This is a genomic window from Cellulomonas sp. NEAU-ZC6, assembly GCF_056844425.1.
Window position 1 is genome coordinate 1,489,591 of record NZ_JBXFYH010000001.1, and the last position, 56,395, is coordinate 1,545,985.

Consider the following 56,395-nt stretch of genomic DNA (forward strand, 5'->3'; position numbering starts at 1 on the left):
GTCGACGGCGGGCCCGCGGCCGGCGCGCACCCCGCCCAGGTCGACCAGGTCGGCGCCGTCCTGCTCGGCCCGCGCCACCGCCGCGTCCGCCCCGGCGTCGTCGAACCGCGCCGCGGCGTAGAACGAGTCCGGGGTCCGGTTCACCACCGCCATGACCACGGGGTGCCCGGCGCCGAACCAGCGGTCGCGCAGCAGCAGCGGCGCGCCCGCCGCCGGCACGGGCGGTGCTACCGGGGCGGCCGGGGCGGGGTGGTCAGCGCCCACCCGCGACGTCCCCGGCCTCGTCCTCCACCTCGGCCTCCGCCCGCTCCTCCGCCTGCTCGGCGGCGGCGGCCGCGGCGCGCTCCGCGGCCCGGAGCTCCGCCCCGCGGTCCCGGACGATCCGGACCGCCTCGTCGGGGTCGTCCACCAGCTGCAGCAGCGCCAGGTCGGCCTCGCGGATCATGCCGCGCTCCAGCACCGGGCCGCGCAGCCAGTCGAGCATCCCCTGCCAGTAGTCCGAGCCGACCAGCACGATCGGGAACTCCGTGACCTTGTGCGTCTGCACCAGGGTGAGGGCCTCGAACAGCTCGTCGAACGTGCCGAACCCGCCGGGCAGCACGATGAAGCCCTCGGCGTACTTCACGAACATGGTCTTGCGGGCGAAGAAGTAGCGGAAGTTCACGCCGAGGTCGACCCACGGGTTCATGCCCTGCTCGAACGGCAGCTCGATGCCCAGCCCGACCGACAGGCCGCCCGCCTCGGACGCGCCCTTGTTGGCCGCGGACATGATGCCGGGGCCTCCGCCGGTGATGACGGCGTAGCCCGCCTCGGCGAGCCGGCGCCCGACGGTCACCCCCAGCGCGAAGTCCGGGTGCTCCGGGAGCGTGCGGGCCGAGCCGAACACGGACACCGCGGGACCGAGCTCGGCGAGCGCGCCGAAGCCCTCCACGAACTCGCTCTGGATCCGCATCACGCGCCACGGGTCGCCGTGCAGCCAGTCCGCGCCGTCGCCGCCGGACAGCAGCCGCTGGTCCGACGTGGTCGCGGGGATCTGCCCGCGTCGCAGCAGCACGGGCCCCTTGCGGTAACCGGATCCGGGTGCGGGCACGCCGTCGTCGCTCATGGGGCGACTCTACGGTCCGGCGCCGAGGGTGCGTGGTCCGTCCGGTGGTCCCGGGGGTGAACCCGCGGCGGCGGGTCGGTGACCCGTCAGGCGGTCAGCCAGGCGCGCAGCGCGTCGTGGCAGACCTGCAGCTGGGCGACCGGCAGGCGCTCGTCGTCCTTGTGCGCCAGCAGCGGGTCGCCGGGTCCGAAGTTCACCGCCGGGATGCCCAGGGCCGAGAACCGGGCGACGTCGGTCCAGCCGTACTTGGGCGCCGGGACCCCGCCGGTGACGCCGAGCACCGCGGCGGCGAACTCCGCCGCCGCCGGGTCGTCCAGCCCCGGTCGCGCGCCGGCCGCCGCGTCGGTGACCACGACGTCGAAGCCGCCCAGCACGTCCTGCACGTGCGCCGCGGCCTCCTCGACCGTGCGCGACGGGGCGAACCGGTAGTTCACCGTGACGACGCACCGGTCGGGCACCACGTTGGTCGCGACGCCGCCGCTGATCAGCACGGCGTTCAGCCCCTCGCGGTAGACCAGCCCGTCGACCTCGACGGACGCCGGCTCGTACGCCGCGAGCCGCGCCAGCACCGGGGCCGCGGCGTGGATCGCGTTCACGCCGGTCCAGGCCCGCGCCGAGTGCGCCGCCACGCCCGGCACCCGCACCTCGGCGCGCAGCGTGCCGTTGCAGCCGCCCTCCAGGCCCGCGTCGGTCGGCTCGCAGAGCACGGCGAAGTCGGCCGTCAGCCAGTCGGGGTGCTGCCGCGCGACCCGGCCCAGCCCGTTGAGCGCGGCGTCGACCTCCTCGTGGTCGTAGAACACCCAGGTGACGTCGCGCGTCGGCGCGGTGAGCGCGGCCGCGAGCGCCAGCTGCACCGCGACGCCGCCCTTCATGTCGACCGTGCCGCGGCCCCAGAGCACCGCGTCGTCCCCGGTGCCCTCCAGCCGCGTGGGCAGGTTGGGGGGGTCCACGGTGACCGGGACGGTGTCGATGTGCCCGGCGATGACGACCCGGGACGGCCGGCCGAGGTGCGTGCGGGCCACGACGGTGTCGCCGTCGCGCAGCACCTCCAGGTGCGCGTGCGCGCCCAGCGCCGCCTCGATCGCGTCCGCCAGGGCCCGCTCGTCGCCGCTCACGGAGGCGAGGTCGCAGAGCGCCGCGGTGAGCGTGGTGAGGTCGGCGGTCAGGTCCAGCGGGGTGGTCGTCGTCACGCCCGCGACCCTACAACCGGCCCGGCCGGCCGCCCGCGCCCCCTCTAGGCTGGTGGGCATGAGCGACCGCACCGCCTGGGCCTGGGGCCTGTCCACCGTCACGACGTCCGGCACGGTCCTGGACACCTGGTACCCCCGCCCCGCGCTGGGCGACGTCCCCGCGGGCGCCGAGTGCCCGGAGGAGCTCGCCGCCCTCGCGACGCAGGACGACGCCCGCGGCGTGCGCACCGAGACCGTGCTCACGGTCGTCGACCTGGACTCCGCGCCCGTCGACACCGCGGACGCGTACCTGCGCCTGCACCTGCTGTCGCACCGCCTGGCCGCCCCGAACACCATCGACCTGGACGGCGTCTTCGGGGTCCTGCCCAACGTCGTCTGGACCGACCACGGCCCGTGCGCGGTCGACGGCTTCGAGACCACCCGCGCCCGGCTGCGCGCCGCGTCCGGCCGCCCCGTCACGGTGTACGGCGTCGACAAGTTCCCGCGGATGGTCGACTACGTCCTGCCCGACGGCGTCCGGATCGCCGACGCCGACCGCGTCCGCCTCGGCGCGCACCTGGCCGCCGGCACCACCGTCATGCACGAGGGCTTCGTCAACTTCAACGCCGGCACGCTCGGCACGTCGATGGTCGAGGGCCGCATCTCGCAGGGCGTCGTGGTCGGCGAGGGCAGCGACATCGGCGGCGGCGCGTCCATCATGGGGACGCTGTCGGGCGGCGGCCGCGAGCGCGTCGCGATCGGCGAGCGGTCCCTGCTCGGCGCGAACGCCGGGCTCGGCGTCTCGCTGGGCGACGACTGCGTCGTGGAGGCCGGCCTCTACCTGACCGCCGGCACCAAGGTGGTCCTGGTCGGCCAGGCCGGCGACGACGGCGGTCCGCGCGTGGTCAAGGCCCGCGAGCTGTCCGGCGCCGACGGCATCCTGTTCCGCCGCAACTCCGTGACCGGTGGCGTCGAGGCCGTGGCGCGCACCGGCACCGGCATCACCCTGAACGCCGCCCTGCACGCGAACTGACGTCGTGGCCCACCGTCCGCCCCGCCGGAGCGCGGCCTCGCGCGTCGGCTGCGCGGCGCTGGCGGCGCTCGTGCTGCTGGGCGGCGCGGTGGGCGCGGTGGTGTGGTTCCTCGACGGCACCGGGCCGGCCGCGGCGTCGCGCCGGTGCACCGCTGCGGTGGACGGCACCGCGTGGGCGCTGTCCGCCGACCAGACCGACAACGCCGCGCTGATCGCCGTCACCGCGGCGCAGCGCGGGCTGCCGGCCCGGGCCGCGACGATCGGGCTGGCCACCGCGCTGCAGGAGTCGCGCCTGATCAACATCGACTACGGCGACCGGGACTCGATCGGGCTGTTCCAGCAGCGCCCCTCCCAGGGCTGGGGCACCGTCGAGCAGATCATGGACCCGGTGTACTCCACCGGGAAGTTCTACGACGGGCTCGTCCGGGTCCCCGGGTACACCGAGCTCCCCGTCACCGAGGCGGCGCAGGCCGTGCAGCGCTCGGGCTTCCCGGACGCCTACGCGCAGCACGAGACGCGGTCGCGGGCGTTCGCCTCGGCGCTGACCGGGTGGTCCCCCGCCACCCTGCACTGCGACCTGGACCCGGCAGCCGGCCCGGGCGACCCGGACGTCGTCGCCGCCCGGGTGCAGCGGGACTTCGCCGGCAGCGTGTCCACCGCCGTCGACGCGGCGGCGTCCGGGGGTGACGGCGGCGAGGGCACCGTGGTGCTGCTCGACCCGGCCGCGCTCACCGCGGCGACCGGCGGCGACGCCACCCGCTCGGGCTGGGCGGTGGCGCAGTGGGCCGTGGCCGTGGCCGAGGCGCTGGACGTGCAGGCCGTCGCGGTCGGGGACGCCGCGTGGGCGCGCGGCGGGACCGGCTGGACCACGGGGTCGCAGTCCCCGCTCCCCCCGGGCACGGTCGCCCTCACGCTCGCCCCCTGACGGCGCCCGCCCGGGTGACCCGGCCCCGCCGGGCCCGCCCGCCCGCCCGGCCACCGGCGCCGGGAGAGGACGTCCGCGCCGAGACAGGACCGCCGCACGCCCGACGTCGGCGCGGAGGACCTGTCTCGGCGAGCGGAGCCGGAGCGCAGGTCAGCGGTCGGTGACCGCCACGTAGTCGCGCTCCGGGGAGCCGGAGTACACCTGGCGCGGGCGGCCGATCTTGGTCTGCGGGTCGCGCATCATCTCGCGCCACTGCGCGATCCAGCCGGGCATCCGCCCCAGCGCGAACAGCGGCGTGAACATGCGCTCGTCGAAGCCCATGGCCTTGTAGATCAGGCCGGTGTAGAAGTCGACGTTCGGGTACAGCTTGCGGGAGATGAAGTAGTCGTCGGACAGCGCGATCTCCTCGAGGGTGCGCGCGATGTCCAGCAGCGCGTTGTTGCCGCCGAGCGCGGCCAGGACGGCGTCGGCGCTCTCCTTGACGATGGCGGCGCGCGGGTCGTAGTTCTTGTAGACCCGGTGGCCGAAGCCCATCAGCCGGACGCCCTGCTCCTTGTTCTTCACGCGGGTCATGAAGTCGGAGGCGTCGCCGCCGTTGGCCTGGATCTCGGCGAGCATCTTGAGCACGGCCTCGTTGGCGCCGCCGTGCAGCGGGCCGGAGAGCGCGTTGATGCCGGCCGCGACCGACGCGTAGAGGTTGGCGTGGCTGGAGCCGACGATCCGGACCGTCGAGGTCGAGCAGTTCTGCTCGTGGTCGGCGTGCAGGATCAGCAGCTTGTCGAGCGCCCGCACCACGGTGGGGTCGACGTCGTACTGCTGGTACGGAACCGCGAACGTCATCCGCAGGAAGTCCTCGATGTACCCGCGCGAGTAGTCCGGGTACAGCAGCGGCTCGCCGCGCGAGGTGCGGTGCAGGTAGGAGGTGATGGTGCGGGTCTTGGCCAGCAGCAGCACGGTCGCGAGCTCGACGGTCTCGGGGTCGAACGGGTCGAGCGACTCGGGGTAGAACGTCGCGAGCGCGTTGATCGCCGACGACATCACGGCCATCGGGTGCGCGCCCGAGGGGAAGGTGCCCATGAAGGTGCGGAAGTTCTCGTGCACGAAGGTGTGCCGGTTGATCCGCTCGACGAACGCGTCCAGCTGGTCCGCGGTCGGCAGCTCGCCGTTGACCAGCAGGTAGGCGACCTCGAGGAACGAGGACTTCTCGGCCAGCTGGTCGATCGAGTAGCCGCGGTAGCGCAGGATGCCCGCGTCGCCGTCGATGTAGGTGATCTGCGACTCGCAGGACGCGGTGTTCATGAACCCGGGGTCCACGGTGACCAGCCCGGTGTCGCGCAGCAGCGAGGAGACGACCACGCCGTCGTTGCCCTCGGTGGCGCGCACCACGGGGAGGTCGTGCGGGCTGCCGTTGACGACCAGCTGGACGGGCTCGGTGGCGACGTCGGACATGGCGCTCCTCCTCGGGCGGTGTGCGGGTGCGGACCTCGGTCCGGTCCGCGAGGTCGTGGGGCTGTGAGGCCCGCTGCGGTGCGGGCGCGCCACGGGGGTGGCGTCGGCCTGCCCTGACGCTACTTCCCGCGCAGGGGGTGGAGCATCCTCACGACGGCCCCTGCGCTGTGACTCGGGTCACAGGCGCCTCGGGACCAAGGTCTCTAGCGCTCCGAGAGCCGGTCGACCGCCGCAGCGATCCGCTCGTCCGTGGCGGTCAGGGCGACCCGGACGTGCCGCGGCGCGCCGTAGAACGACCCCGGGGCCACGAGGACGCCGCGGTCGGCCAGCCGGCCCACGGTGGCCCAGCAGTCGTCGTCGCCCTGCTCCGGGCGCGCCCACAGGTACAGCCCGGCCGCCGAGCGGTCGACGACGAGCCCCGCGGCCGCCAGCCCGTCCCGCAGGGCCGCGCGCCGCACCCGGTACCGCTCCCGCTGCTCCGCGACGTGCGCGTCGTCGCCGAGGGCCGCGGTCAGCGCGGCCTGGACGGGCGCCGGGACGATCATGCCCATGTGCTTCCGGGTGGCCAGCAGGTCCCCCACCAGCGCCGGGTCGCCCGCGGTGAACGCGGCGCGGTAGCCCGCGAGGTTCGACTGCTTGGACAGCGAGTACACCGCGAGCAGACCGGTGACGTCGCCGCCGGTGACCCGCGGGTCCAGCACGCTCGGCACGCCGTCCGTCGCCCACGGCTCGTCCCAGGCCAGCTCGGCGTAGCACTCGTCGGACGCGACCACCACGGGCCGGCCGGAGCGCGCGGCCGCGGCGCGGGCGGCCTCGACCACCGCGCGCAGCTCGGCGACGCCCAGGACGCGGCCGTCGGGGTTGCCCGGCGAGTTCAGCCAGACCAGCCGCACGCGGTCGCCGTCCGCGCCGGTCAGCAGCGCGACGGGGTCGTCGGTCGCCACCGGCTCCGCCCCGGCGAGCCGGGCGCCGACGTCGTAGGTCGGGTACGCCGCGGCGGGGTGCGCGACGACGTCGCCGGCCCCCAGGCCGAGCAGCGCGGGCAGCAGCGCCACGAGCTCCTTCGAGCCCACCGTCGGCAGCACGCCCGCCGGGTCGAGCCCGGGCACGCCGCGGCGCCGGGCGAACCACGCGACCACGGCCTCGCGCAGCGCGGGCGTCCCCCACGTCAGCGGGTACCCCGGCGCGTCCGCGGCGGCGGCCAGCGCGCGGCGGACCAGCTCCGGCGTCGGGTCGACCGGGGTGCCGACCGACAGGTCGACGATGCCGCCGGGGTGCGCCCGGGCCCGGTCGCCGTACGGGGTGAGCGTGTCCCAGGGGAAGTCCGGCAGCGCGCCGGTCAGCAGACCCACGCGTCAGTCGCCGTGCACCTGGAGCGGGAGCGTCGCGATGATCGGGTGGTCCTTCGGGATCTCGCCCATCTTGGCGGCGCCGCCCGGCGAGCCGAGGTCGTCGAAGAACTCGACGTTCGCCTTGTAGTACTCGCTCCACTGCTCGGGGACGTCGTCCTCGTAGTAGATCGCCTCGACCGGGCACACCGGCTCGCAGGCGCCGCAGTCCACGCACTCGTCGGGGTGGATGTACAGCGAGCGCTTGCCCTCGTAGATGCAGTCGACCGGGCACTCCTCGATGCACGCCTTGTCCTTGACGTCCACGCAGGGCTGGGCGATCACATAGGTCACGGTGCGTCCTCCACGCGCCCCGGCCTCGGCGGTCGGGCGCGGTCCGGGTTCGTTCGGGCTGCCGGGACCTAGTATCGCTCACCTGCGCTCCGACGGCGCAGTGCAGAGACGGAGCAGAGTGTGACCTTCCCCGCCGGACCGGCCGGAGCCGCCCCCGACCCGCACGCGTCGTGGCGCACCTGGACGGTCGGCCGGCGCGTCGTCGTCCGGCGGCGGCTCCCCGCGGGCGAGCCGCAGCCCTACACCGACGTGCTGGGCGACCTGGTCGCCGTCGACGACGCCGGCGTCACCGTGCGGACGCGCCGCTCCGGGGACGTGCGGGTGCCCGCGGACGAGATCGCCCTGGGCAAGCTGGTCCCGCCCGCGCCGGAGCGCCGCCCGCGCCGCTGAGCCGCACGACCGCGACGGGTCCCGAGCCCGGTCAGCCCGCGGGCGGCGCCGCGGCCGGGTCGGGTCCGCAGACCACGCGGTTCTGCGGGCGGTAGGTCCAGGACGACGGCTCGGTGGCGACGACCTCGCCGTTGAGCTTGATCGTCCGCGTGACGGTGATCCGGAAACCGGGGTTGCCGGCCGACTGCGGCGAGCAGGTCGCGGTCTGCGAGTACACGGTGGTCGGCTGCACGACGTTGGTCTTGGGACCGGACTCGGAGATGACCTCCCAGTACGGGGTGCTCCAGATCCGCACCCACGTCTTGCCGTCGCCCACCCACGCCTGCACCAGCGCGCCGTACGGCGTGTTGTTCTTCCACCGCATGTCGAGCGTGCCGGTGAACAGCGTCGCCTCGCGGCCCGCGGGGTACCGGCTGAACCACTCGGAGTGCGGCTTGTGCTCGACGTCCTCCATGCCGGCCTCGTACGCGGCGTTGTACGTCGTGGTGGACAGCTGGGACAGCCCGCCGCCCCACGCGTCGGTGTGCTCGCCGTTGACGATGGCGCCGGCCTGGGTGAAGCCGTGCGCCGCGTCGATGGGACCGAGCGCCTCGGTCAGGCTGAACGTCTCGTCGGGGCGCACCAGCGTGCCGTTGATCGCGTTGGCCCCCGCCGTGATGTTCTGCGTGCGCCGCTGCTCGCTGGTCAGCGGGGTGGAGAACTCGGCGACGACCTGCGTGACGCCCAGCGCCTCGAGCGCCGCGGTGGTCTGCGCGGGGTCGGACTCGACCAGCTCCACCGGGGCGACGCGCTCGTCCTCCTGCGTCGCGGCGGAGACGGCGGCGGCGAGCGTCGCCGGGTCCAGCGTGGTGCCGGGCGTCCCCGGGACGATCACCGGCGCGTCGTTCTGGAACTCGAAGCGCGCGTCGGAGGACACGGTGAGCAGGTTCGTCGAGCGGGCGACGACCTGCTCCACGAGCGCGGCGCCGTCCATCTGCAGCACCAGCGCGGACTCCTGCGGCACGAACGACGCGACCGCGGTCAGCACGTCCGCCGGCAGCTCGACCCGCTGGCCGGCCACCTCCACCGCGACCGGCCCGGCGGCCACGCGGGACGCGACCTCCTGCAGCGTGGCGTCGGTCTCCTCCTGCGTGATGTCGGGCTCGACGACCTCGGTGGCCAGCTCCAGGGGGCGGGCCGCGGTCAGCCACGTGTCCACCAGGGTCTCGCGCGCCGCGTCGGTGTCGAGGGTCCAGCCGTCGACGGCCTCGACCGCGTGCGGCTCCCCGTCGGCGAACACGATCGACCCGTCGACCGGCGCGAGGCTCAGCGTGGCCGTGAGGTCCTCCAGCGCGGCGTCGAGCTGCGCGTCGTCCACCACGGTGACGGGCTGCTCCGCGCCGCCGCCGACCAGGTGCTGCCAGAGCCGCTGCGGGCGCAGGTCGGCGCCGGTCAGCCGGTCGACCGTCGCCCCGACGTCCAGGGACAGCCCGGCGGTGGCGGGGTCGACGGAGCCGGTGATCTGCTCGGCGGACACCGGGACGACGTCGCCGGCCAGCTCGCCGAGCCGGTCCGTGAGCGCCTCCTCGGCACGCGCGGCCGTCATCCCGCCGACCTCCACGCCGGCGACCGTGGTCCCGCGCGGGACCCGGTCGGCCAGGGCGTAGGCGGCACCGACGTACGCGCCGCCGAGCACCACGACCACGCCGGCGACGACCAGCGTCACCCGCAGCCAGCGGCGCCGCGGCTGGTCCGGCTCGAACTCGTCGAGCGGCGACCACGACCCGTCGGGACCGTCGCCGTCCACGGTGGGCTCGGTGCCCTCCGCGCTGCCCTTCGCCATCCGGATCCCCCTCGCGAGCAGCGGCGCGCACCCCGCCCGCCGCGACGGCCGATTCTACGGTCCCCACCCGTGCGCGCGGCGCTCCGGTGTCCCGTATGGGCCGGTTCCGCAGGTCACGACTTGGCAACGAAGGCCGCGGCCGGCGGTCGGGGCGCCTCAGCGCAGGCCGCGCACCCGCCGCCGCAGGTGCACCAGGCTGCCCGCGTCGGGCTCGCCCTCCCGGGACTCCAGCACCTCCGCGACGACCACGTCGTGGTCCCCCGCCGGCACGATCTGCGCCGTCCGGCACTCGAACCACGCCGCGGCGCCGGTCACCCACGCCGCCCCGGAGCGCGGCGCGGCCACGTGCGGCACGCGGTCGAGCTGGCCGATCGCCGGCCGGCCGGGCGAGGCCAGCCAGTCGGCCACCGGCGCCTGGTCGTCGGCGAGCACGCTGACCGCCCACGTGTCCACGTCGTCCAGCGCCTCCCGCAGCCGCGCGTCCTCGTGCACGCACAGCAGCAGCATCGGCGGGTCCAGCGACACCGACGTGACGGCGCTGGCCGTCATCGCGTGGTCCATGCCTCGCCAGCGGACGGTCACCACGACCACGCCCGCGGGCAGGCGGCCCATCGCGGCCCGGAACGCGTCGGTGGCGGCGACCCCTGTCGCCGCCGCGCCGTCGCCGTACAGCGGGTCGACCTCGGTCACGGCGCGCTCGGCGGGCGGCGCAGGGGCACGTCGGCGAACCAGGCCCGCGGCGCGAGGGCCACGGCCAGCGCGACCGCCAGGGAGCCGATCGCCCACACCCAGCCGATCGCGCCGTCCGCCGGCACCAGCACGTCGCCACCGGGTCCGCGCCCGGAGAGCACCTGCACGCTCGCGAACAGCCCGACCAGCAGGCCCACCGACGTCACCCAGCCGCCCCACGCGCGGACGACCACGGCCGCCGCGAGCACCAGCAGCAGGCAGACCACGACGCCCCACGGCCGGGTCGAGCGGTGCATGACCGTGCCGACCGCGCCGACCAGCACGCCGAGCAGCAGGGCGCCGAGGGCGCGGAGGACGATCGGGAGCGTCAGGGGCGGCACGCGCGCCAGGCTACCCCGGTGCGCGGGTGCGCTCAGGCCCCGGCGATGCGCGCGCCCGGCGGCAGCGCGGCCGCCGGCACCGGCGCCGAGCCCGGGGCCCGGCGGTAGGACTCCCGCGGCAGCACCGGGGCGAGCACGAGGTTCGACAGGGCGCAGCAGGCCACGGCGTCCGGGTGGTCCAGCGGCGCGACCGCCTGGACCTGGGTGCCGTGCGCGCGCAGCGCGGCCAGCACGCGGTCCCGGACCGGCAGCACGTCGACGACCAGGTCGACGGGGCCGTCGGCGGCGACGGACGGCAGCGGGCCGGCGGGGTCGGGCAGCGCGAGCGGCCCCTCGCGGGTCGCCCGGCGGTCGTCGGCGCGCGCGGCCAGCACAGCGTGGGCGGCCGGGTCCGCGGCGAGGGCGGCGTACCCGGCGCGCAGTGCGGCCGCGGGGGCGACGGCCCACGCGACGGCCGGGGCCCGGCCCGCGGCCTCCGCCACCAGCTCGACGGCGCGCGCCGTGATCGCGTGCGCGCGGACGTGGTCCGGGTGGCCGTAGCCGCCGCCCGGCTCGTACGTGACGACCAGGTCGGGCCGCCGGAGCAGGAGCAGCCCGGCGAGCCGCCCGGCGGCCTCGTCCAGCGGCACGCCGACCAGCGCCCGCGCGGGCACCTCGGCCGCGGCCCCCGCGCGCCCGCTCGCGACCCAGGCCATCCCCGAGTCCTCGTACCGCGCTCCCCCGTCCGCGCCCCCGTCTGCGTCCGCGTCCCCCGAGCGGGCACCCGATGTCCCCTCCGAGGCTCCCGAGGGGACATCTGCTGCCCGCTCGGCGATCCCGGCTGCGCCCGGGAGCGGGAGCGGGAGCGGGAGCGGGAGGGTGTCCAGGAAGTGCTGGGTGGCACCCAGGGCGGTGGTCGCCGCCGCGAGCTCGCGCTCGCGGTGCGCGGCCAGCGCGGGGCCGTCGCCCTCGAGGTGCGCGAGCGCGGCGCCGATCACCTCGCCGCGCTCGCCGCGGGTGCAGGTCACCACCGTGGCCGGCAGCCCCGCCGCGGCCCAGGTCGCCAGCAGCGCGCCGGTCGACAGCGTCTCGTCGTCCGGGTGCGCGTGCACCGCGAGCACGCCACCCGTGACGGGCGACGTGCTCGCGGTCGGCAGCATGCGGGCGTCAGGCGCGCTTGGTGCGCGCGACCGCGCGGGCCCGCTCCGTCTGGTCCAGGATCACCTTGCGGATGCGCACGACCTCGGGGGTCACCTCGACGCACTCGTCCTCGCGGGCGAACTCCAGGGACTCCTCGAGGGTCAGGTGCCGCGGCGGCACCAGGTTCTCGAAGTTGTCCGCGGTGGCCGACCGCATGTTGGTGAGCTTCTTCTCCTTGGTGATGTTGACGTCCATGTCCTCCTGGCGGGAGTTCTCGCCGACGATCATGCCCTCGTAGACCTCCTGCGTGGGGTCGACGAAGAACGAGCCGCGCTCCTGCAGGTTGATCATGGCGAACGGCGTCACCGCGCCGGCGCGGTCGGCGACGAGCGAGCCGGCGACCCGGGTCTCGATCGGGCCGGCCCACGGCTCGTACCCCTCGGCCAGCGACGAGGCGATGCCGGTGCCGCGGGTGTCGGTGAGGAACCGGGTGCGGAAGCCGATCAGACCCCGGGCCGGGACCAGGAACTCCATGCGGACCCAGCCGGTGCCGTGGTTCGACATGGTCTCCATGCGGCCCTTGCGCTGCGCGAGCAGCTGCGTGACGGCGCCCAGGTACTCCTCGGGGACGTCGATCGTCATGCGCTCGACCGGCTCGTGCACCTTGCCGTCGATCTTCTTGGTGACGACCTGCGGCTTGCCGACGGTGAGCTCGAAGCCCTCGCGGCGCATCTGCTCGACCAGGATCGCCAGCGCGAGCTCACCGCGGCCCTGGACCTCCCAGGCGTCCGGGCGGTCGGTGGGCACGACGCGGAGCGACACGTTGCCGATCAGCTCGGCGTCGAGGCGGTCCTTGACCTGGCGGGCGGTGACCTTGTGGCCCTTGCCGCCCTTGCCGGCCAGCGGGGACGTGTTGATGCCGATGGTCATCGAGATCGCCGGGTCGTCGACGGTGATCAGCGGCAGCGGCCGCGGGTCGTCGGGGTCGGTCAGCGTCTCGCCGATGGTGATGTCCGCGATGCCCGCGACGGCCACGATGTCGCCGGGGCCGGCCTTGTCCGTGGGGACGCGGTCCAGCGCCTTGGTCTCGAGCAGCTCGGTGATGCGGACGTTCTGCATCGTGCCGTCGGCGCGGGCCCAGGCCACCGTCTGGCCCTTGGTCAGCTCGCCGTTGAAGATGCGCAGCAGCGCGAGGCGGCCGAGGAACGGCGAGGCGTCCAGGTTCGTGACGTGCGCCTGCAGCGGCGCGCCCTCGGTGTAGGTCGGGGCCGGGATCTTCTCGAGGATGGTCCGGAACAACGGCTCCAGGTTCTCCGAGTCCTCGGGCAGGCCGCCGTCGGCGGGCTGGGTCAGCGAGGCGCGGCCGGCCTTGGCGGCGGCGTACACCACGGGCACGTCGAGGATCGCGTCGAGGTCCAGGTCCTCGACCTCGTCGTGCAGGTCGGACGCCAGGCCCAGCAGCAGGTCGGTCGCCTCGGCGACGACCTCGGAGATGCGCGAGTCGGGGCGGTCGACCTTGTTCACCACGAGGATGACGGGGAGCTTCGCGGCCAGGGCCTTGCGGAGCACGAACCGGGTCTGGGGCAGCGGGCCCTCGGACGCGTCGACCAGCAGCACGACGCCGTCGACCATGGACAGGCCGCGCTCGACCTCGCCGCCGAAGTCGGCGTGGCCGGGGGTGTCGATCACGTTGATGGTGATGCCGCCGGGCTCGCCCACCGCCGCCGCCGACGGGCCGGCGTACCGGACCGCGGTGTTCTTGGCGAGGATGGTGATGCCCTTCTCGCGCTCGAGGTCGCCGGAGTCCATGGCCCGCTCGTCGACGTGCGCGTGCGCGCCGAAGGCGCCGGACTGGTGGAGCATCGCGTCCACGAGCGTGGTCTTGCCGTGGTCGACGTGGGCGACGATCGCGACGTTGCGCAGATCGCCGCGCACCCGGGTGCCGGTGGGCACGGACATGTCAGGACTCATTCCGCAGGGGTGAAGTGTGAGGGCGCGACGACGTCGAGCGCCGATCAAGTGTACGCGCACGCGCGCCCCGGCACGAGAGGCTGCTCGTGCCGGGGCGCGCGGGGTCCTCCGGGGTGGTGCCCGGACTGGTCAGACGTCCGAACCGCCACCACGCGGGATGTTGGTGCTCTCGAACCGGCCCTTGCTCTCGTTCTCCGCGTCCTCGAACGCCTGGACGCGCTGCCCGTCGGCCACCGCGGTGGCGCCGGGGGCCGACGCGGCGGCGGTCGCGGCCAGCAGCCGGTCGCGCTCCTCGCGGCGCAGCTTCTGCTCCGCGGGGTTCGGCACCGGCACGGCGGCGAGCAGCCGGCGGGTGTAGTCCTGCTGCGGCTCGCGCAGGATCTGCGCGCGCGGCCCGACCTCGACCAGGTCGCCCTTGTTCATCACGGCGATCCGGTTGGACAGGATCTCCACGACGGCCAGGTCGTGGCTGATGAACAGGCAGGCGAACCCGTACTCGCGCTGCAGCTCCTGGAAGAGCTCGAGCACGCGGGCCTGCACCGACACGTCGAGGGCCGAGGTCGGCTCGTCCGCGATCAGCAGCTTGGGCGACAGGGCCAGGGCGCGGGCGATGCCGACGCGCTGGCGCTGGCCGCCGGACAGCTCGTGCGGGTAGCGGTTCCGCATGGCGCGGGGCAGGTGCACCCGGTCCAGCAGGCTCTCCACCCGGCGGTCCAGGTCCGCCCCGGAGGCGACCTTGTGCAGCTTCAGCGGCTCGCCGATGGACTCGCCGATCGGCAGGCGCGGGTTCAGCGAGGAGCCCGGGTCCTGGAACACGATCGAGACGTCCTGGCGCACCGCGCGCAGGTCCTTGGGCTTCACGCCCGCCAGCTCGACGCCGTTCACCTTGAGCGAGCCGCCCGCGACGGGCAGCAGGCCGACGGCGGCGCGGCCGACCGTGGTCTTGCCCGAGCCGGACTCGCCGACCAGGCCGACGACCTCGCCCTTGCCGATGGCCAGGTCGATGCCGTTGATCGCGCGGAACGCCGGCACCCGGCCACGGCCGGGGTACTCGATGACCAGGTCCTTGGCCTCGAAGGCGTACCCGGTCCCGGTGGTGTCCAGGACGCCGGGCCGCTGCAGCGGCTGGCCGAGGGGCCGCTCGGACACCCGCAGCCCGCCGGTCCCCTCGGCGTCGGCGACCGGGTGGTCGCCGTGCAGGCCGGCGGCGGCGAACGTCTCGGAGCCCAGGTGCGGGACGGCGTCCAGCAGCTGGCGGGTGTACGTGTGCTGCGGGCGGTTGAAGATCTCGTCCGCGGTGCCCGACTCCACGACGCGGCCGTTCTTCATCACCATCACGCGGTCGGACAGGTCCGCGACCACGCCCATGTCGTGGGTGATGAGGATGATGCCGGCGTCCACGCGGTGCCGCAGGTCGCGCATCAGCTTGAGGATCTCGGCCTGGACCGTCACGTCGAGGGCCGTGGTCGGCTCGTCGGCGATCAGCAGCTTCGGCTCGCAGGCGAGCGCCTGGGCGATCATCGCGCGCTGGCGCTGACCGCCGGAGAGCTGGTGCGGGTACTTGTCGACGGCCTCGTCCGGGTTCGGCAGGTCGACCATGCGCAGCAGCTGGACGGCGCGGGCGCGGGCCTCCTTCGGGCTCATCTCGAAGTGCACGCGCAGCGTCTCGACGATCTGGAACCCGATCGTGTAGACGGGGTTCAGCGCCGTCATCGGCTCCTGGAAGATGACCGCGACGTCCTTGCCGCGCACGTTCGACAGCTGCTTGTGGTTCAGCCCGAGCAGCTCGCGCCCGGCGAGCCTCGCGGAGCCCTCGGCGCGGCCGTTCGGGGGCAGCAGGCCGATCAGCGACATCGACGACTGCGTCTTGCCGGAGCCGGACTCGCCGACGATCGCGAGCACCTCGCCGGGGCGGACGTCGTAGTTGACGTCGACGGCGGCCGGGAACCACTCGCCGTCGACGAAGAACTCGACCGTGAGGTCGCGGACCTCGAGGATCGGCGCCTTGGCGTCGACCGGGGGCGTACCCGGGGCGGAGGCGGTGTCAGTGGTCACGGTTCTCGGGATCCTTCCGTGGGGCGAGCCCGGGGTGTGCGGGCCGCGCGACGTCGAGACGGGCGCAGGTCCCCTGGTCTGGGACGATGTCCGCATGGTGTCGGCGGACGTGGTGGAGTACAGGCCGGCCTTCGGCCGGGTTCTTGCGGTGGTCGTCGCGGCGCTCGGCGCCGGCGGCCTGGTGGCCGGCCTGGTGGCCGACCCGGGGGCGGCATGGCCCTTCGTGGCGCCGGTGCTGCTGGCGGTCGCCCTGGTCTGGGCCGCCTACTGGCGCCCCGCCGTGGTGGTGAGCCCCGCGGGGGTGGAGCTGCGCAACGTGACCCGGACGGTCGAGCTGCCCTGGCCGACGATCCAGCGCGTGGACACCAAGTACGCCCTCACGCTGCACACCGCCTACGGCGACTACGCGGCGTGGGCCGCGCCCGCGCCCAGCCGCACCCGCGTGACGACCTCCTCCCAGGAGGACACCGCGCACCTGCCCGGGTCGAGCTACGGCGCCGGCGGCGGCGTGCGCCCCGGCGACCTCGCGTCGAGCGCCTCGGGCCAGGCGGCGATCATCGTGCGCGCCCGCTGGGAGGAGCTGCGCGACGCCGGCCTGCTGGACGACCCGCGCGTCGAGCGCGCCCGCCCGCGGGTCCGCTGGCACGTCGGCACGCTGGCCGCGATCGTCGTGCTGATCGCGGCCAGCGCGCTGACCGTCGCGCTGTGACACTCAGGCGCTCGCCGTGGTCCGGGCCTCGGCGCCGGCCCGGCGGGCGTCCGCCTTCGACAGGGCCCGCTTGGTCGGGATCCGGCGCTGCCGCGGGTCGAACGCGTCGCGCAGGCCGTCACCGATGAAGTTCACGCACAGGGCGATCGCCACGATGAACAGGCCGGGCCACCAGAACAGCCAGGGCCGGGTGGCGAAGGCGGACTGGTACTCGTTGATGAGCTGGCCCAGCGAGACCTCGGGGCTGCTGATGCCGAACCCGAGGTAGGACAGCGCGGTCTCCAGCAGGATCGCCGAGGCCATGAGCAGCGTCGCGTTGACGATGATCACGCCGACGGCGTTCGGCAGGATGTGCTTGAACATGATCCGGAAGCTCGACGCACCGGCCACGCGGGCGGCGTCCACGAACTCCCGCTCGCGCAGGGTGAGGAACTGCCCGCGCACCAGGCGCGCCATGTTGGTCCACGTCACGAGCGACAGCGCGATGGCCAGGGTCCACGGGTTCGCCCCGCCGACCAGCACACCGAGGATCGCGCCGATCATGATGACCGGGACGGTGATGATCATGTCGGTGAACCGCATGAGCAGGTTGTCCCAGCGGCCGCGGAAGTAGCCCGCCAGCGCGCCGACGACGACGCCGATGGTGGTCGACAGCAGGCCGATGACGACCATGACGGTCAGCGACTGCTGCGTCCCGCGCATGACCATCGCGAAGCCGTCGTGGCCGATGTTGTCCTGGCCGAACGGGTGAGAGCCGATGTGGAACCCGCCGTCGAAGCCCATGGTGGGCGCGCCGCCGGCGTTCACGATGTCGCTGGTCTCGCGGTAGCCGTACTGCCACCAGCCGGGGATGGGACCCCAGCCGATGGACGTGGTCACCAGCAGGACGATCGCGGCCAGCACGACCGCGGAGATCATCGCGCCGCGGTGGCGCAGGAACCGCCGCAGGACGATGCGGCCCTGCGACAGGCCCTCGACCTCCTTGAGCTCGATGGCGTTCTCGACGTTCTCCGCCGGGTCGACGATGCCCTCGTGGGGCTCGAGAGGGGGCTGGATGCTCATGCGTTGACTCGAATCCGGGGGTCGAGCGCCGCGTACACGAAGTCCACGACGATGTTGGCCAGGACCAGGAGCGTGCCCGTCACGAGGAAGTACCCCATGATCGGGTCGGCGTCCTTGTCGGCCAACGACTTGATGAACAGCTGGCCCATGCCGCTCCAGCCGAAGATCCGCTCGGTGATGATGGCTCCGCCGAACAGCGCGGCGATGTCCAGCGGCACGATGGTGGCCAGCGGGATCAGCGCGTTGCGGAACGCGTGCCGGACCGTCACGACGCGCTCGGGCAGGCCCTTGGCGCGCGCGGTGCGGATGTAGTCCTGGTTCATGACCTCGAGCAGGCTGGCGCGGGAGTACCGCGTGTAGCTCGCGAACGAGACCAGGATCAGGGCGATCGTCGGCAGCACCAGGTGCGTGTACTTGTCGAGCGTCTGCACCCAGAAGTCGCCGCCCAGACCCGGGGTCTGGGAGCCGATCGTGGCGATCGGGCGGCCGTTGATCTTGGACGCGTCGGAGTACTGCTCCCACACCCGCATGACGCGGTCGACGAAGATCAGGGCACCGACGAAGATGCCGGTGATCATGGCGCCGCGGATGGAGACCTTGCGGTCCATCCCGCCGAACAGGTAGCCGACCACGGCCGCGACGGCGAGCGTGACGAGCGCCAGGCCGGCGATCAGCAGCCAGGACGCGTTCACGAACGCGTACTGCAGCGGGTAGTACAGCGCCACGCCGAGGGCGACCACGGTGAGCGAGGAGTACAGCGCCCGCCGGTCGCGCAGGCCCGCCGACAGCGCGGTGACCGCGAACGCGACGCCCACGCCGAGCACGCCGATCACGACCGGGCCGAGGCTCGGGTCCGTCAGCCAGTCGCTCGTCGAGACGAAGAACAGGATGCCGGCGGTGGCCAGCAGGCTCGCGCCGAACGCGATCCACCGGGTCCGGGTGCTGCCGCCGATGACCGACGACCAGATGACGCCGGAGATCACGGACAGCAGGGCGATCCACAGCGGCGGCACGTGGGGGTCCGCGAGGAAGTCGTTGAAGCCGATGGCGCCCCAGAGCTTGAGGAGCACCGCGACCCAGAAGGAGGGCAGCGAGTACAGCACGAACGACATGAACGTGACGCTGTAGTCGAAGCGCGTGTACTGGCGCAGGGCCGACACGATGCCGACCAGGACGCCGAGGCCGATCGCGAGGAACGTGGACGCGGCCACGAGCTGCAGCGTGCTCGGGATGGCGCCGCTCAGCAGCGACGGGACGGACTGCCCGGTGCGCCAGCTGGTGCCGAAGTCGCACTGGCCGACGACGCAGCCGCCGATGCCGGCCAGCCACTTGAAGTAGCGGATGACGGGCGGGGTGTCCAGGTCGAGCGCGTCGATGCGCGCCGCGATCAGCGCCTCCTTGTTGGGGGCGGTGCTGGTGCGCAGCTCCTCGAGCGGGTCGAGCGAGTAGGCCAGGAGCATGTAGACGATGAACGTCGCTCCGAGCAGCACGATCGCGGAGGAGAGCAGTCGCCGGCCGAGGAACGTCAGCGTCGGTGCGCTGGTCCGCCACCAGGGGCGACGTGCCGGTTCCGGCGTCCCGGCCACGGCGGGCACGCCGGCGGCACGGGTAGGGGCAGAGGTGGCCATAGGGTCCTTGACCTCACGGGAGGGGGATGACTCGCGATGGGCGATTCTACGCGTACCGGATAGGTCGCTGATCACCGGCCCTCGTGGGGCCGCGCGAGCACGGGCTGGTTCGGGCGGTGCTGTCCAGGACCTGCACGCCGACGGGGGCACTGCGGCGGTGTGGCCGCAGTGCCCCCGTCGGGAGGACCTGGGTCGGTCAGGTCACGGCGTCACTCGGACGCGGTGATCTCCCAGTCCCAGTAGTTCCAGAAGATGGTCGGCGACAGCGCGATCGTCGACACGCCCTGCAGCTCGTCGCTGTACGCGACGACGCCCGGGAACTGGAACAGGTTCACGCCGAAGGCGTCCGCGTTGAGGATCTTCTCGATCTCGATCGTCAGCTCGGTCTCGCGCTCGGGGTCCGTGTTGGTGGACATCTCGCCGTAGAGCGCGTCGACGGCGGGGTTCTCGTAGCCGCCGAAGTTGTTGACGCCGCCCGCGATGTAGTTCGCCTCGGAGTTCAGGGCGAAGGTGTTCGTGGACTGCCAGCCGAACAGCGACGCGTCGTACGTGCCGCCGCCGAGCAGCGTGCTCCAGTTGTCGTCGCCGTTGTCGAGGACGTTGAAGCCGGCCTGGGCGGCCGAGGCCGCGATCAGCTGGTACTCGTTCGCACGACGGACGTTGGACTTGCCGTAGAGGAAGCGCACGTCCACCGGGGTGGTGACGCCGGCCTCGGCGAGCAGCGCCTTGGCGCCCTCGACGTCCACGTCGGCGAAGGCCTCGGAGCCGTTGGCCGCGATGACCTCGTCGTACGTCGGCGAGCCCGGGACCACGGTGAAGGAGTCACGCACGGTGGCGTCCTCCTGCAGCGGCAGGACCAGCTTCTCCAGGATCTCCTGGCGCGGGATGACCTTGAGGAACGCCTCGCGGACCTTGCGGGCCTTCTCGGCGTCGCCGCCGTAGGTGGCGGGGTCGAACGGACCACCGTTGTTGAAGGTCAGGTCCACGTGCTCGTAGGTGCCCTCGGGCGCCGTCTCGTAGGAGATGCCGTCGATGCCCTCGAGGGTCTGCAGCACGTCCACCGACGACTGCGGCGCGATGAGGTCGACCTCACCGTTCTGCAGCGCGGTGACCGCGGCCAGCGGGTCCTCGGTGTAGCGGATCGTGATGGAGTCGACCTTGGGCTCCGGGCCCCAGGTGTAGTCCTCGTTGCGCTCCAGCGTGACGTACTGGTTCTCGACGAAGTCCGTGATGACGTACGCGCCGTACGACAGGTAGAGGCGCTCGTCGTCCGGCAGCGACGTGAAGTTGAAGCCGTTGTTCCAGGTCTCGGCGATCGGGGCCAGCGCGGCCGCGTCGTTGTTCTGGAACGCGTCGATCAGGGCCTGCTTGGCCTCGGTCGGGTCGTCCAGGCCGAGCGCGATCTCCGCCACGGCGTGCGCCGCGATGGGCGACGGCTGGCTCATCGAGACCTCCCAGTCGGAGCGGGGCTCCGTGTAGTGGAAGGTGACCGAGCGGTTGTCGTCGCTGATCTCCGGGAACTCGGTGATCAGGTTCATCGCCTCGGAGGACGAGTCGAAGTACACCTGGCCCTCGGCGGTGGAGACCGTGCCGTCGTCGGCCGTCTCCGCCTCCTCGGTGGTGTCGAACATGTCGTTCTGCGCGCCCCACCACAGGATCATGTCGGCCGCGTCGACGGGCGTGCCGTCCGACCAGGTGACGCCCTCGTTGATCGTGTACTTGACGACGAGCGGGTCCTCGGACTCGACCTCGTACGAGCCGAAGTCCTCGTTCTTCGCGAGGTTCAGGTCGCCGTCGTAGTAGTTGAAGAACGAGGTCATCAGATAAATGATGTTCGCGTTCGCCGTGGCGTTGCCGTTCGACGTGAGGTTGTTCGTCGAGAACATCGGCTGGTTCCAGCTGACGTTGACCGACGTCGTCTCGTCGATCTCGCTCTCCGTCGCCGGGGCCGAGCACGCGGTGAGCACGAGGGCTCCCGACGCCGCGACGGCCAGGACGGCGCTTGTTCGCCTGATCTTCAATGTTCCTCCTGTGAAGGTGGCGCCCAGCGTCACTCGCCGCCCCGGGCCGACCCGCGAGTGGTCGTCCCGAGCACGGCAGACGCACGGTCCCGCCATGGATGGGGCAACGCTAGAGGCCCCATCCGGCCCAAATCGGACACAGACCCTTCGGACGCCTGATCGTTACCGGATCGATACTGAGCAGTAGTGTCCAGCATGCAAGACGCCACATGCCCGTAACATCCGGGAAACATCCGGGTCGGTGCAGCATCCGGGCACGACGAGGCCCTGTCCAGGGCCATCGGCTCAGCAGGGTCGGGGCGTCCTGTGGTATGCGCCGCCGCGGAGGCTCGCCGGCACGGACGCTGCGCGACCGGGTCGCGCCCGCCGGGCGGCCCCGGCGGCGCGGCCCGTCCCGCGGGTCGGCGGCTCAGACCGCAGCGGCGACCCGGATCGACTCGACGTTCAGGACGTTGCCGTCCGGGTCGGCGAACCACACCGACCGCATGGGGCCGTCGACCAGCACGCCGTCCTCCCAGGTGCCCGCGGGCAGCTCGAAGGTCTGGAACGTCAGGCCCGCGGCCCGCAGCGCCGCGACCTCGGCGTCGAACGCCTCGTCGGCGATGCTGAACGACACCGCGGTGGCCTGGTTCGTGCCGGCGAACTGCGACGGGTACACGAGCATCCCGCCGTCCTTCGTCGCGTAGACGACGCCCATGATGCCGTCGTCCGTACCGGGCACGTCCGCGGGGCGGAAGCCGAGCGTGCCCTCGTAGAACTGCCTCGCCCGGTCCAGGTCGCGCACGGCGAGGCAGGGCATCGCCAGGTGGTCGGAGAGCATCGTGGCCTCCAGCGCGGGCCGGGGCGACGGTCGCCCCGCCGGCACCGGCGAGCGTACGGCCGGCGCCTCGCAGTCCCGCTCCCCCGGCTGGTCAGGATCGGAGAAGCAGCACGGCTCCCGAGTTCCCTAGCGTGGACGGCACCGACGACCACCCGGCCGCAGTACCCGAGGAGCACCGATGACCACGACGCAGCCCGCAGCCGACCAGCAGGACGGCACCTTCAGCGCCGAGGAGCGCGCCGCCATGAAGGAGCGCGCCCAGGAGGTGCGGACGCAGCGGCGCCGCGGGAAGGCGAAGGCCGACCCCGAGGCCGAGCTGCTGGCGAAGATCGCCGAGATGGCCGACGAGGACCGGGCCGTGGCGGAGCAGGTGCACGCGCTGGTCCGCGAGGCCGCCCCCGGACTGGAGCCGCGCACCTGGTACGGGATGCCCGCCTACGCCCGCGACGGCAAGATCGTGTGCTTCTTCCAGCCCGCGGCGAAGTTCAAGGCCCGTTACGCGACGCTGGGGTTCAACGAGGACGCCCGCCTGGACGACGGCGCGATGTGGCCGACGGCGTTCGCGCTGACCCGGATCACCGACGTCGAGGCGCGGCGCATCCGCGAGCTGGTCGCCCGCGCCGCCGGGTGAGCGGTCGGGTCACGCCGGCCCGAGCACCGGCCCCGGCGCGGGCCGCGCGGCGCTGCCCTTGAGCTCGACCAGCACCACCCGGGTCGGCGTCGTGCCGGTGTTCTCCCCGGTGTGCTCCTGCGCGGGCAGCCACACGACCGCCCCCGGGGGCAGCTCGACGTCCCGCTCGCCCTGCGAACCGCTCAGGCGACGCCGGAACGCGGACTGCGTGACCATCACGCTGTCCGGGTGCTCGTGCGGGGTCGTGCGCTCCCCGGGTTCGTCCTGGTACGCCAGGACGCGCACCAGGTCGTTCTCGAACACGACGCTGTAGTGGTCGGGGTTCGTCACGACCGGGTCGAGGGCCACCTCGACCATCGTCCTCGCGGACGGGCGGCCCGTCCAGGGCCGCCGGGGTCAGAACAGGAAGGCCTTGAGCGTCCCGGTGAAGAGCAGCGCGAGCCCCGAGAGGACCAGACCCCAGATCGCCCGCTTCCGCCCGACGGGCGCGTAGCCGTGCCGGCCCAGCGTGCTCGCCCGGTTCAGCCCGACGAACGAGAGCACGAGGCCGATGACGGACACCACGGCCAGCGGGTTGCCGACCATCGCGACGATGCCGAGCACGAACCCCGCGGTCGCGTGCCCGTTGCGCACCGCGGCCTGCCGAAGCGGCACCCCGGGTGCTCCCGCGGGGGTCCGGCGTGCTCGGTCCACGCGGTGCCGTCCCACCAGCGCTGACCGCCGGTGCCGGTCGGGTCGGGGTACCAGCCGGGCTCGGCCGTGCCGTTCGTCGGACCGCTCATGCGCGCCGCACCCCCCTGCTCGAGCCGGCCCGCGTCAGACGTTGAACCGGAACTCGACGACGTCCCCGTCGGCCATCACGTAGTCCTTGCCCTCGATCCGGGCCTTGCCCGCGGAGCGCGCGGCGGCGACGGAGCCGGCCTCGACCAGGTCGTCGAACGAGATGACCTCGGCCTTGATGAAGCCCTTCTGGAAGTCCGTGTGGATGACGCCGGCGGCCTGCGGCGCGGTCCACCCCTGGTGGATCGTCCAGGCGCGCGACTCCTTGGGACCGGCCGTGAGGTAGGTCTGCAGGCCGAGGGTGTGGAAGCCGACCCGGGCGAGCTGGTCCAGCCCCGCCTCGTCCTGGCCGTTGTCCGCGAGCATCTCCTTGGCCTCGTCGGGCTCGAGCTCGACCAGGTCGGACTCGAACTTCGCGTCGAGGAAGATGGCGTCGGCCGGGGCGACGAACGCGCGCAGCTCGTCCTGCATCGCGGTGTCGGCGAGGCCGGCGTCGTCGGTGTTGAAGACGTAGATGAACGGCTTGGCCGTCATGAGCTGCAGCGGCGCCAGGTCGGCCAGGTCGAGGCCGGCGGCCTGCGCGCCCTGGAACAGCGTCTGCCCGGACTCGAGCACGGTCTGGGCGGCCTGCGCGGCGGCGAGCTCGGCGGGGTCCGCCTTCTTGATGCGGACCTCCTTCTCCAGGCGCGGGACGATCTTCTCCAGCGTCTGCAGGTCCGCCAGCACGAGCTCGGTGTTGATGGTCTCGATGTCGTCCTTGGGCGAGACGCGGCCGTCGACGTGCACGACGTCGGGGTCGGCGAACGCGCGGGTCACCTGGCAGATGGCCTCGGCCTCGCGGATGTTGGCCAGGAACTTGTTGCCGAGCCCCTCGCCCTCGCTGGCGCCCTTGACGATGCCGGCGATGTCCACGAACGACACCGTCGCGGGGAGGATCTTCTCGCTGCCGAAGATCTCCGCGAGCTTCTCGAGCCGCGGGTCGGGCAGCGGCACGACGCCGACGTTCGGCTCGATCGTCGCGAACGGGTAGTTCGCCGCGAGGACCTGCGCGCGGGTCAGGGCGTTGAAGAGCGTGCTCTTGCCGACGTTGGGCAGGCCGACGATGCCGATGGTGAGTGCCACGGACGACCATCCTAGGGGGCCGCGGGCGGACGCGTCCCCGCCCCTGCCGCGCTCAGGCGAACGAGCGGATGGTCTGCAGCAGCTCCGGGGCCCGCTGGTCGTAGACCCGGGCGCCGAGCCGGATCCCGGTGACCAGCACCGCGGCCCCGACGCCGAGGCCGACGACCAGGGCGAGCACGTCGAGCAGCACGGCGCCCGTCAGCACGGCGGCGACCCCGAGCACCACCGTCGGCAGGCACAGCGCGAGCAGCAGGAGCAGCCCGGCGCTCTGGCTGACCATCACCGCGAACGACGACCCCTGCGGGGTGGAGAACGGGTTGTCCCCGGGCTTGGGCACCGGGTACACGACGCGGGCCGAGTAGACGGACGACGCGCCCAGGCCCACCGTCAGGACGCCGAGGGACATGCCGAGCACCGGCAGGGTCGCGTCCCAGCGCGCGGTGGCGCCGAGCACCAGCACGTCGGTGGCGAGCACCACGACGCCGCCGACCAGCAGCCCCGCGACCGCCCGCCCCGCCCGGTCCACGCGGCCGTCGACGGGCGCGGCCACGTGGGTCCAGAACGCGGTGTCGTCGTACGCCACGTCGGCGCTGAGCGACCAGCCCATGACGAACGCGACCAGCACGCCCGCGCCGAGCAGCGCGTCGCCGCCCCGCCCGAGGAACCACAGCAGCAGCACCAGGACCGGCACCACGGCCACGGACGCGGCGTAGCGGGAGTCGCGCACCCAGTAGGTGAGGCAGCGGGCGACCACGGCGCCCGTCGGCGTCGCGGGCACCCGGCCGAAGAACCCGAGCCCCGCGCTGCGGGACACGTGGCCGCCGCCCTCGGGACGCACCAGCGCGGCGCTCAGCGCCCGGTCCCAGACCGCGACCAGGGCGGCCGCGGTCGCCAGGCCGATGGCGAGCCGTGCCGCGGCGGCGCCCCACGCCCCGGCGGCCACGTCGGAGCCGATCGCCCAGGGCGCGCCGACCGGGGTCCACGCGACGACGTCGGCCACCTCGGGCAGCGCCTCGGCGACGGTGGACAGCCCCGCGGTGACGCCGAGCAGGATCGGCCCGATCAGCATCAGCGGGACGATCGCCAGCACCGCGGCGACCTCCCGGAACCGGCGGCCGCCGACCAGGGGCGCCAGCAGCGTGGTGCTCGTCCGCGAGCCGATCACGGCCAGCGCGACCCCGAGCGCCCCGCCCGCCAGACCGGCCACCAGCGCGGCGGGGTCCCGCCACCAGGCCAGGGCGGACGCGCCGCCGAGCAGCACCGTGGCGACGCCGGGCACCCCCACCAGCCCCGCGAGCGTGAGGCCGGTGAGCAGGTGCCGCCGGCGCAGCGGGAACAGCCGGAACCGCGCCGGGTCGAGCGTGCTGTCGACGCCGAACGCCACCAGCGGCAGCAGCCACCAGCCCGCGACGAGCAACGCGCCGGCGAGCACCAGGACGGTGCGGGTGAGCACGGCGTCGTCCTGCGAGCCGAGCACCACCAGGCCGGCCGTCGCGAGCCCGACCAGGAACAGGGCGTACAGGCCGGTGAGCACCAGCCCGACGACCTTCCACGGGCTGCGGCGAAGGCCGTTGCGCAGCAGCGTCAGCTTCAGGCGGAGGAGGTGCGCAGCCACGCCAGCGCCCCCTCCGTGCGGCGGCCGCCGACCAGGTCGACGAACCGGTCCTCGAGCGTGGCGCCGCCGCGGACCTCGTCGGTCGTCCCCTGCGCGAGGACGTGCCCGCCGGCGATCACGGCGACGTGGTCGCACATCCGCTGCACCAGGTCCATCACGTGCGACGACACGACGACGGTGCCGCCGCCGTCGACGTACGAGGCCAGGATGTCCCGGATGTTCGCCGCGGACACGGGGTCGACGGCCTCGAACGGCTCGTCCAGCACGAGCACCCGCGGCGCGTGCACGAGCGCGCACGCCAGCGCGACCTTCTTGGTCATGCCGGCCGAGTAGTCCACGACCAGGGTGTCCGCGTCGGCCGCCAGGTCGAACGTGCGGAGCAGGTCTGCGGTGCGGTCCCGGACGACGTCCCGGTCCAGCCCGCGCAGCAGCCCGGCGTAGGTGACGAGCTGCGCGCCGGTCAGCCGGTCGAACAGCCGCACGCCGTCCGGCAGCACGCCCAGCAGCGTCTTCACGCGCAGCGGGTCCTGCCAGAGGTCGTGCCCGCGCACCAGCACCCGGCCGAAGTCCGGCCGGAGCATGCCCGTGGCCATCGACAGCGTCGTGGTCTTGCCCGCGCCGTTCGGGCCGACCAGGCCGTAGAAGGACCCCGCGGGCACCTCCAGGTCCACGCCCGCGACGGCGATCTTCGTGCCGAACCGCTTCCACAGACCCTCGATCGACAGGGCCGGTGGTGCCGGCGGTGCCGGCGGCGCTCCCTCGGGCGTCATCTCAGCAGCATAGGGGCGTGCGTGTCGGTGGCGCCTGGCAATCTGCGGGTCATGGACATCGGACTCGTGGTGGCACTCGCCGGGGCGCTCGTCGTGGGTGCCGTGCTCGGCTGGCTCGGCGCGACCGCGCGGTCCGGCGCCCGGCTGCGGGCCGCCGAGGTGGACGCGGCGCGGTGGCGCACGGCCGCCGAGCTCGGCGGTGCGCCGGACGAGGACCGGCAGGCCGACCGGTTCCGCTCGCTCGCCGCCGACGCGCTCGCGCAGAGCAGCGAGCAGTTCCTCGCGCTGGCGCACCAGAGCCTCGCGGCCCGGCACCAGGAGCAGACCGGCGACCTCGCCCAGCGCGAGCAGGCCGTGCGCGCCCTGGTCGACCCGCTGGCCCGCACCCTGGACGCCGTCCGGACGGAGCTGCGCACGGCCGAGCAGGCCCGCGCGCACCAGGGCGCCGCGCTCGGCGAGCAGGTCCGGCAGATGCGCGAGGAGGCGGGCCGGCTCCGCGAGCAGACGTCGCAGCTGGTGACCTCGCTGCGCTCGTCGCAGGTCCGCGGCCGGTGGGGCGAGGTGCAGCTGCGCCGCGTGGTCGAGGCCGCGGGGATGCTGCCGCACGTCGACTTCGCCGAGCAGGACCAGGTCCGCACCGACGACGGCATGCTGCGCCCCGACATGGTGGTGCACCTGGCCGGGGGCAAGCGCGTCGTGGTCGACGCCAAGGTCGCGTTCCTCGGCTTCCTCGAGGCCGCCGAGGCGACCGACCCGGCCGAGCGCGAGCGCCGCCTGGCCGCGCACGCCCGGCACGTGCGGGCGCACGTCGACCAGCTCGCCGCCAAGCGGTACTGGGACCAGTTCAGCCCGGCGCCCGAGTTCGTCGTCATGTTCGTGCCCGCGGAGGCGTTCCTGCACGCCGCCCTCGACGTCGACCCCGGCATCGTCGAGCGGGCGTTCGAGAAGGACGTCGTCATCGCCACGCCCATGACGCTGCTCGCGCTGCTCCGGACGGTCGCCTACGCCTGGCGCCAGGACGCGCTGGCCAGCAACGCCCAGGCCGTGCTGGACCTCGGCAAGGAGCTGCACGGCCGGATCGCGACGCTCGGCGGGCACCTGACCAAGGTCGGCCGGGCGCTGGACACCGCGGCGACCGCGTACAACCAGTCGATCGCGTCCCTGGAGTCGCGGGTGCTGGTGAGCGCCCGCAAGTTCGCGGACCTGCGCGTGGTCGACGCGGACCTCGCCACGCCGCCGTCGGTCGAGCGGCGGCTGTCGGTGGTGACGGCGCCCGAGCTGGTCGCCTGGGAGTCGGAGCGCGTGGTCGGGATCGACGGCGACGGACCGGCCGCACCGGGGACCGGGCGACGACGCGCGGACGCCCTGGGCTCGCTGGACGACGCGGTGCTGGGCAGCCCCGTGCAGGGGAACGCGGTGCCGGGAGACCTCCGGCCGGAGCTCTGAGGCCGGCGGGTCAGACCGGGCGGACCGACAGGTCCCGGCGCTCGCCGCGTGCCGGCCGGGGCGGCCGCGGGTCGCCGCCACCGGCCGCCTGCAGGTCGGCGCGCAGCTCGCGCGGCAGCGAGAACATCAGGTCCTCGGTCGCGGTCCGCACCTCCTCGACGTCGCCGAACCCGTGCGCCGCCAGCAGGTCCAGCACGTCGCGCACCAGGATCTCGGGCACCGACGCGCCCGACGTCACCCCGACCGTCCGGGCGCCCGCCAGCCAGGCCGGGTCCACCTGCGCCGCGGTGTCCACGCGGTAGGACGCCCGCGCACCCCACTCCAGCGCCACCTCGACCAGCCGCACCGAGTTGGACGAGTTCGCCGACCCGACCGTGATCACCACGTCGCACTCCGGTGCGAGCTTCTTGACGGCCACCTGGCGGTTCTGGGTGGCGTAGCAGATGTCGTCGCTCGGCGGGTCCTGCAGCAGCGGGAACCGCTCGCGGAGCCGGCGCACCGTCTCCATCGTCTCGTCGACGGACAGCGTGGTCTGCGAGATCCACACCACCCGGCTCTCGTCCCGGACGACCACGTCGGCGACGGCGTCGGGCGAGGCCACCACCTGCACGTGCGCGGGCGCCTCGCCCTGCGTGCCCTCGACCTCCTCGTGGCCCGGGTGCCCGATCAGCAGGATGTCGAGGTCCGCGGCGGCGAACCGCACGGCCTCCCGGTGCACCTTGGTGACCAGCGGGCAGGTGGCGTCGATCGTGCGCAGGGAGCGCGCCTCGGCCGCGGCGCGCACCGCCGGGGAGACGCCGTGCGCGGAGAACACCACCCGGGCGCCCTCGGGCACCTGGTCGGTCTCGTCGACGAACACGGCGCCGCGCGCGGCGAGCGTGTCCACGACGTGCCGGTTGTGCACGATCTCCTTGCGCACGTACACGGGCGCCCCGTAGTGCTCCAGCGCCTGCTCGACCGCGACGACGGCCCGGTCCACGCCGGCGCAGTACCCGCGCGGGGCTGCCAGGAGCACGCGCCCGCGGGCGGGGGCGGCGCCCGGCTCGGCACCGGCGGCGTGGGTCACCGCGCCAGTCTAGGTCGCGGGCGCCCGGCCGCCCGGTGTCGGGTCCCCGTGGCAGGGTGGGGGCCGTGCAGCAGCAGTCCTCCCACGCCGCGTCGCCGGCCCCCTCGGTGCCGACCACGCCGTCAACGCCCTCGGCGCCGAACGAGCTCCCCGCCCGCGCCGCCGAGACGACGCCCGAGCGGCCCTGGCCGGTGCGGCTGCTGTCCGCGAAGATCGCCGACTACGTCGCCAAGATGTCGGCGCTGTGGGTGGAGGGCCAGGTCGTGCAGCTCAACCGCCGGCCCGGCGCGAACGTCGCGTTCCTGACGCTGCGGGACACCGACACCGACATGTCGCTGCCGGTGTCCCTGCCGGCGCAGGTGCTGGCCGCGGCCGAGACGCCGCTGGCCGAGGGTGCCCACGTCGTCGTGCACGCCCGGCCCACGTTCTGGACCAAGCGCGGCACGCTGCAGCTGAACGCCGACGCCGTGCGGGCGGTCGGCGTGGGCGAGCTGCTGGCGCGCATCGAGCACCTCAAGCGCGTGCTGGCCGCCGAGGGGCTGTTCGACGCGGAGCGCCGGGTGCCGCTGCCGTTCCTGCCGGCGGTCGTCGGGCTGGTGTGCGGCCGGGAGTCCAAGGCCGAGCACGACGTCGTGGTCAACGCGCAGGCGCGCTGGCCGCAGGTCGAGTTCGTCGTCCGCGAGGTCGCGGTGCAGGGCGTCAGCGCCGTGCCGCAGGTCAGCCGCGCGATCGCGGAGCTCGACGCCGACCCGCGCGTCGAGGTGATCGTGGTCGCCCGCGGCGGCGGCTCCGTGGAGGACCTGCTGCCGTTCAGCAACGAGAGCCTGGTCCGCGCCGCCGCGGCGTGCCGCACGCCGCTGGTGTCCGCGATCGGCCACGAGACCGACACCCCGCTGCTCGACCTGGTCGCCGACTACCGCGCCTCGACGCCGACCGACGCGGCCAAGCGGATCGTGCCGGACGTCGGCGAGGAGCGGGCCCGGGTCGCCCAGGCCCGCGCGCGCATCCGGTCGGCCGTCGAGCACCGCGTCGCCCGCGAGGAGCACGGGCTCGCGCAGGTCCGCAGCCGCCCCGTCCTGGCGCGCCCGCACACGATGGTCGAGGGCCGCGAGGCCGAGGTGCACCGGATGCGGGACCGCGCCCGCCGGTCGCTCGACCACGCGCTGTCCGGTGCGGTGGCGTCCACCCGCGCGCTGGCCGCGCAGGTGCGCGCGCTGTCCCCCGCCGCGACGCTCGAGCGCGGCTACGCCGTGGTGCAGACCGCCGACGGCACGGTGGTCCGGGACGCCGCGACGGTGTCCGCGAAGGACTCGCTGCGTGTCCGGGTCGCCAGCGGCGAGCTGATGGCGACCGTGCTGGCCGTCGCACCCGCCCGCCGCCGGCCCCCGGCCGCACCGGACGCCTGATCCGCTACTTCCCGTGCGGGTCCCGCCGGTTCAGCGCCGTCACCACCTGGGCGTAGTCGCCGCGGGCCTCGCCGTACCGGAGGAACTTCACGCGCTCGACCTGGATCTCCGTGGCGTCCGGCTGCGCCTCGACCAGCGCCACGACCTCCGCCACGAACTCGTCCAGCGGCATCGCGTCGGGGTTGTCCCGGTGCCCGGGCAGCAGGTCCGTGGCGACCGACGGCGGCTCGAGCTCCAGCACCTGCACGCCGGTCCCGGCCAGCTGCAGCCGGATCGACTCGCTGAGCATGTGGATGAACGCCTTGCTCGCGTTGTACGTCGGCGTCACCTGCAGCGGGGCGAACGCCAGGCCCGAGGACACCGTGACGATCGCGGCGTCCGGACGGGTCTGCAGGTGCTCGACGAACGCGGCGATCAGCCGGATCGGGCCGAGCACGTTGGTGGTCACCGTCTGCTCGGCGGTGCCGAGGAACCCGGCCGGGTCGGTCCAGTCCTCCACGCGCATGATGCCGGCCATCGGGACGAGCACGTTCACCTCGGGGTGCTCGGTGATCACGCGCTTGGCGACCTCCGCCACGTCCTCGGCGTCGTTGGTGTCGATCCGGTAGCCGTGGATACCGGGCTGCTCGGCGGTGATCCGGTCGAGCAGCTCGGTGCGCCGGCCGCCGACGATCACCTCGTTGCCCTTCGCCTGCAGGGCGAGCGCGAGCGCGAGGCCGATGCCGCTGGTGGCGCCGGGGATGAAGATGGTGTTGCCGCTGATTCGCATGCTCCGAGTCTTCGACGTCCCCGCCGACCCTGCCAGGGAGAGGTTGTCGGGGGACCCGGGATCCCTGGTTCACGGGCGGCACCGGTGCCGATACTGCTCGGGTGGATCGCGACGCACTGGCCGACTTCCTCGTCCGGCACCGGGAGGGCCTGCGCCCCGGCGACGTCGGGCTGCCCGCGGGGGTGCGCCGGCGCGCGCCCGGCCTGCGCCGCGAGGAGGTCGCGCAGCTCGCGGTGATGTCCACCGACTACTACACGCGCCTGGAGCAGCGGCGCGGCCCGCAGCCGAGCACGCAGATGCTCGGCTCGCTCGCCCGCGCGCTGCGGCTCACGCCCGACGAGCGCGACTACCTCTACCGCGTGGCCGGGCACAGCGCACCGGACCGGGTCGCGCGCGACGACTACGTCGCCCCGGGCCTGCTCCGGGTGCTGGACCGGATCACCGACAGCCCGGCGCTGATCCTCGACGGGCTCGCCCGCACGCTGGTGCAGAACGACCTCGCGCGGGCCCTGTTCGGCGACGTCGAGACGCTCAGCGGCTGGGAGCGCAGCGCCATCTTCCGCTGGTTCGCCCACCCGGAGACCGAGCGCCTGATGTACCCCGAGGAGGACCGGGACCGGCAGAGCCGCGCGCAGGTCGCCTCGCTCCGCGCGAGCCTCGGGTCGACCGGGCCCCGGTCCCCTGCGGCCGACCTGGTGCGCGAGCTGTCGGCGCGCAGCCCCGAGTTCGTCGCGATCTGGGCGGCGCACGAGGTCGCCCGGCGGTTCGAGGACCACAAGGTGCTGGTGCACCCGCAGGTCGGGACGATCGAGGTCGACTGCCAGGCGCTGTTCACCGAGGACGGCTCGCAGACGCTGCTGGTGCTGACGGCCGCGCCGCGCAGCGAGGCGGAGGGCAAGCTCCGCCTGCTGGGCGTGCTCGGCACGCAGGAGTTCGCCGACCGCGACCGCTGACCGACGTCGCCCCTGAGCGGTGCTGGGCGCCGCCGCGCGTCGACGGCCCCCGGTCGCCCGTCGGGGGCCGGCCCGTCGTGCGGTCACCGCGCCGGGCGTCCGGGCGTCCGGGCGTCCGGGCGTCCGGGCGTACCGCGCCCGCAGGACATGTTCCTCCGCGACGACGTGGACACCGCATGCACCGCGTACCAGGTGTCCACGTCGTCCAGCAGGCACATCCCCTCGGCCCCCGGGACACCGCGTACCAGGTGTCCACGTCGCCCGGCAGGCACATCCCCTCGACCTCCGGGACACCGCGTACCAGGTGTCCACGTCGTCCGGCAGGCACATCCCCTCGGCCCCCGGGACACCGTGGACCCAGCGCCCACGCGCCGCGCCCGCCGGACGGCTCGGGTGGACACGGCGTCCCAGGTCGTTGGTTAGATGGGTGCGTGAGCGACACGACCCCCGCACCGGACGCCGCGAGCGTCACCGAGCTGTCGTACGAGCAGGCCCGGGACGAGCTCGTCGCCGTCGTGGCCCGGCTCGAGGCCGGCGGCGCGACGCTGGAGGAGTCGCTCGCCCTCTGGGAGCGCGGCGAGGCCCTGGCCGCCCGCTGCCAGGAGTGGCTGGACGGCGCCCGTGCGAAGCTCGACGCGGCCCGCGGCGGGGACGACGCCGCGTCCTGACGACGGTCGCGCCCCCGACCTCGATCCCCCACCCGGCACCGGTGCCGGAACCGAAGGAGACCCATGACCGAGCAGACCGCCGCCCGCGCCCTCGTCGTCGGGGAGGCCCTGGTCGACGTCGTCCTGCGCCCCGGGGCCGAGCCCGCGGAGCACCCGGGCGGCAGCCCGGCGAACGTCGCCATCGGCCTGGGCCGGCTCGGTCGCCGGGTGGACCTGCTGACGTGGCTCGCCGACGACGCGCACGGCGACCTGGTCCGTGCGCACCTGGCGGGGTCGGACGTGCACGTGCTGACGGGCGACCGGGCGCCGGACCGCACCCCGGTCGCGCGCGCCCACCTGGACGCCGACGGCGCCGCGACCTACGAGTTCGACCTCACGTGGGACCTGCCCGGCCGGTGGGACGAGGGCGCCGACGCCCCCCTCGTCGTGCACACCGGCTCGATCGCCACGGTCATCGAGCCCGGCGGCGAGGCGGTGGCCCGGCTGCTCGCCGACCGCCGTGCGACGTCGACGCTGACCTACGACCCCAACCTGCGGCCCGCCCTGATGGGCAGCCCGGAGGAGACGCTCCCGGTGGTCGAGCGGCTGGTCGCGCTGGCCGACGTCGTCAAGGTCTCCGACGAGGACCTCGCGTGGCTGCACCCGGGCGTGGCCCCGGTGGAGATCGCCCAGGACTGGCTCCGCCGCGGGCCGTCGCTGGTGGTGGTCACCCTGGGTGGCGAGGGCGCGCTCGCGCTGACGGCGGGCGGGGACGAGGTCATGGTGACCGCACCGCCCGTCGAGGTGGCGGACACCGTCGGCGCCGGGGACTCGTTCATGGCCGCGCTGGTCGACGGCCTGTGGGGCGCGGACCTGCTCGGCGCCGACGCCCGCGAGCGCCTGCGCGCGATCGACCGCCCGACGGTGGAGCGCGTGCTGGTGCGGTGCGCCGCCGTCGCCGCGATCACCGTCTCCCGCGCGGGTGCCAACCCCCCGACGAGCGCGGACCTCGGCGAGTCCTGAGCCCCGCGGCAGCTGGGGGCCCCGCGCTCCTGCGCGCCCCGCGTGCCCGCATGCCTGCGCGCGTGCCCGAGGTCGTCAGACGTCGGCGAGGTCGTCACTCATGAGTGACGACCTCGCCGGCAGGTGACGACCTCGCGGGCGCGACCGGACGTCGCGGTCAGCTGGCGGCGCGGTGCCGGCCTGCCGAGGCGTCCGCGCCGCGCGGGGCGTCGGCGGAGCGCTGCCCGTCCGTCGAGCGCTGGGCGTCGCGCTGGGCGCGCTCGAGCGCGGCCCGGCGGTCCTCCTCGGTCTCGGAGTCGATCCGCTGGGCGTCCTCGTCGCTGTAGGTGAGGTTCTCCCCGGACTCGGGGTCGAACACCATCAGCCGCCGCGGGTCGAACCACAGCTCGGCCTCGCTGCCGTCGCGGACGCGGCTCTCGGACCCGAGCGCGACGATCATCTGCGTCCGCATCCCCTCGCCGTCCAGGTCGCGGTCCAGCTCCTCGAGCTTCTGCGCGACGTCGGCGTGGGTCTCGAACGGGATGTAGGCGTACAGCTCGGCGCCGAGCCACTCGACGACGTCGACCTCGGCCCGGAACGTCGCGCCCTTGGCGAGCTTGTCCTCGTCCAGCACCTTCGCGTCCTCGACGTGCTCGGGCCGCAGGCCGACGATGACCAGCTCCCGGCCGTCCAGCTTGCCGCGCACCGCCTCCGGGACCGGCACCTCCCCGAAGGGCAGCTTCAGGGTGTCGCCGCGCACCTCGCCCGGCAGGAAGTTCATCGGCGGGGAGCCGATGAACCCGGCGACGAAGAGGTTGACGGGCTGCTCGTAGAGCGCGCGCGGGCTGGCGACCTGCTGCAGCTCGCCCTTGCGCAGCACCGCGACCCGGTCGCCGAGGGTCATCGCCTCGGTCTGGTCGTGCGTCACGTAGACGGTCGTGGTGCCGAGCCGGCGCTGCATGCGGGCGATCTCGGTGCGCATCTGCCCGCGCAGCTTGGCGTCCAGGTTGGACAGCGGCTCGTCGAACAGGAACGCCTGGGCGTCCCGGACGATCGCGCGGCCCATGGCGACGCGCTGCCGCTGCCCGCCGGAGAGGTTCGCGGGCTTGCGGTCGAGGTGCTCGCGCAGCTCCAGGGTGTCCGCCGCGTACTCGACGTTGTCCTTGATCTGCTCCTCGGTGTACTTCCCCTTCTGCAGGCGCAGCGGGAACGCGATGTTCTCGTACACCGTCAGGTGCGGGTACAGCGCGTAGTTCTGGAACACCATCGCCAGGTGCCGGTCGCGCGGGGCCTTGTCGTTGACGACGTCGTCGCCGATCTTCAGCTCGCCGGAGGTGATGTCCTCCAGGCCGACGATCATCCGCAGCAGCGTGGACTTCCCGCAGCCGGACGGGCCGACCAGGATGACGAACTCGCCGTCCTTGATGTCCAGGCTGACGCCGTTCACGGCCGGGTAGCCGTCGCCGTACTTCTTGACGATGTCGGTCAGGGTGATGGATGCCATGGCTCTTGCCTCCTGAGGGGTCCGGGCGTCGCGGGCGTCAGCCCTTGACCGCGCCCTGGGTCAGCCCGGACACGATCTGGCGCTGGAACAGCAGCACCAGGACGACCACGGGGATGGTGACGACGACGGCGGCGGCGGAGATCGCGCCGGTGGGGTCCTCGAACTGGGACGCGCCGGAGAAGAACGCCAGCGCGGCGGGCACGGGCCGGGCCGCCTCGGTCGAGGTCAGCGAGATGCCGTACACGAAGTCGTTCCAGGCGATGAAGAACGCGATCAGCGCCGTGGTGAACACGCCCGGCGCGGCGAGCGGGACGATGGCCTTGCGGAACGCCTGCCACGTCGTCGCGCCGTCCACCTGCGCGGCCTGCTCCAGCTCCCACGGGATCTGCCGGAAGAACGCCGTCAGCGTCCAGATGGAGATCGGCAGCGTCAGCGACAGGTACGGGATCACCAGGCCGGCCCAGGTGTCGTACAGGCCGATGGTCCGCCACAGGTTGAACAGCGGCGTGACGATCGAGATGACCGGGAAGATCGACACCCCGAGCGCGGTGGTGAGGATCAGCTTGCGGCCCGGGAACTCCAGCCGGGCGATGGCGTAGGCCGCGAGCGTCGCCAGCACCGACGAGATCGCCGTCGCGATCAGCGAGATGCCGATGGAGTTGCGCAGCGAGGACAGGAACAGCTCCTGAGCCGAGCCGTCCGGCGCGAGGATCTGCTCGTAGTTGGTCCACGTCCACGTGGTCGGCAGGAACCTGCCGGTGGTGAGGTCGCTCGGCAGCTTGAACGACGTCGCCATGATCGACACCACCGGGAACAGCGCGTACAGCAGCACCGCCACCGTGATGGCCGCCCAGGCCACCTTCTGCTTGCGGGACAGCGCGCCCATCACTTCTCCCCCCGTGCACCCGCGAGGTCGACCTTGAAGATCTTGATCGCGATGAAGCAGATGATCATCACGCAGACGAACAGCAGCACCGAGATCGCGGAGCCGAGTCCGATCTCCAGCCGCCCGATCGACGTGCGGTACGCCAGCAGCGACAGCACCGTGGTGCCGTTCGCGCCGTTGGTCATGATGAAGACGTTGTCGAAGATGCGGAACGCGTCGAGCGCCCGGAACAGGACGGCGACCATGATGGCGGCCTTCATGTTCGGCAGGACCACGCGCCGCATCCGCTGCCACCAGGTGGCGCCGTCGACCTGCGCGGCCTCCTCCAGGTCGCCCGGCACCTGCGCCAGACCCGCCAGCAGCAGCAGCGAGATGAACGGCGTCGTCTTCCACACCTCGGAGGCGATGATGACGAACAGGCTGGTGCCGGTGCCCGCGAACCAGTTCAGGTCGGAGCTGATGCCCGGCACCCAGTCGAACCAATGGTTCACGTACCCGGAGTCGATGCTGAACGCGTAGAACCACGCGAACGCCGAGACCACGGTGATGATGCCGTAGGGCACGAGGATCGCGGTGCGGAGCAGCCCACGGAGCCGGGTGATCGCCCGGTGCATGATCATCGCGAGCGCGAAGCCGAGCACCACCTCGATCGCGACGGTGATCACCATGATCAGCGTCGTGACGCCGAGCGACTGCCAGAACACCGGGTCGCCGAGGATCACGCCGTAGTTGCCGAGCCCGATGAACGCGCGGTCGTCCGGCGCGGTCAGCCGGTTGCGGAACAGCGACTCGTAGACCGCCTGCGCGATCGGGTAGGCGGTGACGGCCAGCATCACCACGAACGCGGGGCCGGCGAGCAGCCAGCCGAGGCGGGCCTCGGCGCGGGCCCGGTCGCTCTTGCGCGGCTTGGACGCCCTCGCGGGACCGGTGCCCTGGGTGCTGCGGTCGGTGACGGCCGCGCCGGCACCCGTGATCTCGGTACTCACAGCAGTCGCTCCCCTCGCAGCACGGCGGTGATGAAGTCGGTCGACTCCTGCGGCGTCGTGTCCGGGTCGACGGAGAGCGGCGGGTGCCACGTCTCCTGGAGGCCCTGGGAGACCTCGTTGTAGTACGGGGTCTGCGGACGCGGTGCCGCCTGCTCGAGGGACTGCCGGATGACGTCCGCCATCGGGAACGTCTCCTGCACCTCGGGGTCGTCGTAGGCGACGGTGCTGGCCGGCGGGTTGCCGTCCGACACGAAGTACGCGGCCTGGTTCTCGGGCTGCACGATGCAGGCGGCGGCCTCGTAGGCCTCGTCCACGTGCTCGCTGAAGGCGCCGACGCCGAGGTTGATCCCGCCGTACGGCGGTGCGGCGCCCTCGCCCTCGACCACCTGCGGGTAGACGGCCCAGCCCACGTCGTCCAGGAACGACTGCTCGAGCGTGCCGTCCTCGACCGCGCCCTGCATCGCCGGCCACACGAACGGCCAGTTGACCATGAACGACCCGCGGTCCCCCTGGAACTGGGACAGCGACGCGTTCTCGTCCTGCGTCGGCAGGCCGGGGCCGCCGAGCCGCTCCGACCCGATCTCGCCGATGATCCGCGCGGCCTCGCGGCCCGCGTCGCTCTCCAGGCCCAGCTCGACGTCCTGGGCGTCCGCCTCCGGCGTCTCGACGATCTGGCCGCCGGCCGACTCCACCAGCGCGTTGATCCACACCGTGTAGGCCTCGGCCTTGATGCCCTGCACGCCGAGGTCGAGGTCCGCCTCGCGGGCCGCGTCCATCACCTGGTCCCAGGTGACGGGCTGCTTCGCGGGGTCCAGCCCGGCCTGCTCGGCGACGGACTTCTTGTACCAGAGCAGCTGCGTGTTGGCCCAGAACGGGACGGTGACCAGCTCGTCGCCCCAGGACGCGCCGAGCAGCGCACCCTCCGCGACGTCCTGGCTGACCTGCTCGGCGATCTCCTCGGGGACCGGGGCGAGGAACCCCGCGTTGGCCAGCTCCGGGATGAACGGCGGGTCCAGGCTCATCAGGTCGATCGACGAGTCCCGGGCCGCGAGGCGCCGCGCCAGCTGCTCGCGCTGCGAGCTCGCCTCGCGGGGCAGCACCGAGACCTCGATCCGGTACGCACCGCCCGCCTCCTCGGTGCACTGCTGCGCCAGCGCGGCCTGCCCGCCGGCGTCCGGGTTGGTGTACCAGGTGAGCACCGGGGTGTCGTCGGCCGGCGCGCACGCCGCCAGTCCCGCCCCCAGCGCGAGCACCGTGGCCCCGGCGATCGCCCTCGACCGTCTCCGCACGCTCACCGCTCCTCCTGCCGGTCGCGTGCGCCCCACCAGGGCGTCCGCGACGTTCTCCACGTCCCCCATGGCTACACCGGACCGGACGGGGCTGCCACCGGAGCACCCGGCCGGCGGGGCGCGTGGACACGCGCACGGAGCACGGGCGCGGCGGTGCGACGATGTGCGCATGGCACAGCTCACGACTCCCGCCGAGGCCTGGTCGGCACTGCGCGCGGGGAACGACCGGTTCGTCCACGGCGCGATGGAGCACCCGTCGCAGGGCTTCGAGCGGCGGGCCGAGGTCGAGTCCGCGCAGCACCCGTTCGCGGTGCTGTTCGGCTGCTCGGACAGCCGGGTCGCGGCCGAGATCATCTTCGACCAGGGCCTCGGGGACATGTTCGTGGTCCGCACGGCGGGGCACGTGCTGGACACCACGGTCATCGGGTCCATCGAGTACGGGGTCGAGGTGCTCGGTGCGCCCCTGGTGGTCGTGCTCGGCCACGACTCGTGCGGCGCCGTCGCCGCCGCGACCGCCGCGCTGACCACCGGCGAGCTGCAGCGCGGGTTCGTCCGCGCCGTCGTGGACCGCGTGATCCCGAGCATCGTCGGCATGGCGCACGGCACCGACGCCGAGGGCCGGCCGCGCGACCTGTCGACGATGGACCCCGCGGACCTGGGCCACGAGCACGTGCGGCACACGGTCGACATGCTGCGCTCGTACTCCGTCACGCTGGCCGAGGCGATCGACGCCGGCCGGTGCGCCGTGGTCGGCGTGGAGTACGCGCTGTCGGACGGCCGGGCCCGCCTGACGACCGTCGTGGGCGACGTCGACGAGGAGCCGGTCAGCCCGGTGTGACCTGCGCCACGCACCGGGACGAAGGTCCCGGTGCGTGGCGACGAGGGCGGTCCGCGATGGCAGGATGCCGCGCATGAGCATGCACGCTGACGACGACGTCGAGTACCGCATCGAGCACGACACCATGGGCGAGGTCCGGGTGCCGGCGGCCGCCCTCTACCGAGCGCAGACCCAGCGCGCGGTGGAGAACTTCCCGATCAGCGGCACGGGCCTGGAGCGCGGCCACGTCGCCGCCCTCGCCCGGGTCAAGAAGGCCGCCGCCCTGGCCAACGCCGAGCTCGGCATCCTGGACCGCCCCGTCGCCGACGCCATCGCCGCCGCGGCCGACGAGGTCGCCGACGGCCGGCACGACGCGCACTTCCCGGTGGACGTCTACCAGACCGGCTCCGGCACGTCGTCCAACATGAACATGAACGAGGTGCTGGCCACGCTGGCCACCCGGGCGCTCGGCACCGACGTGCACCCGAACGACCACGTGAACGCCTCGCAGTCCTCCAACGACGTGTTCCCGACCTCGGTGCACGTCGCCGCGACCGACGGCGCGGTCAACGACCTGGTGCCGGCCCTCGAGCACCTGGCCGCGTCGCTGGAGCGCCTGGCCGCGCAGCACGCCGGCGACGTCAAGGCGGGCCGCACCCACCTGATGGACGCCACCCCCGTGACGTTCGGCCAGGAGTTCGGCGGCTACGCGGCCGCGGTCCGCCGCGGCGTCGAGCGCGTGCAGGCGGCGCTCCCCCGCGTCGCCGAGGTCCCGCTGGGCGGCACCGCGGTCGGCACCGGCATCAACACCCCGGCCGGCTTCCCGCAGCGGGTGATCGCGCTGCTCGCCGAGGAGACCGGCCTGCCGCTGACCGAGGCGCGCGACCACTTCGAGGCGCAGGGCGCCCGCGACGGGCTGGTCGAGCTGTCCGGCGCGCTGAAGACCATCGCCGTCAGCCTCACCAAGATCTGCAACGACCTGCGCTGGATGGGCTCGGGCCCGAACACCGGCCTCGGCGAGATCCGGATCCCCGACCTGCAGCCCGGCTCGTCGATCATGCCGGGCAAGGTCAACCCGGTGATCCCCGAGGCCGTGCTCATGGTGGCGGCGCGGGTGGTCGGCAACGACGCGACCGTGGCGTGGGCCGGCGCGTCCGGCTCGTTCGAGCTCAACGTGCAGATCCCCGTGATGGGCCAGGCGGTGCTGGAGTCCGAGCGGCTGCTCGCCGCCGCGTGCCGGGTGCTGGCCGACCGGACGGTCGACGGCATCGAGGTCGTCGTCGAGCGCGGCGCGGCCTACGCCGGGTCCTCCCCGTCGATCGTCACCCCGCTGAACCGGGTGATCGGCTACGAGGCCGCCGCGAAGATCGCCAAGCACGCGGTGGCGCAGGGCATCACCGTCCGCGAGGCGGTCGTGGCGCTCGGCTACGTCGAGCGCGGCGAGGTCACCGAGGCCCAGCTCGACGAGGCCCTGGACCTGCTGAGCATGACCCGCCCGAAGGCCTGACGCCGACGACGACGCCCCGCCACCCGCTGGGGAGGAACCGGTGGGTGGCGGGGCGTCGTGCGGTGCGGGGCCGCCCGTCAGCGGGCGAGCGTGAACTCGTCCGCGCCGCGGGCGAGCTCGGCGGCGACGTCCGTCAGCGAGACGACGGCCTGGCGCACCTCGGCCGCCCCGTCGAACGCCTGCCCGGCGGCCTCGGCCACGTCGGCGGCGCTGCCCGCGATGTCGCTGGTGCTGGACGCCGCGACGACCAGGTTCCGCTCGATCTCGGACGTGGTCGCGCTCTGCTGCTCCACCACCGCGGACACCGCGCCCTGCAGCCCGTCCACGGTGTGCACGGCCTGCGAGATGCGGCCCACCGACGCCTGCACGTCCGCGGCGTCCCGGGTGACAGCCTCGAGCACCGGGCCGATCGTGCCGATGGCGTTGGAGGTCTGCTGCGCGAGGTCCTTGACCTCCCCGGCCACGACCGCGAACCCGGCCCCGGCAGAACCGGCCCGCGCCGCCTCGATGGAGGCGTTCAGCGCGAGCAGGTGCGTCTGGCTGGCGATGGTGGTCACGGTGTCCAGCACCGCGGCGATCTGCGAGGTGGAGGCCGCCAGCCGGTCGGCGGCCGAGGCGGCGTCGGCGGTGATGCCGACGGCCTGCGCGGCCTCGCCGGACGCGGCGGTGACGTCCTGGGCCACCGACTCGATGGACGAGCGCATCTCGGTCATCGCGGCGGTGACGGTCTGCACCTCGGTGCTCACCACCGACGCGGACCCGGCGGCGCCCTCGGCCCGCGCGACGGTGCGGCCGGCGGCCTCCTCCAGCGTGCCGGAGGACCCGTCCAGGCGACCCGCGGTGCTGCGGACGGCCTCGGCGCCCTGCTGCATCCGGGTCAGGGCCGCCCGCATGGCGTCGATCGCCTCGCCGAGCGCGGACCCCATGACGCCGATCTCGTCCTGGCCCTCGCCCCGCACCTCGACCGACAGGTCGCGGTCCGCGACCCGGCGCAGCGCGGTCGTGAGCCGCCCCACCCGGCCGACGACCCGGCCGGAGATCCACACGACCAGCGCCACGGCCAGCACCGCGACGACCAGGCCGACCACCAGCAGGGTGAGCATCAACGTGCCCGCACCGTCCTGCAGCTCGGTGGAGACCGCGCGCATCTCGGCGTCGAAGCCCCAGGCGGCGATGGTCCAGCCCCACGGCGCGTAGCGGGCCACCTGCACGGAGGCCGCGCCGGCATCGCCGAGGTCGACCCGCTCGGTGGCGGTCTCGCCCTCGGGCAGCTCGGCCGCGGCCTCGACCAGGCGGGTCGCGTAGGCCTCACCCGCGGCGTCCACCTGGGCCGCCGAGTCCCCGGCCTCCGCGCCCGGCGGCGGCACGACCCAGGCGCCGTTCGCGTCCGCGACGGTCAGGTACCCCTGCTCGCCCACGGTCACCTCGGCCAGCGCGGCGCGCAGCGGCTCGTCGACCTGGCTCTGCGGGACGCCCACGAACAGCGCGCCGACCACCTCCTCGCCCTCGAGCAGCGGCGCGTACGCCGTCACGTAGGGCTGCCCGACCACCAGCGCGGTCCCGTAGTACGCCTCGCCGGACAGCAGCGCGGACACGACCGCGTTCGGCGTGCCGTCCGCGCCGGTGGCGCCGATCGCCGTGCCGATGACCCGGTCGCCGTCGTCGTTCGTGACGCTGGTGGCGACGCGCAGCATGTCGCCGTCGGCGTCGACCCGCTGGAACACGGTGACCGCGGCGCCGAGCAGCGAGCTGATCTCGTCCACCACGGGGACGGTCGTCGCGGGGTCCGTGGTGCGGCCGAGCCAGGTGCCGCCGACCAGCAGCTGCGGCAGGTCGACCTCGGTCTGCTCCTTCGTGGTCTGGTCGGTGACCGTCCAGTGCTCCGGCGCGCCGAACGACAGGTCGCCCGCCTGGGCGAACGTCTGCTGCGCCACGCGCAGGTCGGAGGCCATCCGGTCGGTGACGGTCGCGACCTGGGTCTGGACCAGCGTCACGGCCTGGTGGGTGGTCTGCGACATGGAGTCGCTCACCAGGCGGTCGACGTCGTCGCCGGCGTCGGACGCCAGCCCGGTGACCTGCCAGCCGCCGACGGCGGTGAGCAGGGCCGCGGTCACGGCGACGGCACCGGCTCCGGTGGCGACGAGCTGAGCGCGCAGGCTGCTGCGCAGTCGGGGCAGGGGCACGGGGGAACTCCTGGGCCGAGAGGGGCGGACGCCGGCGGGGGTGTGCCGAGGTCATGTCTCCGGGCTCATCGGCGGGACATTCGTCCCATGTAAGGCGTCACAGGGGGTGTAACGGCGCGGCGTGGCCGACTTCACCCGGGAACCTCGGCCCGGCGTCAGGCCCCCTCGACCCGCACCAGCACGCGGGAGAGCAGGTCCGCGAGCCGGTCCGCGTCCGCCGGGCTCAGCCCGGCGAGGGCCTCTGCCTCGCGCGCCAGGTGCTCGGGCATCAGCCGGTCGACTGTCACCCGTCCGGCCGCCGTCAGCTCCAGCAGCACGCCGCGGCGGTCCCGGTGCGGCACGCCCCGGGCGACCAGACCCGCCCGCACGAGCGTGTCCGCGCGCTTGGTGATCGCGGCACCCGAGGCGGCGGTGATGGTCGACACCTCGGTGGCCCGCAGCGGCCGGCCGGCCCGGCGCAGCGCGCACAGCAGGTCGAACTCGCCCCGGCTGAGGTCCGCGGCAACGAGGTCGGCCTCGGCCCGCGCGGCGAGCAGCGCGGCGATGCGGGTGATCCGGCCGGCCACCGCGATGGGGGCCACGTCCAGCTCCGGCGCCTCGCGCTCCCAGTCCGCCCGCAGGCGGTCGACGCTGTCCACGGCCGCCACCCTAACCGGCGTGAGTTCGTTCACGAATCATTTACCCGTGAAGCAGTTCCCGTACCCTGGTCACGTGCACCGCCTCCACCTCCTCGCCGCCCTGCTGCACCCCGAGCAGCTCCGCGCCGCCGTGCGCCCGCACCGCGGCGGGCCCAGCACGCGTCAGGCCCTCGGCGGTGCGCTGCGCTGCGGCGCGAGCGTCGCGCTGGCGTTCGTCCTGGTCGCGGCGGTGGGCCGGCAGGATCTCGCTGGGTACGCGGCGCTCGGTGCGCTCGCCTCCCTGTACGGGCGCTCGTCCGGCTACGCGTGGCGCGTGCGGCTGATGGCCCTCGTCGGCGCGGCCCTCGCGGCGTCCGTCGCGGTGATGTCGGCCCTGGCCGCCGCCGGGGCGCCGACGGTCGCCGGGCTCGCGGCGCTGACGCTGCTCGCGGCCGGCGCGACCGCGGGCGCGGCGGCGCTCCGCACCGGCCCGCCCGGGGCGACCATCCTGGTGTTCGCCGCGGGCGCCGGCACCGCCCCCGCGGCCGGTGCCGGGGACGTCGTCGCGCGCACGGTGACCGTGCTCGCCGGTGCCCTGGTCGCCGTGCTCGTGTGCAACGCCGGCGTGCTGGCCGACCGGTGGCGCGGCCGCGCCGTCGAGCCCGCGCCCGCGCTGCGCGACGTCGTCCGCTCCGGGACCGCCGGCGGCGCGGCGCTCGGCCCCGCGATCACGGTCGCGGTCGCCGCGGCGCTCGCCTCGACCACGGCGGTCCTCGCGGGCTGGGGCCACCCGGCCTGGGCCGTGATGGGTGCGGCCGCCGTGCTGCAGGGCACGCACGTCCGGCACATGGGGGTGCGGGCGCTGCAGCGCGCCGCCGGCACCGCGTGCGGCGTCGCGATCGCACTCCCGCTGCTCGGTGCGGACCTCGGCTTCGTCGCCGTCGCCGCGCTGGTCGTGGTGCTGCAGACGGTCACCGAGCTGGTCGTCGCCCGGCACTACGGGGTCGCGATGCTGACCATCACGCCGATGGCGCTGCTGATGACGTCGATCGGCGGTACGGCGGACCCCGGGGCGCTGGCCCTGGACCGCGCTCTGGACACCGCAGTCGGCGCCGTCGTCGGGCTCGTGGTGGCGGTCGCGGCGGCGCGGCCGGAGCACGTCGCCCCGGAGGCATCCTTGGCGCGGGTCTGACAGGCCCGGGTACCCCGCCGGGCCGCACCGGCGCCGTTGCTAGGGTCCGGGTCGACCACCAGCCCAGGAGGAGCACGTGAGCCGACCCCTGCCGTCCGGCCGCCCGCGGACCTGGGCGACGAGGTCGTCCGACGAGCGCGCCCCGGGTGCGGGGCGCGCGCTGCACTGGTCCATCGCCGTGCTCAACGTGGTCGTCGCGACCGCGCTGCTCGTCGTCACGGCCCTGATCGCGGTGCAACCCGCCGACGAGCGGCCGTGGAGCGCGGGCGTGATCGCCGCCGCGGGCCTGGCGGGCGTGGCGTGGCTGGTCGTCGGCATCAGCTTCCACCGCAACTACCTGCACGTCCCGCCCCCGGACGAGCGGAAGGTGACCCTGACGACCGTGGACGGCGAGCCCGCCGTGGTCATGGCGTGGCGCCGGACGTTCCAGCGCCAGCCGCTGCTGATCGCGTGCGTCGTGGTCGCCGCCGGGCTGGCCCTCACGGCCGTGCTGGCCGCCGACGGCAACCCCGGGTGGTGGCTCGCGCTCGTGTTCGTGGTGCCGGTGGCCCCGTTCCTGCCGGACCGGTTCGTCGAGGCGACCCGGCCGGTGCGGCTGGTGCTCACCCCGCGCGGCATCGGCGCGGCGGGACCCGAGGGCGACGCCTGGCTCGACTGGGACGACGTGCGGGGCATCGCGCGCGAGCGGGACAACCAGTGGTGGGTGATCCGCGTCGTCGGTGTCGACGACGCGCCGTCGTGGCGGTTCCGCCGCCGGCCGAGGATCCTCTGGGCGCGCACCCCGCCGCGCCCGTGGATCGACGTCCCCGGCCCGGCGTTCACGGTCGAGCCCGTGCACGTGATCGAGGCGATCGCGCACTACCGGCGCACGCCGGCCGCCCGCGCCGAGCTCGCCACCGAGACCGGCCGCCGCCGCGTGGCAGGGCCGCCGGCCGCCTTCCGCTGACCTGGTCGACCCTTCCGGCGCGGCCGCTCCCCTCCTGCGCAGCCGGATCGCGCAGGAGGGGACGCTCCGGGTCAGAGGTCGATGCCCTCCAGCATCTCGGTGACGAGGGCCGCGACGGGCGACCGCTCGGACCGGGTCAGCGTGACGTGCGCGAACAGCGGGTGGCCCTTGAGCGCCTCGATGACCGCCGCGACGCCGTCGTGCCGGCCGACGCGCAGGTTGTCCCGCTGGGCGACGTCGTGCGTGAGGACCACGCGCGAGCTCTGCCCGATCCGGGACAGCACGGTCAGCAGCACGTTCCGCTCGAGCGACTGGGCCTCGTCCACGATGACGAACGCGTCGTGCAGCGAGCGCCCGCGGATGTGGGTCAGCGGCAGCACCTCCAGCAGGTCGCGGTCGATGATCTCCTCGACGACCTCGCGGCTGACCACCGCGCCGAGCGTGTCGAAGACGGCCTGCGCCCACGGGTTCATCTTCTCGGACTCGCTGCCCGGTAGGTACCCGAGCTCCTGGCCGCCGACCGCGTACAGCGGGCGGAACACCATGACCTTGCGGTGCTGCCGGCGCTCCAGCACGGCCTCGAGCCCGGCGCACAGCGCCAGCGCGGACTTGCCGGTGCCGGCGCGCCCCCCGAGCGACACGATGCCGACGGCCTCGTCCAGCAGCAGGTCGATCGCGACCCGCTGCTCCGCGCTGCGGCCGTGCAGGCCGAACACGTCCTGGTCGCCGCGGACCACCTGCACGTGCTTGTCCGCGGTGATCCGGCCGAGCGCCGAGCCGCGCGGGCTGTGCAGCACCAGGCCGGTGTGGCACGGCAGCGACGGGGCGTCCGGGAGGTCGGCGAGCGGCAGCGACTCGTGCTCCCACAGCTGGGCCATCTGCTGCTCGGTCAGGTCGAGGGCGTCCATGCCGGTCCAGCCGGAGTCCACCGCCAGCTCGTGCCGGTACTCCTCCGCCCGCAGCCCGATCGCCGACGCCTTGATCCGCATCGGCAGGTCCTTGGACACCACGGTGACGTCGCGCCCCTCGGCCGCGAGGTTCGCCGCGCACGCGAGGATCCGGGTGTCGTTGTCCCCGAGCCGGAAGCCCGCCGGCAGCACCGCCGGGTCCGCGTGGTTGAGCTCGACCCGCAGCGTGCCGCCCTGGTCGCCGATCGGCAGCGGCGCGTCCAGGCCGCCGTGCTGGATCCGCAGGTCGTCCAGCATCCGCAGGGCGCTCCGGGCGAAGTACCCGAGCTCGGCGTGGTGGCGCTTGGCCTCCAGCTCGGTGATCACGACGACCGGGAGGACGACGTCGTGCTCGGCGAACCGCGTGATCGCCTTCGGGTCGGACAGCAGGACGGAGGTGTCCAGGACGTGCGTCCGGCGCCCCTCGTCGGTGTCGGTCGAGGCGGTGGCGGTTCCCAGCTTGCTGACCACGGCAGGCTCCCTCCGGCGCTGCGTCAGCGCCGCATCGGGCCCCTCACGTCGTGCCCGTGCGGGCAGGTGCGACGCGGGGTGACGGGACGAGGTCGGCCGGTCCTCGGGAGGACCGGGGCCGGCCCTCCCCCCGGAGCTGGTGCTCCATGGGCTGGCCTCCCGGGGACGGCTGGTGCCGTCCGTTGCTCGGAAACTACGCCCGGGGTCCGACACCGCGAGGCACATCCCGGGCGTGTCGCGCGTCACGAAACGCGATGTTCACCCAGGCGTCGCGCGGCCGTCGCGCGGGGGGTCGTCAGCGCCCGTGCCGGCGCTCCCGCGCCGCGTAGTCGCGCACCGCGCGCAGGAAGTCGACCCGCCGGAAGTCCGGCCAGTACGCCTCGCAGAAGTAGTACTCCGAGTGCACCGACTGCCAGAGCATGAACCCGCCGAGCCGCTGCTCCCCCGAGGTGCGGATGACCAGGTCGGGGTCCGGCTGGCCCTTGGTGTAGAGGTGGTCGGCGATGTGCTCGACGTCGAAGGTCGCGGCGATGTCCTCCAGCGACGCGCCCTCGGCGGCCCGCTCGGCCAGGTACGAGCGCACGGCGTCGGCGATCTCCTTGCGCCCGCCGTAGCCGATCGCGACGTTGACGTGCATGCCCTGCACGTCGGCGGTCGCGGACTCGGCGTCCCGCAGCGTCCGCACCGTGTCCTCGGGCAGCAGCGCGAGGGAACCCACGGCCTGCAGCCGCCAGCGCCGGGTCGCGGCCAGCTCGCGCACCGTCTCCTCGATGATGCCGAGCAGCGCGTCCAGCTCCTCCGGGTCGCGCGCGAGGTTGTCGGTCGACAGCATCCACAGCGTGACGACCTCGACCCCGACCTCCTCGCTCCACTCCAGGAGGTCGGCGATCCGGTCCGCGCCGCGCTGGTGACCGGTCGCCGTCGACTCGCCCAGCTGGCGCGCCCAGCGCCGGTTGCCGTCCAGGATCACCCCGACGTGCCGCGGTGCACGGTCCCGCGGGAGCGACGCCGCGAGCCGGCGCTCGTACAGCCCGTACAGCGGGTGGGGCAGGCGCACGTGCGGGACTCCTTCGACGGGGCGGCGGGCGGTGCTCACGCTACCGCCCGCCGAGACCTGCGGACCGTGCGTCCGACGCGCGGGGCGAGGAGGATCTGTGCAGGCCCGCGGCGCGCGGCGGTCACGACCTACGCACCCGTAACCTACGCAGTCGTAAGTTAGGCTGACCCGGTCCCACCGCCCCGCTCCAGGAGGTCCCGTCGTGAAGGTCGCCGAGACCGCCGAGCAGGTCGTCGACGCCGTCAAGCCGCGGCTGCGCGGCTGGATCCACGCCGGCATGTTCCCCGTCGCGACCGCGGCCTCGGTCGTGCTGGTCGTGCTGGCGCCGACGGTGCCGCTCACCATCGCCTCCGCCGTGTTCGGCGGGGCGGCGATGCTGCTGTTCGGCACCAGCGCCGTCTACCACCGCGGCACCTGGTCGCCCCGGGTCGCCGGCGTGCTGCGCCGGCTGGACCACACCAACATCTTCCTGGTCATCGCCGGCACGTACACGCCGCTCGCGGTGGCGCTGCTGCCCGCCGACACGGCCCGCACGCTGCTCATCATCGTCTGGAGCGGCGCCCTGGTCGGGATGCTGGCGCGGATCTTCTGGCTCGGCGCCCCGCGCTGGGTCTACGTGCCCGTCTACATCGCGCTCGGCTGGGTGGCCGTCTGGTTCCTGCCGGCGTTCGGGCGGGCCGACAACGGCGGCGCGGCCGTCGTGTGGCTCGTCGCGGGCGGCGGCCTGGCGTACACGCTCGGCGCGCTGGTCTACGGGCTCAAGCGCCCGAACCCCAGCCCCCGGTGGTTCGGGTTCCACGAGGTCTTCCACCTGCTGACCGTCGTCGGCTGGAGCTGCCACTACGCCGCGGCGGCCATCGCCGTCCTCGGCTGAGATCGCACCGCCGAACCGCCCCCGCAGCGCGCCGTCGCGCGGCACACTCGTCCGTGGCGGTGACGAGCAGCGGGGGGCGCACGCATGACCACGACGGTGAACGACCTGGTCCGGGACCTCGGCCCGGCCGCCGCGATCACCGCGGGGCTGGGCGGGATCGGCTACTGGGTGAACGGTCTCACCGTCCCGCAGGCCGAGGTCCTGGTCCGGGTCGCGCCCGGTGCCACCGGGCTGCCCCGGACGGCGGACCTGCCGCTGCGGGCGGTGTCCACCACGGCCGAGCTGACGTTCTGGGGCGTGCACGGCGGCGACCGGGCGGTCACCCGGCTCGGTGACGTGCTGGCGCTGCTCCTGCTGGCGGCGGTCGTCGGCACCCTCACCGCGCAGGCCCGGCGGGACGGCGGCGCGGGCCGCGCGTGGCCGCTCGTCGCCTCCCGACCCGCCACCGCGACGGGCCTGCTGGTGGCGGCGTACGGGGTGCTGCCGGGGATCGGGACGTGGATCTCGTCCGCCACGGTGCTCGTGCTCGCGGGCGAGCCCGACGGCCTCTCCCCTGCCGGGCTGGACGTGCAGGTCGGCTGGGTCGTCGCCGGCCTCGGCTACGTCGCCGTGACCCGGACGGTCCGGGTCACCGGGCTGCTCGTCCGGCTGGGTCCGGCGGGTCAGCCCGCCGGGACCACCCGGTAGCGGCGGTTCGCCAGCGACGGGTTCGACTCCCGCACCCCGGCCAGCGCGGCGGGGTCCAGGTCGACGGTGCGCAGCTCGGGCTCCTCGCCCATCTCCATCCCGACGACCCCGTCCGGGCCGACCACGAGCGAGCGCCCCGTGACGCCTCGCCCCGCCTGCCCGACGGCGACGACCACCGCGGTGTTCTCGATGGCGCGCGCCGTGGCCAGGGTCCGCCAGTGCATCGCCTTGAGCGGGCCCGCGGCCCACGCCGCCGGCACCAGCAGCACGTCCGCGCCCGCGTCGACCACGCGCCGCGCGGACTCGGGGAACCGCAGGTCGTAGCAGGTGAGCACGCCGAGCCGCACGCCCGCGACGTCCAGCACGAGCGGCGCGGCATCGGCCGGACCCGGCTCCAGCCGCTCGGACTCGCGGTGCCCGAAGGCGTCGTACAGGTGCACCTTGCGGTAGACCCCGGCGAGCTCGCCGCCCGACGTCACCGCGACGACCGCGTTGACGCCGCGCTCCGGGTCCGACCCCGGCAGCGTCGTGCCCGCCACCACGGCGACCCCGTCCGCGGCCGCGCGCTCGCGCAGCAGCGTGACGAACGGGCCGTCGAGCGGCTCGGCGTGCTCCGGGCCGGTCCCCCGCGGGTCGAAGCCCGAGGCGTACTCGGGCAGCACGAGCACGTCGGCCCGCGCCCGCGCGGCCGTGTCGAACGCGCCGCGCACCACCGCGCGGTTCGCGGCGTGGTCGTCGCTGACCCGGAGCTGGCCGACCGTCACCCGCACCGCGGGCCGCTCGGGCGGCGGGACGGCGGTCATCCGCGGCCGGTCGGCGCCGGGCCGTCGCCGGGCCCGGGCGCGCCGGTGCTGCCGTCGGCGTCGGGCTCGCCGGCCGCGGCGCGCTGCGCGTCCTCCTCCGCCTCGCGCCGGCGTGCGTTGCGGTCGACGACCCGCAGGTGCCGGAACAGCGAGAACCCGAGGGCGATCACCGCCGCGGCGACGGCGAACGTGACGAGGAACCCGAGCAGCCCGGGCGAGGTCTGGTCCTCCGGCGGGATCTCGATCGTCGACGGCGAGGGCGACGGCTCGGCGCCGGTCAGCGCGCCGGCGGCCTGCAGCAGCGCGCCGTGCCCGACGGCCAGCAGGGCGGCGGCGCTCACGCGAGCACCTCCCGCACGCCGGCGAACAGGTCGTCCTCGGGCAGCGTGGTCGGCACGCGCGACTCCGCGAGCTCGTACTCCTCGGTCGGCCACACCTCGAGCTCCAGGTCCCGGGGCATCGCGAAGAAGAAGCCCTCGGGGTCGATCTGCGTGGCGTGCGCGCGCAGGGCGGCGTCGCGGGCGTCGAAGTGCTCGTGCACGTCGACGAACGTGGTGACCTCCCGCTCGGGGATCTCCCGCGCGGCGCGGGACTCGACCCACTCGCCGAACGGCGACTCCAGGCCGCGCTCGACCATGGCCTCGTGCGCCGAGCGGATCCGGGCCATCGAGAAGCCGTGGTTGTAGTAGAGCTTGAGCGGCGTCCAGGGCTCCCCGGCGCCGCGGTACCGCTCGGGGTCGCCGGCGGCGTGGAACGCCTCGAAGGCGACCCGGTGGCACATGATGTGGTCCGGGTGCGGGTAGCCGCCCGTGGGGTCGTACGTCGTGATGACGTGCGGCCGGAACTCGCGGACCAGCTCCACCAGCGGCCGGGACGCCTCCTCGAGCGGCTGCAGCGCGAAGCAGCCCTCGGGCAGCGGCGGCAGCGGGTCCCCCTCCGGCAGGCCGGAGTCGACGAAGCCGAGCCAGTGCTGCCGGACGCCGAGCGCCTCGGCGGCCGCGGCCATCTCCACGCGCCGGAGCGCGCGCATCTCCTCGATCCCGCCGTCGAACGGCGGGTAGTGCGGGTTCAGCACGTCGCCCCGCTCCCCGCCGGTGCAGGTGACGACGAGCACGTCGACGCCCTCCGCGGCGTACCGGGCCGTCGTCGCCGCCCCCTTGCTCGACTCGTCGTCCGGGTGGGCGTGCACCGCCATCAGGCGCAGCTGCTCGGTCACGGTGTCCTCGTGGTCCTCTCCTCGTCACCGGTGCGGCGCCCGGCGCGAGACAATGATCGCGCACCCCGCCGACATCTCTGCGCCACCGCGCGCGGCCGACCACCAGGAGCAGCGCGTGACGGCAGCCCCCGACCCCGCACCGAGCCCGCCCGCCGGGCGGTACGGACGGCCCGACACGCCCGGCCGCCGCCGGGCCGCGCGGGTGTCGGTCATCGCGCTCGCCGTGGTGGCGGTCGCCGTCGTGGTCTGGATCGGGCTCGGGAACGCCGGCACGCCGGTGCGGTGGGACGAGGTGGGCTTCACGGTCGACGGGCCCACCAGCACCGAGCTGCGGTTCGACGTCACCAAGGACGCCGACGCCACGGTCACCTGCCGGGTGCAGGCGCTGTCGGACAACTTCGCCGAGGTGGGCGTCCAGACCGTCACCGTCGGACCCGCGGGCACCGCCACCCAGCGCGTCACGGCGACCATCCCGACCGCCGAGATCGCCGTGTCCGCGGTCGTCGTGGGGTGCGACCCCGCCTGACCGCGGTGGATCCGGGGCCCGCGGGCTCGGTGGTTGCTATGCTTGCCGATTCATACGCCGCCCCGGTCCGACGTCGCCCGACGTCGCCGCAGGTCGACGCGACCGCGAGGCAACGGCGCACCCCGCTCACGCCCCCGCGACGTCGCACGCCTGACCGGGACCGACGACATGGGGGCGCGCCCAGCGCGGGCGCGCCCCGCACGCAGCGAAGGAGAAGGACGTGACCGACACGACGCAGGCCGCCACGTGGCTGACGCAGGAGGCCTACGACCGGCTCAAGGCGGAGCTCGAGCACCTCGAGGGCCCCGGCCGCGCCGAGGTCACCGAGCGGATCGCCGCCGCGCGCGACGAGGGCGACCTCAAGGAGAACGGCGGCTACCACGCCGCCCGCGAGGAGCAGGCCAAGCAGGAGGCCCGCATCCGCGAGCTCAAGGAGAAGCTCCGCAACGTCCAGATCGGCACCCCGCCGGACGACGGCGTCGTGGAGCCCGGCATGGTCGTGACGGCCGAGGTCGCCGGCGACGAGATGGTCTTCCTGCTCGGCTCCCGCGAGATCGCCGGCTCCGCGGACATCGAGGTGTTCTCCCCGACGTCCCCGCTCGGCGCGTCCATCAACGGCCGCGCCGTCGGCGACACGGTGTCCTACACCGCGCCGAACGGGCGCGAGATCCCGGTGGCGATCAAGGCCGCGAAGCCCTTCGCGGGCTGACCCGCAGCACCCGCGAGGGCCCCGACCGCACGCCGCGGCCGGGGCCCTCGCGCGTGCGGGGCCGACGGTGCGGGGTCGACCGGGCGGGGTCGCCGGGCCAGGATCGCGTCATGAGCACCGAGGACGACGTGCGCCGGATCGCCGTGGACCTGCCCGAGGTCACCGAGCGCCCGTCCCACGGCACGCCCGCGTTCTACGTCGCCGGGACGATCTTCGCGCGGCTCCACGACCTGCCCGGGGTGCTCGTGTGCTGGCGCCGCGGCCTCGAGGAGCGCGAGGAGCTGCTCGCCGCCGACCCGGACGCGTTCTTCACCACCGACCACTACCGCGGCCACCCGAGCGTCCTGGTCCGGCTGGGGCGTGTGCCCCCGGACGAGCTGGCCGAGCTGCTCGCCGAGGCGTGGGAGGCCCGGGCGCCGCGCCGGCTCCGGGAGGGCCCGCGCTGAGCCCCGGCGCCCCGCGGGCTCAGTGCTCCGCGAGCCGGAAGCCCGCGTCCCGCAGCCGCTGCAGCAGCCGGGCGCAGTGGTCGGGCCCCTTCGTCTCGACCTGCACCTCGATCTCGACCTCGTCGATCTCCAGGTCCACCCCGGTGCGGACGTGCGACACGTGCATGACGTTGGCACCGGCCGAGGCCAGCTCGCGGAGCAGGTCGGCCAGCGCGCCGGGGGCGTCGTGCACCCGCACCCGCAGCTGCAGGTACCGCCCGGACACCGCGAGCCCGTGCCGGACGACGCGCAGCAGCACCAGCGGGTCGATGTTGCCGCCGGACAGCAGCACCACGACCGGGCCCTCGAGCTCCCCGGGGGACGCCGCCATCACCGCGGCGACGCCGGCGGCCCCGGACGGCTCCACCAGCAGCTTGGCCCGCTCCGCGACCAGCAGCAGCGCCCGGGACAGGTCCTCCTCGGAGACGGTGCGCACCTCGCAGCCGTGCTGCTGCAGCAGCGCGAACGGCACGGCCCCGGGGGTCCCGACCGCGATGCCGTCGGCCATCGTGTGCAGCTCGGGCGCGCGGGTCGGCACGCCGGCCACCAGCGACGCCGGGTAGGCGGCGGCGCGGGCCGCCTGCACGCCGATCACGCGCACGTGCGGCGCCAGCTCGGCCACCACGGCCTGGATGCCCGCCGCGAGCCCGCCGCCGCCCAGCGGGACGACGATGGTGCGCACGTCGGGCACCTGCTCGAGGATCTCCAGCGCGAGCGTGCCCTGCCCGGCGACGATGTCCGCGTGGTCGAACGGGTGGATCAGCACCCGGCCGGTGCGGTCCGCCTCGGCGCGCGCCTCCACCAGCGCCTCGTCCACGCTGTGCCCCAGCAGGCGCACCTCGGCGCCGTACTCCCGGGTCGCCGCGATCTTGGGCAGCGCCGCGTCGACGGGCATGTAGACGACGGCGTCGATGCCGAGCAGCTGCGCGGCGAGCGCGACGCCCTGCGCGTGGTTGCCGGCGCTGGCTGCGACCACGCCCCGGGCCTGCTCCTCGGGCGACAGGCGGGCCATCCGGACGTACGCGCCGCGGATCTTGAACGAGCCCGCGCGCTGCAAATTCTCGCACTTGAGCAGCACCGGGGCGCCGACCATCTGGGTCAGGGCCCGCGAGGACTCCACGGGGGTGCGGGTCGCCACGTCGGTCAGCAGGCGCGCGGCAGCCCGGGCGTCGTCGAGGAAGGTCACCCGGGTATCTTCTACGATCCGGCGTCCTCGCCGTCCGGGCCGCGCCGCGCGCCGCCCGCCCCGCGGGACCCGCCGGGCTCCACGCCGGCCTCGCCGCTCGCGCTCGCCGCGGGCTCGCGGCCCCGGCCGGCGCCGCGGCGCCGGCCGAACATCCCCGGCGGCCGCAGCGTGACGTGGTCCTCCGTGCCCAGCTGCGGGAACTTGTCGTGCCCGTGCAGGTACAGCACCACCGTGTTGAGCACCGCGGCGATCGGCACGGCGAACAGCGCGCCGACGATGCCCGCCGCCAGCGACCCGGCGGCCACGACCAGCAGCACCGCGACCGGGTGCAGCGACACGGCGTGACCCATGAGGAACGGCTGCAGCACGTGGCCCTCGATCTGCTGCACCAGCAGCACCACGCCGAGCATGATCAGCGCGACGACCGGGCCCTGGGAGACCAGCGCGACCAGCACCGCGACCGCCCCGGTGGCGACGGCGCCGACGATCGGGATGAACGAGCCGACGAACACCAGCGTCGCCAGCGGCAACGCGAGCGGCACCCCGAGGATCGCCGCGCCGATCCCGATGCCCGTGGCGTCCACGAACGCCACGAGGATCTGCGTCCGGGTGTAGCCGGACAGCGTGACGATGCCGCGGCGGCCGGCCTGGTGCACCCGCTCGCGCACCGGCACCGGCAGCAGCCCGACGAGCCACGCCCAGATGGTGCGGCCGTCGAGCAGGAAGAAGAACGTGCAGAACAGCGTGATCAGCGTGCCGGCCGCCACGTGCCCGACGGTCGTCGTGACGGACAGCGCGCCCGACACCAGCGAGTCGGCGTTGGAGCTGATCTGGTCCCGGCCCTGCTGCACCAGGTCGTCGAGCTGGTCCGTGCTGAGTTGCAGCGGACCCGTCGACAGCCAGTCCAGCGCCTCGTCGACGCCCTGCGACGCCTGGTCGTACAGGTCCCCGAACCCGCGGGCGATGGACCGCCCGGCGATGACGACCAGCCCGGTGACCACCGCGAGCAGCAGCAGCACCGACGAGATCGACGCGAGCCCGCGGGGGAACCGCGCGCGGTGGTGCAGGAACCGGGACACCGGCGCCAGCAGGACCGTGAGCAGCAGCGCCACCGCGACCGACACCACGATCACCTGGAAGAACCCGATGATCCAGAACAGCGCGGCGCTCGCTCCGGCGATCAGCAGGAACCGCCACGACCACGCGGCCGCGGCGCGCACCGACGGCGCGACCGACTGCTCGGCCGTCCACCCCGGCGGGGTCGAGCCGG

At 74.4% G+C, this 56,395-nt stretch carries 55 protein-coding genes and 1 pseudogene (2 of these 56 running past the window's edge); 19 read left to right on the forward strand and 37 right to left on the reverse strand.

Annotated features, from left to right (window positions below; genetic code table 11):
• The 3 genes from folP to dapE all read right to left on the reverse strand — a co-directional run.
• Nucleotides 1-264, reverse strand: the start of a protein-coding gene (gene folP / locus AC1050_RS06830) for a dihydropteroate synthase (RefSeq protein ID WP_482386602.1). 696 nt of this gene lie to the left of the window's left edge; only the first 264 of its 960 coding nucleotides appear in the window; it begins with the start codon at nt 262-264; the stop codon falls past the left edge of the window.
• Nucleotides 254-1,105 (reverse strand): LOG family protein, encoded by an 852-nt coding sequence (locus AC1050_RS06835; protein WP_482386603.1) that lies wholly within the window; start codon nt 1,103-1,105, stop codon nt 254-256. Before AC1050_RS06835 ends, folP begins: the two co-directional genes overlap by 11 nt.
• A gap of 86 nt (nt 1,106-1,191) precedes the next feature.
• The gene (gene dapE, locus AC1050_RS06840) at nt 1,192-2,295 is read right to left on the reverse strand and encodes a succinyl-diaminopimelate desuccinylase (RefSeq protein ID WP_482386604.1); all 1,104 of its coding nucleotides are present in this window, start codon (nt 2,293-2,295) and stop codon (nt 1,192-1,194) included.
• Nucleotides 2,296-2,353: 58 nt separating this feature from the next.
• Between dapE and dapD the strand changes: the two genes are divergently transcribed.
• Complete coding sequence (gene dapD, locus AC1050_RS06845) at nt 2,354-3,307, forward strand: 2,3,4,5-tetrahydropyridine-2,6-dicarboxylate N-succinyltransferase (RefSeq protein WP_482386605.1); 954 nt, start codon at nt 2,354-2,356, stop codon at nt 3,305-3,307.
• Nucleotides 3,308-3,311: 4 nt separating this feature from the next.
• Nucleotides 3,312-4,232: a hypothetical protein gene (locus AC1050_RS06850; protein WP_482386606.1), complete on the forward strand. Its 921-nt coding sequence runs from the start codon at nt 3,312-3,314 to the stop codon at nt 4,230-4,232.
• Nucleotides 4,233-4,382: 150 nt separating this feature from the next.
• Here the strand turns inward: AC1050_RS06850 and AC1050_RS06855 are convergent, their stop codons facing one another.
• The 3 genes from AC1050_RS06855 to fdxA all read right to left on the reverse strand — a co-directional run bounded on the left by AC1050_RS06855 (nt 4,383) and on the right by fdxA (nt 7,363).
• The gene (locus AC1050_RS06855) at nt 4,383-5,681 is read right to left on the reverse strand and encodes a citrate synthase (RefSeq protein WP_482386607.1); all 1,299 of its coding nucleotides are present in this window, start codon (nt 5,679-5,681) and stop codon (nt 4,383-4,385) included.
• A gap of 203 nt (nt 5,682-5,884) precedes the next feature.
• Entirely contained in the window at nt 5,885-7,033 is a 1,149-nt protein-coding gene (gene dapC, locus AC1050_RS06860) for a succinyldiaminopimelate transaminase (RefSeq protein ID WP_482386608.1), read from the reverse strand.
• A gap of 3 nt (nt 7,034-7,036) precedes the next feature.
• Complete coding sequence (gene fdxA, locus AC1050_RS06865; protein ID WP_454051271.1) at nt 7,037-7,363, reverse strand: ferredoxin; 327 nt, start codon at nt 7,361-7,363, stop codon at nt 7,037-7,039.
• Between the two features lie 120 nt (nt 7,364-7,483).
• On the opposite strand from fdxA, the gene AC1050_RS06870 reads away from it, so the two are divergent.
• Nucleotides 7,484-7,753, forward strand: a complete 270-nt coding sequence (locus tag AC1050_RS06870) for a putative acetyltransferase (RefSeq protein WP_482386609.1) — start codon at nt 7,484-7,486, stop codon at nt 7,751-7,753.
• Between the two features lie 31 nt (nt 7,754-7,784).
• On the opposite strand, the gene AC1050_RS06875 is transcribed toward AC1050_RS06870, so the two are convergent.
• The 6 genes from AC1050_RS06875 to AC1050_RS06900 form a co-directional block, all read right to left on the reverse strand.
• Complete coding sequence (locus AC1050_RS06875; protein ID WP_482386610.1) at nt 7,785-9,575, reverse strand: VanW family protein; 1,791 nt, start codon at nt 9,573-9,575, stop codon at nt 7,785-7,787.
• A gap of 156 nt (nt 9,576-9,731) precedes the next feature.
• Entirely contained in the window at nt 9,732-10,265 is a 534-nt protein-coding gene (locus AC1050_RS06880; RefSeq protein ID WP_482386611.1) for a flavin reductase family protein, read from the reverse strand.
• Nucleotides 10,262-10,645, reverse strand: a complete 384-nt coding sequence (locus AC1050_RS06885) for a hypothetical protein (protein ID WP_482386612.1) — start codon at nt 10,643-10,645, stop codon at nt 10,262-10,264. Before AC1050_RS06885 ends, AC1050_RS06880 begins: the two co-directional genes overlap by 4 nt.
• 32 nt (nt 10,646-10,677) lie before the next feature.
• Complete coding sequence (locus tag AC1050_RS06890) at nt 10,678-11,784, reverse strand: PIG-L family deacetylase (protein WP_482386613.1); 1,107 nt, start codon at nt 11,782-11,784, stop codon at nt 10,678-10,680.
• Nucleotides 11,785-11,791: 7 nt separating this feature from the next.
• Entirely contained in the window at nt 11,792-13,723 is a 1,932-nt protein-coding gene (typA, locus tag AC1050_RS06895; RefSeq protein WP_482386614.1) for a translational GTPase TypA, read from the reverse strand.
• 141 nt (nt 13,724-13,864) lie between these two features.
• Complete coding sequence (locus AC1050_RS06900) at nt 13,865-15,790, reverse strand: ABC transporter ATP-binding protein (protein WP_482386615.1); 1,926 nt, start codon at nt 15,788-15,790, stop codon at nt 13,865-13,867.
• A 94-nt stretch (nt 15,791-15,884) separates the two neighbouring features.
• On the opposite strand from AC1050_RS06900, the gene AC1050_RS06905 reads away from it, so the two are divergent.
• Complete coding sequence (locus AC1050_RS06905; RefSeq protein ID WP_482386616.1) at nt 15,885-16,499, forward strand: PH domain-containing protein; 615 nt, start codon at nt 15,885-15,887, stop codon at nt 16,497-16,499.
• Nucleotides 16,500-16,502: 3 nt separating this feature from the next.
• Here the strand turns inward: AC1050_RS06905 and AC1050_RS06910 are convergent, their stop codons facing one another.
• From AC1050_RS06910 to AC1050_RS06925, 4 genes are all read right to left on the reverse strand, one after another.
• Entirely contained in the window at nt 16,503-17,561 is a 1,059-nt protein-coding gene (locus tag AC1050_RS06910) for an ABC transporter permease (RefSeq protein ID WP_482386617.1), read from the reverse strand.
• Nucleotides 17,558-19,189 carry an ABC transporter permease gene (locus AC1050_RS06915; RefSeq protein WP_482386618.1) on the reverse strand — a complete coding sequence of 544 codons (1,632 nt, stop codon included), beginning with the start codon at nt 19,187-19,189 and terminating at the stop codon, nt 17,558-17,560. The genes AC1050_RS06910 and AC1050_RS06915 overlap by 4 nt, the downstream gene beginning before the upstream one ends.
• A gap of 209 nt (nt 19,190-19,398) precedes the next feature.
• Complete coding sequence (locus AC1050_RS06920; protein WP_482386619.1) at nt 19,399-21,210, reverse strand: ABC transporter family substrate-binding protein; 1,812 nt, start codon at nt 21,208-21,210, stop codon at nt 19,399-19,401.
• A gap of 409 nt (nt 21,211-21,619) precedes the next feature.
• Nucleotides 21,620-22,030, reverse strand: coding sequence for a VOC family protein (locus tag AC1050_RS06925; protein ID WP_482386620.1), 411 nt, complete (start codon nt 22,028-22,030; stop codon nt 21,620-21,622).
• Between the two features lie 178 nt (nt 22,031-22,208).
• Between AC1050_RS06925 and AC1050_RS06930 the strand changes: the two genes are divergently transcribed.
• Nucleotides 22,209-22,661, forward strand: coding sequence for an iron chaperone (locus AC1050_RS06930; RefSeq protein ID WP_482386621.1), 453 nt, complete (start codon nt 22,209-22,211; stop codon nt 22,659-22,661).
• Between the two features lie 9 nt (nt 22,662-22,670).
• On the opposite strand, the gene AC1050_RS06935 is transcribed toward AC1050_RS06930, so the two are convergent.
• From AC1050_RS06935 to AC1050_RS06960, 6 genes and pseudogenes are all read right to left on the reverse strand, one after another.
• A complete protein-coding gene (locus tag AC1050_RS06935) occupies nt 22,671-23,018 on the reverse strand; it encodes a cupin domain-containing protein (protein WP_482386622.1) in 348 nt (115 codons plus the stop codon).
• Nucleotides 23,019-23,057: 39 nt separating this feature from the next.
• On the reverse strand, nt 23,058-23,315 hold the full coding sequence (locus AC1050_RS06940) for a hypothetical protein (protein ID WP_482387274.1): 258 nt from the start codon (nt 23,313-23,315) through the stop codon (nt 23,058-23,060).
• Nucleotides 23,316-23,329: 14 nt separating this feature from the next.
• Nucleotides 23,330-23,443 (reverse strand): annotated as a pseudogene (locus AC1050_RS06945) (DUF2510 domain-containing protein); the annotation flags it as partial.
• A gap of 34 nt (nt 23,444-23,477) precedes the next feature.
• Nucleotides 23,478-24,563: a redox-regulated ATPase YchF gene (gene ychF / locus AC1050_RS06950; protein ID WP_482386623.1), complete on the reverse strand. Its 1,086-nt coding sequence runs from the start codon at nt 24,561-24,563 to the stop codon at nt 23,478-23,480.
• A gap of 52 nt (nt 24,564-24,615) precedes the next feature.
• Complete coding sequence (locus AC1050_RS06955; protein ID WP_482386624.1) at nt 24,616-26,178, reverse strand: hypothetical protein; 1,563 nt, start codon at nt 26,176-26,178, stop codon at nt 24,616-24,618.
• A complete protein-coding gene (locus AC1050_RS06960) occupies nt 26,154-26,948 on the reverse strand; it encodes an ABC transporter ATP-binding protein (RefSeq protein ID WP_482386625.1) in 795 nt (264 codons plus the stop codon). Before AC1050_RS06960 ends, AC1050_RS06955 begins: the two co-directional genes overlap by 25 nt.
• A gap of 51 nt (nt 26,949-26,999) precedes the next feature.
• Here AC1050_RS06960 and AC1050_RS06965 point away from each other — a divergent pair, with 51 nt between their 5' ends.
• On the forward strand, nt 27,000-28,394 hold the full coding sequence (locus AC1050_RS06965) for a DNA recombination protein RmuC (protein ID WP_482386626.1): 1,395 nt from the start codon (nt 27,000-27,002) through the stop codon (nt 28,392-28,394).
• A gap of 10 nt (nt 28,395-28,404) precedes the next feature.
• Here the strand turns inward: AC1050_RS06965 and AC1050_RS06970 are convergent, their stop codons facing one another.
• Nucleotides 28,405-29,460, reverse strand: coding sequence for a 4-hydroxy-3-methylbut-2-enyl diphosphate reductase (locus AC1050_RS06970; protein WP_482386627.1), 1,056 nt, complete (start codon nt 29,458-29,460; stop codon nt 28,405-28,407).
• Between the two features lie 107 nt (nt 29,461-29,567).
• Here AC1050_RS06970 and xseA point away from each other — a divergent pair, with 107 nt between their 5' ends.
• Nucleotides 29,568-30,866, forward strand: a complete 1,299-nt coding sequence (gene xseA, locus AC1050_RS06975; protein ID WP_482387253.1) for an exodeoxyribonuclease VII large subunit — start codon at nt 29,568-29,570, stop codon at nt 30,864-30,866.
• A gap of 4 nt (nt 30,867-30,870) precedes the next feature.
• Here the strand turns inward: xseA and AC1050_RS06980 are convergent, their stop codons facing one another.
• Entirely contained in the window at nt 30,871-31,635 is a 765-nt protein-coding gene (locus tag AC1050_RS06980; RefSeq protein WP_482386628.1) for an SDR family oxidoreductase, read from the reverse strand.
• Nucleotides 31,636-31,736: 101 nt separating this feature from the next.
• Between AC1050_RS06980 and AC1050_RS06985 the strand changes: the two genes are divergently transcribed.
• The 3 genes from AC1050_RS06985 to AC1050_RS06995 all read left to right on the forward strand — a co-directional run bounded on the left by AC1050_RS06985 (nt 31,737) and on the right by AC1050_RS06995 (nt 34,258).
• Nucleotides 31,737-32,588: a helix-turn-helix transcriptional regulator gene (locus tag AC1050_RS06985; RefSeq protein ID WP_482386629.1), complete on the forward strand. Its 852-nt coding sequence runs from the start codon at nt 31,737-31,739 to the stop codon at nt 32,586-32,588.
• Nucleotides 32,589-33,019: 431 nt separating this feature from the next.
• Nucleotides 33,020-33,256, forward strand: coding sequence for an exodeoxyribonuclease VII small subunit (locus AC1050_RS06990; RefSeq protein ID WP_482386630.1), 237 nt, complete (start codon nt 33,020-33,022; stop codon nt 33,254-33,256).
• A gap of 63 nt (nt 33,257-33,319) precedes the next feature.
• Nucleotides 33,320-34,258, forward strand: coding sequence for a carbohydrate kinase family protein (locus AC1050_RS06995; protein WP_482386631.1), 939 nt, complete (start codon nt 33,320-33,322; stop codon nt 34,256-34,258).
• A gap of 157 nt (nt 34,259-34,415) precedes the next feature.
• Here AC1050_RS06995 and AC1050_RS07000 read toward each other — a convergent pair whose 3' ends face one another.
• Genes AC1050_RS07000 through AC1050_RS07015 form a run of 4 tightly spaced genes read right to left on the reverse strand, consistent with a single transcriptional unit; the run spans nt 34,416 to nt 38,902 of the window.
• The gene (locus AC1050_RS07000; protein WP_482386632.1) at nt 34,416-35,741 is read right to left on the reverse strand and encodes an ABC transporter ATP-binding protein; all 1,326 of its coding nucleotides are present in this window, start codon (nt 35,739-35,741) and stop codon (nt 34,416-34,418) included.
• A gap of 37 nt (nt 35,742-35,778) precedes the next feature.
• Entirely contained in the window at nt 35,779-36,627 is an 849-nt protein-coding gene (locus AC1050_RS07005; protein WP_482386633.1) for a carbohydrate ABC transporter permease, read from the reverse strand.
• Nucleotides 36,627-37,613: a carbohydrate ABC transporter permease gene (locus AC1050_RS07010; RefSeq protein ID WP_482386634.1), complete on the reverse strand. Its 987-nt coding sequence runs from the start codon at nt 37,611-37,613 to the stop codon at nt 36,627-36,629. The genes AC1050_RS07005 and AC1050_RS07010 overlap by 1 nt, the downstream gene beginning before the upstream one ends.
• Entirely contained in the window at nt 37,610-38,902 is a 1,293-nt protein-coding gene (locus AC1050_RS07015) for a sugar ABC transporter substrate-binding protein (RefSeq protein WP_482387254.1), read from the reverse strand. Before AC1050_RS07015 ends, AC1050_RS07010 begins: the two co-directional genes overlap by 4 nt.
• A gap of 169 nt (nt 38,903-39,071) precedes the next feature.
• Between AC1050_RS07015 and AC1050_RS07020 the strand changes: the two genes are divergently transcribed.
• Both AC1050_RS07020 and AC1050_RS07025 read left to right on the forward strand, forming a co-directional pair.
• Nucleotides 39,072-39,740, forward strand: a complete 669-nt coding sequence (locus tag AC1050_RS07020) for a carbonic anhydrase (protein WP_482386635.1) — start codon at nt 39,072-39,074, stop codon at nt 39,738-39,740.
• Between the two features lie 73 nt (nt 39,741-39,813).
• Nucleotides 39,814-41,226: a class II fumarate hydratase gene (locus AC1050_RS07025; RefSeq protein ID WP_482386636.1), complete on the forward strand. Its 1,413-nt coding sequence runs from the start codon at nt 39,814-39,816 to the stop codon at nt 41,224-41,226.
• Between the two features lie 77 nt (nt 41,227-41,303).
• Here the strand turns inward: AC1050_RS07025 and AC1050_RS07030 are convergent, their stop codons facing one another.
• A complete protein-coding gene (locus AC1050_RS07030) occupies nt 41,304-43,409 on the reverse strand; it encodes a methyl-accepting chemotaxis protein (RefSeq protein ID WP_482386637.1) in 2,106 nt (701 codons plus the stop codon).
• 155 nt (nt 43,410-43,564) lie between these two features.
• Nucleotides 43,565-44,047: a MarR family winged helix-turn-helix transcriptional regulator gene (locus tag AC1050_RS07035; RefSeq protein ID WP_482386638.1), complete on the reverse strand. Its 483-nt coding sequence runs from the start codon at nt 44,045-44,047 to the stop codon at nt 43,565-43,567.
• Between the two features lie 73 nt (nt 44,048-44,120).
• On the opposite strand from AC1050_RS07035, the gene AC1050_RS07040 reads away from it, so the two are divergent.
• Together AC1050_RS07040 and AC1050_RS07045 are read left to right on the forward strand one after the other, a co-directional pair.
• Complete coding sequence (locus AC1050_RS07040) at nt 44,121-45,218, forward strand: FUSC family protein (RefSeq protein WP_482386639.1); 1,098 nt, start codon at nt 44,121-44,123, stop codon at nt 45,216-45,218.
• A gap of 76 nt (nt 45,219-45,294) precedes the next feature.
• On the forward strand, nt 45,295-46,164 hold the full coding sequence (locus tag AC1050_RS07045; protein WP_482386640.1) for a hypothetical protein: 870 nt from the start codon (nt 45,295-45,297) through the stop codon (nt 46,162-46,164).
• A gap of 71 nt (nt 46,165-46,235) precedes the next feature.
• On the opposite strand, the gene phoH2 is transcribed toward AC1050_RS07045, so the two are convergent.
• The gene (phoH2, locus tag AC1050_RS07050) at nt 46,236-47,582 is read right to left on the reverse strand and encodes an RNA 5'-3' helicase PhoH2 (protein ID WP_482386641.1); all 1,347 of its coding nucleotides are present in this window, start codon (nt 47,580-47,582) and stop codon (nt 46,236-46,238) included.
• Nucleotides 47,583-47,877: 295 nt separating this feature from the next.
• Nucleotides 47,878-48,639, reverse strand: a complete 762-nt coding sequence (locus AC1050_RS07055) for an isoprenyl transferase (protein WP_482386642.1) — start codon at nt 48,637-48,639, stop codon at nt 47,878-47,880.
• A 202-nt stretch (nt 48,640-48,841) separates the two neighbouring features.
• Between AC1050_RS07055 and trhA the strand changes: the two genes are divergently transcribed.
• Together trhA and AC1050_RS07065 are read left to right on the forward strand one after the other, a co-directional pair.
• Nucleotides 48,842-49,513, forward strand: coding sequence for a PAQR family membrane homeostasis protein TrhA (trhA, locus tag AC1050_RS07060; RefSeq protein WP_482386643.1), 672 nt, complete (start codon nt 48,842-48,844; stop codon nt 49,511-49,513).
• Between the two features lie 84 nt (nt 49,514-49,597).
• Nucleotides 49,598-50,200: a hypothetical protein gene (locus AC1050_RS07065; protein WP_482386644.1), complete on the forward strand. Its 603-nt coding sequence runs from the start codon at nt 49,598-49,600 to the stop codon at nt 50,198-50,200.
• On the opposite strand, the gene AC1050_RS07070 is transcribed toward AC1050_RS07065, so the two are convergent.
• From AC1050_RS07070 to mca, 3 genes are read right to left on the reverse strand one after another with little or no spacing between them, the layout of a single operon-like run.
• The gene (locus AC1050_RS07070; protein WP_482386645.1) at nt 50,176-51,003 is read right to left on the reverse strand and encodes a carbon-nitrogen hydrolase family protein; all 828 of its coding nucleotides are present in this window, start codon (nt 51,001-51,003) and stop codon (nt 50,176-50,178) included. The two genes, AC1050_RS07065 and AC1050_RS07070, sit on opposite strands and share 25 nt — an antisense overlap.
• The gene (locus AC1050_RS07075) at nt 51,000-51,344 is read right to left on the reverse strand and encodes a hypothetical protein (protein ID WP_482386646.1); all 345 of its coding nucleotides are present in this window, start codon (nt 51,342-51,344) and stop codon (nt 51,000-51,002) included. Before AC1050_RS07075 ends, AC1050_RS07070 begins: the two co-directional genes overlap by 4 nt.
• Nucleotides 51,341-52,198 (reverse strand): mycothiol conjugate amidase Mca, encoded by an 858-nt coding sequence (gene mca / locus AC1050_RS07080; protein WP_482387255.1) that lies wholly within the window; start codon nt 52,196-52,198, stop codon nt 51,341-51,343. Before mca ends, AC1050_RS07075 begins: the two co-directional genes overlap by 4 nt.
• A gap of 136 nt (nt 52,199-52,334) precedes the next feature.
• On the opposite strand from mca, the gene AC1050_RS07085 reads away from it, so the two are divergent.
• From AC1050_RS07085 to AC1050_RS07095, 3 genes are all read left to right on the forward strand, one after another.
• A complete protein-coding gene (locus AC1050_RS07085; RefSeq protein WP_482386647.1) occupies nt 52,335-52,745 on the forward strand; it encodes a DUF4307 domain-containing protein in 411 nt (136 codons plus the stop codon).
• A 220-nt stretch (nt 52,746-52,965) separates the two neighbouring features.
• Nucleotides 52,966-53,454, forward strand: coding sequence for a transcription elongation factor GreA (greA, locus tag AC1050_RS07090; RefSeq protein ID WP_482386648.1), 489 nt, complete (start codon nt 52,966-52,968; stop codon nt 53,452-53,454).
• A gap of 110 nt (nt 53,455-53,564) precedes the next feature.
• The gene (locus AC1050_RS07095; RefSeq protein ID WP_482386649.1) at nt 53,565-53,900 is read left to right on the forward strand and encodes an MmcQ/YjbR family DNA-binding protein; all 336 of its coding nucleotides are present in this window, start codon (nt 53,565-53,567) and stop codon (nt 53,898-53,900) included.
• 19 nt (nt 53,901-53,919) lie between these two features.
• Here AC1050_RS07095 and ilvA read toward each other — a convergent pair whose 3' ends face one another.
• The gene (ilvA, locus tag AC1050_RS07100; protein ID WP_482386650.1) at nt 53,920-55,125 is read right to left on the reverse strand and encodes a threonine ammonia-lyase; all 1,206 of its coding nucleotides are present in this window, start codon (nt 55,123-55,125) and stop codon (nt 53,920-53,922) included.
• Nucleotides 55,126-55,136: 11 nt separating this feature from the next.
• On the reverse strand, nt 55,137-56,395 hold the 3' portion of the coding sequence (locus AC1050_RS07105) for an AI-2E family transporter (RefSeq protein ID WP_482386651.1). 82 nt of this gene lie beyond the right edge of the window; only the last 1,259 of its 1,341 coding nucleotides appear in the window; the start codon falls outside the window, past its right edge; the stop codon is at nt 55,137-55,139.

What these genes read in the sequence shown, in the direction of transcription:
- AC1050_RS06835 (WP_482386603.1), bottom strand. Translation starts at nt 1,105, where the DNA reads ATGAGCGACGACGGCGTGCCCGCACCCGGATCCGGTTACCGCAAGGGG.
- dapD (WP_482386605.1), top strand. Translation starts at nt 2,354, where the DNA reads ATGAGCGACCGCACCGCCTGGGCCTGGGGCCTGTCCACCGTCACGACG.
- AC1050_RS06855 (WP_482386607.1), bottom strand. Translation starts at nt 5,681, where the DNA reads ATGTCCGACGTCGCCACCGAGCCCGTCCAGCTGGTCGTCAACGGCAGC.
- AC1050_RS06875 (WP_482386610.1), bottom strand. Translation starts at nt 9,575, where the DNA reads ATGGCGAAGGGCAGCGCGGAGGGCACCGAGCCCACCGTGGACGGCGAC.
- AC1050_RS06890 (WP_482386613.1), bottom strand. Translation starts at nt 11,784, where the DNA reads ATGCTGCCGACCGCGAGCACGTCGCCCGTCACGGGTGGCGTGCTCGCG.
- typA (WP_482386614.1), bottom strand. Translation starts at nt 13,723, where the DNA reads ATGTCCGTGCCCACCGGCACCCGGGTGCGCGGCGATCTGCGCAACGTC.
- AC1050_RS06905 (WP_482386616.1), top strand. Translation starts at nt 15,885, where the DNA reads ATGGTGTCGGCGGACGTGGTGGAGTACAGGCCGGCCTTCGGCCGGGTT.
- AC1050_RS06910 (WP_482386617.1), bottom strand. Translation starts at nt 17,561, where the DNA reads ATGAGCATCCAGCCCCCTCTCGAGCCCCACGAGGGCATCGTCGACCCG.
- AC1050_RS06915 (WP_482386618.1), bottom strand. Translation starts at nt 19,189, where the DNA reads ATGGCCACCTCTGCCCCTACCCGTGCCGCCGGCGTGCCCGCCGTGGCC.
- AC1050_RS06925 (WP_482386620.1), bottom strand. Translation starts at nt 22,030, where the DNA reads ATGCTCTCCGACCACCTGGCGATGCCCTGCCTCGCCGTGCGCGACCTG.
- AC1050_RS06930 (WP_482386621.1), top strand. Translation starts at nt 22,209, where the DNA reads ATGACCACGACGCAGCCCGCAGCCGACCAGCAGGACGGCACCTTCAGC.
- AC1050_RS06935 (WP_482386622.1), bottom strand. Translation starts at nt 23,018, where the DNA reads ATGGTCGAGGTGGCCCTCGACCCGGTCGTGACGAACCCCGACCACTAC.
- AC1050_RS06960 (WP_482386625.1), bottom strand. Translation starts at nt 26,948, where the DNA reads ATGACGCCCGAGGGAGCGCCGCCGGCACCGCCGGCACCACCGGCCCTG.
- AC1050_RS06965 (WP_482386626.1), top strand. Translation starts at nt 27,000, where the DNA reads ATGGACATCGGACTCGTGGTGGCACTCGCCGGGGCGCTCGTCGTGGGT.
- AC1050_RS06980 (WP_482386628.1), bottom strand. Translation starts at nt 31,635, where the DNA reads ATGCGAATCAGCGGCAACACCATCTTCATCCCCGGCGCCACCAGCGGC.
- AC1050_RS06995 (WP_482386631.1), top strand. Translation starts at nt 33,320, where the DNA reads ATGACCGAGCAGACCGCCGCCCGCGCCCTCGTCGTCGGGGAGGCCCTG.
- AC1050_RS07000 (WP_482386632.1), bottom strand. Translation starts at nt 35,741, where the DNA reads ATGGCATCCATCACCCTGACCGACATCGTCAAGAAGTACGGCGACGGC.
- AC1050_RS07005 (WP_482386633.1), bottom strand. Translation starts at nt 36,627, where the DNA reads ATGGGCGCGCTGTCCCGCAAGCAGAAGGTGGCCTGGGCGGCCATCACG.
- AC1050_RS07020 (WP_482386635.1), top strand. Translation starts at nt 39,072, where the DNA reads ATGGCACAGCTCACGACTCCCGCCGAGGCCTGGTCGGCACTGCGCGCG.
- AC1050_RS07025 (WP_482386636.1), top strand. Translation starts at nt 39,814, where the DNA reads ATGAGCATGCACGCTGACGACGACGTCGAGTACCGCATCGAGCACGAC.
- AC1050_RS07065 (WP_482386644.1), top strand. Translation starts at nt 49,598, where the DNA reads ATGACCACGACGGTGAACGACCTGGTCCGGGACCTCGGCCCGGCCGCC.
- AC1050_RS07070 (WP_482386645.1), bottom strand. Translation starts at nt 51,003, where the DNA reads ATGACCGCCGTCCCGCCGCCCGAGCGGCCCGCGGTGCGGGTGACGGTC.
- mca (WP_482387255.1), bottom strand. Translation starts at nt 52,198, where the DNA reads ATGGCGGTGCACGCCCACCCGGACGACGAGTCGAGCAAGGGGGCGGCG.
- AC1050_RS07095 (WP_482386649.1), top strand. Translation starts at nt 53,565, where the DNA reads ATGAGCACCGAGGACGACGTGCGCCGGATCGCCGTGGACCTGCCCGAG.